Below are 57671 nucleotides of genomic sequence, written 5' to 3' on the forward strand. Positions count from 1 at the left end.
AGATCTCCTGGGCGGATCTGATGATCCTGGCAGGCAACTGCGCCATTGAATCGATGGGCGGGCCGGTGTTCGGCTTTGGCGGCGGCCGCGAGGATATCTGGGCGCCGGAGGAAGACATCTACTGGGGCACCGAAACTGAATGGCTGGGCGACCAGCGCTACTCTGGCGACCGTGATCTGGAGAACCCGCTGGCCGCGGTGCAGATGGGCCTGATATATGTGAACCCGGAAGGGCCGAACGGCAACCCGGACCCGGTGGCGTCAGGCTTTGACGTCCGCGACACCTTTGCGCGGATGGGCATGAACGACGAGGAAACCGTGGCGCTGGTGGCGGGCGGCCACACCTTCGGCAAGGCGCATGGCGCGGGCGACCCGGATCTGGTGGGTGCCGAGCCGGAGGGCGGCGCAATGGAGCAAATGGGCTTTGGCTGGGCCAATACGCATGGCACCGGCAAGGGCGGCGACGCGACCACCTCGGGCATCGAAGGGGCCTGGAAGCCGAACCCGACCACCTGGGACATGGGTTATTTCGACGTGCTGTTCGGCTATGAGTGGAAGCTGGTCAAAAGCCCAGCGGGAGCCCAACAGTGGCAGGCGCAGGACGTGAAGCCGGAGCATATGGTTGTGGACGCCCATGACCCGAGCAAGAGACATGCGCCGATGATGACCACCGCCGACATGTCGCTGCGGATGGACCCGGAATACGAGAAGATCTCGCGCGATTTCCACGCCAACCCGGAGAAATTCGCCGATGCTTTTGCCCGCGCCTGGTTCAAGCTGTGCCACCGCGACATGGGGCCGAAGTCGCGCTATCTGGGGGCGGATGTGCCTGCAGAAGACCTGATCTGGCAGGATCCGGTGCCAGCGGTTGATCACGCCTTGGTGGACGAACAGGACGTCTCACAGCTGAAGAAAGCAGTTCTTGATACCGGGCTTTCGGTTCCTGAACTGGTTTCTGCTGCTTGGGCCTCGGCCTCGACCTTCCGCGGCTCCGACATGCGCGGCGGGGCCAATGGCGGCCGCATCCGGCTGGCTCCGCAGAAGGACTGGGAGGTCAACGAGCCTGCCAAGCTGGCAAAGGTGCTGAAGGCGCTGGGGCAAGTGCAGAGCGAGTTCAACGCCAGCGCTTCGGGCGGCAAGAAGGTGTCCATGGCCGATCTGATCGTGCTGGCGGGCTGCGCCGGTGTCGAGGAAGCCGCCAAGGCGGCAGGCCACCCTGTCGATGTACCCTTCACACCGGGCCGCACCGATGCCACCCAGGAGCAGACCGACGTCGAGGGTTTCGCGGTGCTGGAGCCGGAGGCCGATGGCTTCCGCAACTACCAGAAGGCGGAGTACAGCGTCCCGGCCGAGAAGATGCTGGTGGACCGGGCGCAGCTCTTGACCCTGGGTGCGCCGGAAATGACCGCGCTGGTTGGCGGGCTGCGGGTGCTGGGCGCCAATCACGGCGGTTCCAAGCATGGCGTTTTCACCGACCGTGCCGGCGTGCTGAGCACCGATTTTTTCACCGGCGTCACCGATATGGGGGTGGAATGGAAACCGGCTGGCGACGGCACCTATGAGGGCCGCGACCGGGCCAGCGGTGCGATCAAATGGACCGGCACCCGTGCGGACCTGGTGTTCGGCTCCAACTCGCAGCTGCGGGCACTGGCAGAGGTCTATGCTCAGGATGACGGCGCCGCGGCCTTTGTCCGCGACTTTGTTGCGGCCTGGGTCAAGGTGATGAACGCCGACCGGTTCGACCTGGCGGCCTAAGCGTCCCCTCGGCAAGAGACAGAGACGCCCCGGATTTCCGGGGCGTTTTTTTGTGCACGGTTTTTTTCCCGCCCGTTGCTGCATAGGCAGAAAAAAAGCCGGAGGATTTCTCCCCCGGCTTCCCTGCCCCATCCGGAGCTTTTCGGTGACGGCCGGGCAAACGCGGCAGCGCTGCCCGGTGTCTGTTTCTTACTCGGCCGGAGCCGCAGCTTTTTCACGCTGGCCGTCGCGGAACAGCGCCTTGGCCAGAGAAATGCACATCAGGCCCATTACCATGGTGAAGGGCAACGCGCCGATGATCATCGCGCTTTTCAGCGCCTCCATCGGATCTGCGCCGCCGTTCTGCTTGCCTGCGAACAGCAGGGTGCCAATCACTGCGGTCAGGATCAGGCCCCAAACGATCTTGTGCTTGTTGCCGATGTTCTGGTCGCCGCCGGACATGATGGTGTTCATCACCAGGATGCCGGAGTCTGCCGAGGTGACCAGGAAGGTCATGATCAGCACTACGCACATGATGGTGATGCCGGACAGCAGGCCGCCGTCGATCATGCTTTGCAGGGTCACGAACAGCTTGGCAGTATTGGAGGCACCGATGATGGCGCCATCGGCCGCGCCGTTCAATTCCAGGTCAATGGCGGTGCCGCCCAGGATGGTCATCCAGGCAAAGCAGACCAGTGCCGGTGCGATCACACAGCCGAGGATGAACTCACGCACCGAACGGCCGCGGGAAATCCGTGCCAGGAACAGGCCCACGAAAGGCGAGAACGCGATCCACCAGGCCCAGTAGAAGGTGGTCCAGCCAGCCTGCCAGCCAAACTGGCGCTGTGCTTCACCGGCTGCATAGGTTGCGGCCAGAACGTCGTCGGACAGAGCTGCCGCTTCACCTTCCAGGCCAGACTTGAAGCCGTCGAAGGAGCCCCAGGCATTGGTTGCACCGCCGCGCAGCGCGTCGGCGTAAGGTGCAGCCTCTGCCGGCAGGGCTGCTGCGAAGTCAGCCGGCGACTGCGGGCCGTAGGCGCCGAAGCTCAGCGAGGTGAAGTGCAGGATGTAGTCCACGAAGGCCGACGCATAGGTGGTCATGGCGAACATGAAGGAGCCGAAGACCACGAAGGTCAGCAGCAGGATGATCGACAGAACCAGGTTCAGGTTCGACAGATACTTCACGCCGCGGCCCACGCCGGAGACAGCCGAGATGATCGACAGGCCCATGATTGCGAACAGACCCGCCAGCAGGCCAACGGTGCCCGGAGCAGGCGCGTCGCCGCTCATGTCCATCATCCATTCCATGCCGGTGATCGCATAGACGCCGTCCACGAACTGGGAAACGCCGAAGCCGATAGTCACGGACACACCCAGGATGGTAGCAACAACACCCAGCACGTCAACGACGTGGCCAGCGAAGCCGTTCATCAGCTTGCCAAACAGCGGCGTCAGCGCGGTACGGATGGTCAGCGGCATGTCGCGTGTATAGGCGTAGTAGGCCAGCGACAGGCCGGTTACCACATAGATCGCCCAGGCATGGAAGCCGTAGTGCAGGAACGTGTAGCGGAAGCCGGACTGGATGGATTCTTCGGTGTTGCCGGTCACTTCCTGAGCCAGGACCACCGGGTTGGAGCCCCAGAGGCCCAGCGGTTCGGCGGTTGCAAAGACCATCAGGCCAACGCCCAGACCGGCGCCGAACATCATCGAGAACCAGGAGAAATCCGAGAACTCCTTGCCCTGGCCCGGTCCCCCCATGATCCGTTTACCGGTTTGCGGCAATGCGGCGACCACAAACAGGAAAAAGGCGAAGAAACCGACGATGACGATGTAGAAGGCGTTGAAATCCTCAAGGATCCGCCAGTTGAGGCTGCCCAGAACGCCCGTGGCGTTTGCCGGCCAGACCAGTGCCCAGAGAACCAGGGCGACCATGATCCCCTTGCTGAGCAAGGCGATCTCGACGCTGTGCCCCTTATAGAAGCCATCGTCGGAGGTCTTGATCTCCAGATCCGTAAAAGGTTGCTTTATTGACATGCGTTTCCTCCCGTTTCGCACGTGCCGCACCGGGGTGCGGATTGTCCGGCGGTTCGCGCAACCGCCGGTATCTGGCGTCAGCCCAGCAGGGCTTCGATCCTTGCCAGCGTTGCAACGCTGACAGCGACGCCGTCCTGACGGGCTTGCAAGCGTTTTGCCCGCCGCCCGTCTCCGGGCAGATGTGCGCCGTCTTGGCTGCGCACCGCTTCCACGATCCCGGCCATTCCAGCACCAAAAGCGTCATTTGCTGTCGCACCCGGGTCGATTGCGATGAACATCTGGCCGGTTTTCGGCGGCCCGCCTGCGGTGCCGGAAAACGGCGATGCGTTGATGCCGAGGGTGGCACCGGTCAGCGCGGCGGCCATGATTTCGGTGAGCAGTGCCACGCCCACGCCCTTGTAGCCGCCCGAAGGCGCCATCGAGCCCTTGAGGCCCGCATCCGGATCGGTGGTCGGATTGCCGTCAGCGTCCAGCGCCCAGCCCAGCGGAATCTCCCTGCCCTCGCGGGCGTGCTTCATCACTTCGCTTTTGGCGATGGTGCTGGCGCTCTGGTCGATCAGCAACTCCGGCTCACCGTCCACGCCCGGAACAGCAACAGAGAACGGGTTGGTGCCAACTACCGGTTTCTTGCCGCCCGAGGGTGCAATCGACGCCGGCGCGTTGGTAAAGCCCAGCCCCACCAGCCCGGCCCGGGCCAGGCGGGCGGTGTGGTAGCCAAGAACACCGCAGTTGTAGCTGTTGCGGATGGCAAGGACCGCGATGCCCTGCTCCCGTGCTGCCGGGATCAGGGCCTCAAAGCCCATATCAATCGCGGAATGGGCAAAGCCTGTGGCGGCATCCACCGCCACGACGCCGGGGCGCGGGCGGTTCAGAACCGGTGCCGCCTGCCCGTCCACCTTGCCGCATTGCACGTGCTCGGCATAGATCGGGATATAGGCGAGGCCATGGCTGGCCACGCCGTCCGCCTCGGTCGCTGCGGTGGCAACGGCCAGCGGGCGGGCGTTGGCCTCGGAGGTGCCTGCGGCCACCAGGGCACGGAAAGCGATATCCTCGATCTCGGCAAGGGTCAGGGTTTTGGTTTCGGTCATATCGGTGCCTCTTCAGTCGTTGTCCGACAGCCCGGCGCCGGCGCCAAGACGGCGCGACTCCTCGGTGGCCGGAGCGTAGGTTTTATGGGCATAGCGGTTCAGGACGGCCCAGGCCGCCTCCTCCGGTTCGGCCCGGGTTCGGGTCGGATATGGGTTTGACAGGCTGCCGGCCGCTCGGATGGTCAGCCGGGCTGCCGTTTCCGGCAGGACACCTTCGCATTGCAGCGCGGCGCCATCAGTGACGGCCTGAAAGCCATCGCTTACGATCGTGACACAGGTGCCAAGCTGGCGTGCAGTCAAAGCGGCAAAGGGCAGGATCATTGCGGGCTGGGAGAGCAGCCCGATGGCGAGCGGTGCAGATTTCAGCTGTGCGGCACAATCCGAGAGCGTCGCACCGGTGCCCAGCGGGCAGAGCGGCACTGCCGCCTTCCACTCCGCTTGCAGGTCTTGCGGCACATGGGCGGACAGATCCGCGGCGTATCCTGCCTCCAGCAGACTAGCCAGCACAGCGGCACCATCCAAACCTTGCGCGCAGAGCCAGCGGGTAGCTTTGGCTGCTTCCTCGGCCAGCCCCCAGTCGTAGCCTGCGCCGCGGGCGGCGCGTTTGGCGGTGGCTTCGACTTCGTTCAGCGCATAGCTCATTGGTTTGGCTCCGGATAAACCCACAGGTCGGCGTTGGCGGTGGTCAGGTCTTCGGGATACGGCGCGCCCGCATACATGCAGATCCGCACCCAGCGGTCGGAGCGCGGGTCGAAATGGGTGGCGCCGAAGAACGAGAGTTTCGCCCGCAGCATGTCGATCGGCAGTACCCGGTCGCTGATGGTGTTGCTGCGGATCTCGCCATAAGGCGCCACTTGGCTCATCTGCGCCCGGCGCACAGTGTGGCGGTGTTCCGGATGGCGCAGCAGGAAGGCTGCGATGGGTTCATCGGCATTCCAACCTGCCAGCGCTGCATGGGCCGCGGCGGCGTCGCGTGCCGGGGCCAGCGGCTGCTCGTATTCGGCAATCGGTTCGTCGAAGCGTTCGCCCATGCGCGGCTCCAGTTTCTCCTCCGAGACATACCAGGCGCGGGCGCAGTTTTCGCGCGCAGACCAGTCCAGATCCAGCGCCCAGCCAAAGCTGTCCTTCAGCAGCTCCCGCACCTGCGCAACCGGCATGGCGCCATCGATGATGAAAGCATCCTTGTTGGCGTCGGCCATGCAGTCGGACAGCCCGTCCACCAGCTCGGCATAGGGTTCCAGGATCAGCGAAGCCGCCAATTCCTGACCTTCAAGGCTCAGCTCCGTCTCGCTCCAGCGGATCAAGCGGTCCCAGGGTTTATCGTTGAGCAGATCATCTGCGGCGGCCCATGCGGCCAGCGCCTCAAGGTCCTTGTGCAGGCTGGCAAGCTTTTCGATCTGCACCGGGTGTTCGGAGCGCCAGCGCGCTGCCGACAGCTCACTCCGCCGCAGCATGCGACGGAAGCAGGCGGCTTCCTCAGCGGTGGCGGTCTCGACCGAGCGCACGCGGGCAATCGCCTCTTCCCGTGCCATGATCCAATTGTTGAACAGCACCGGGTGGTTGACGATGTAGGGCGCCATGCCCAGGCCGGTGGAATTGCCGATACCCAGCCGCCGCGCGGTTTCGGGTGCCAGCGGCACCGCTTTATCGCCGCCCTTGGCACAGGCCATATGCTCCACCAGATCACGCACAAAGACCCGGGTCAGATAGACCGAGAGCATCTCTGCCTGGAATGGCGCGTTGAGTTCGGGGCGGTCTGCAATTGCCTCCCGGTCCGCAGCACCCAGCTTGCCGGAGCCGTAGACGGCGGTGGTGCGCATCAGGTAGCCGACGGCGTCCACCTGCGCGGGGTCAGGCTGCTGGCCCTGCGACAGCGCGTCAACAAAATGCGCCCAGAGGCGCACCGAGCGGTTGGCACGGGAGACCGACAGGGATTTCTCGTTGACCCGGCCCGCCTCCTGATAGGGAACGTTCTTCGACAGCCGCTCAATGTCGGCGTCCGAGGGAACCCCGTCGAACAGGGTGAAGGTCGCATCCCAGGCGGTGGCGATCACCCGGTCCGAGCGCATCTCCGGCGGCAAGTCATGGGCAAAGGCAATCAGGGAATAGGTCCGCGCAGGGCCGGTAGCGGTATAAACCGCCACACCGACGCCCTTGGCATCGATATCGAACTTGGGGCGCGCAAAGCTCCAGTTTTCCCGGGCCATGCGGCGTGTCAGCACCCGCATGAAGCTGAGGCGGCACTGGTGCAATGAGCCAAGCCGGCTGAGGCGCATGACCTGCGCCGGGTCCCGTCGTGATATCGTTGTCTGCGCGGTTGTTTCCATGACCTATCCCTTTGGGCCAAAGTTTTCGGCAAAGAACCGGTACCAGTTCCCGCCCATGATGCCGCTGACCTCGTCATCGTTCATGCCCGTCGCGCGAAGGCCTTCTTCGATGTTTCCAAAGTCGCGGTTGTCCTTGAACCAGCTTGGCATTTCCGGGAAGCCCGGCGCGGCGGCTGATCCTTCGCCGTAGTCGATCTCTTTCGTCCAGCGGCCGACCCGCATCCATTCAACGATGCTGTCGGGCTGGTCCTGGCAAAGATCGGTGCCGATCCCGAGATGCTCCACCCCGTATTTCTCGGCGGTGCGTGCGACCATCTCGCAGAAGCTTTGCAAGGTGCAGTTAGATTTATCTTTCAGATGGTGCGGATAGACCGAGAAGCCCAGCATGCCGCCGTGGCCGGTCACCGCGCGGATCACGTCGTCCTTCTTGTTGCGCAGCGCGGGCGACCACTCGTGCGGGTTGGCATGAGTTATGGCGATGGGGCGGGTAGAAATCTCCGCCGCCTCGATGGTGGAGCGGTCGGCGGAGTGGCTCATGTCCACGACCAGGCCGACCCGGTTCATCTCCTTGATCACCTGCTTGCCCATGCGGGTGATCCCCATGTCCTCAGCCTCGTAACAGCCGGTCGCCAGCAGCGACTGGTTATTGTAGGTGAGCTGCATGAAGCGGGCTCCGAGCGTGTGCAGGATCTCGACCAAGCCGATGTCATCCTCCATCGGCGAGGGGTTCTGGAAGCCGAAGAACACCGCGGTACGGCCGGTTTCGCGGGCCTTGTCAATGTCAGAGGCCCACTGCCCCTTCATGATCAGATCCGGGTACTGCTCGAACCAGCGGTTCCATTTCTCGAAGTTCAGGACCGTCTCGCGGAAGGTCTCGTGATAGGCAATGGTGACATGGATCGCGTCCACGCCGCCCTCGCGCAGCTGGCGGAAGATTTTCCCGGACCAGTTGGCATATTGCAGGCAGTCGATACGGTATCCGGTCATTCAAGCACCTCGGTTATCAAAGTCGCGCACCCGGCCCTAGGCGGCGGGCAGGATGCGCCCGCCACAGGGGAAACAAGGAGGGCGGGCGCTTCCGCAAACTGGCAGGCCGGTCTTCGGCGCGGCCAGGATTTCAGTCTCAGACCGGCTTGCCGGCGCTGATGTAGGCGGTCTTAACGGTGGTGTAGAATTCCGCCGCCGCCTTGCCCTGCTCGCGCGGGCCATAGGAGCTGTCGCCGCGGCCGCCGAAGGGCACGTGATAGTCGGTGCCTGCGGTCGGCAGGTTGACGGTCACCACACCGGTGCGCGCGTTGCGGCGGAAATGGGTGGCGCGGGCCAGCGACTGGGTGACGATGCCGGAGGTCAGGCCGAAATTGGTGTCGTTCACCACCGACAGCGCCTCGTCATAGCTGCCGACCTTGATAACGCTGGTCAGCGGCGCGAACATTTCCTCGCGGTTGATGCGCATGTCGTTGGTGGTGTTCAGGAACACGCCCGGCGACATGTAGAAGCCCTCGTGCGGCATCTCCAGGCGCTGGCCGCCGCATGCCAGCTCCGCACCTTCGGATTTGCCAAGGTCGGCATAGGCCAGGTTCTCGTTCAGCTGCTGCTCGCTGACCACCGGGCCCATCTGCACGCCCGCTTCCAGCGCGTGGCCCACTTTCATCGCCTGCGCACCCGCCACCAGTTTTTCAACAAAGGCGTCGTGCACGGCTGCGTGGACCACGAGCCGGGAGGAAGCGGTGCATTTCTGGCCGGTGCCACCAAAGGCGCCGCCCAGCGCCAGGGTGACGGCCAGGTCCAGGTCGGCGTCGTCCATCACGGCCAGCGCGTTTTTGGAGCCCATCTCCATCTGCACCTTGGTCAGGTTCTGGATCGCGGCAGCAGCGATGCCCTTGCCCACCGGCACCGAGCCGGTGAAGGAAATGGCGTTCACCTTGGGGCTTTCGACCAGACGCTGGCCGATCGAACGGCCGGAGCCCATCACCAGCGAGAACAGGCCCTTGGGGATGTCCTGACGCTCGATGATCTCGGTCAGGGCCACGGCGGACGCCGGGGTGATGTTCGCGGGTTTCCACACCACTGCGTTGCCGTAGCAGAGCGCCGGCGCGATTTTCCAAGACGCGGTTGCGGTCGGGAAGTTCCAGGGGGAGATGATTGCCACCACGCCCACGGCCTCGCGGCGCACGTCCACTTCGATGTCGGGGCGAACTGAGTCGGCGTTTTCACCGATCTGGCGCAGGCATTCGGCGGCGTAATAGGTGAAGAACTGGCCGGCGCGGTAAACCTCGCCCTTGCCCTCGGCCAGCGGCTTGCCTTCTTCGCGGCTCAGCAGCGTGCCCAGTTCCTCGGCGCGGGCCATCAGCTCATTGCCGATGTTCATCAGCACCGCCTGCTTGCGCTCCAGGCCGTAGGCGGCCCATTCGCGCTGTGCGATCTGCGCCTGATCCAGGGTCGCTTCCAGCTGATCGGAGCTGGCCTGGGCAAACATGCCGACCAGATCGCTCAGATCCGAAGGGTTGCGGTTTTCGATTTCGCTTTCGCCCGCCAGCCATTCGCCGGCAATCAGGTTCAGTTTGGTCACGGAGAAGCCCCAGATGCTGAATTTCAGGTTTGCAGCAGGATGGACTCCACCAACAGCATCAGTCAAACTCAATAAACTGTAAAGAACTTCAGGATTTTTGAAGCATGGCATTGAAAATCGAAATGCTGCGCGCCTTCTGCACTGTGGCCCAGACCGGCAACTTGTCCGAGGCCGCCAACCGGCTGGGCCGGACCCAATCCGCCGTTTCAATGACGCTGAAGCAGATGGAGGAGCATCTGGGCAAACGGCTGTTCGAGGGCGAGCGCAAAAACCAGCTATCGCCTTTGGGCGCGCAGGTTTTTGAACTGGCCCAGCAGCAGGTCCGGCGTTTCGACCAAACCGTGCAAAGCATCGAATTGGCGGCAGAAGCAGCCCACGGCCTGTTGCAGATCGTGTCGGTTCCATCGGTTGCGGCACTGGTTTTCCCGGCAGTGCTGGAGCACATGACGGCACGGCATCCGGGCCTCAAGGTGGAACTGCGCGACACCGACACCCAGGAGGTGCTGGATGCACTGGCGGAGGGAAAGGCCGATATCGGCATCGCCTCCGGCTATCATCCGCTGAATGGCGTCAGGGCCGTGCCTCTGTTCGAGGACCGCTTTGGCTTGGTCTGTTCCACCGATCATCCGCTGTACCAGCAGGAGGCTGCCCCTACCATTGCTGATGTGATCGGTGCATCCTTTGTCCGCAACGCCCTATGCAGCCTGATCCGTAACGAGCGCTTCGTTGAGGCCAGCAGTAATGCCGACGTGACGATCCACAACACCCATTCGCTCATCACCATGGTCCGGACCGGAAAATGGGTCACGGTTCTGCCACAGACAGTTGCCCGGTTCATGCCGGAGGCCACTGCCTTCCGCCCGATTGCCGATCTTCCCGACAAGCGGGAGGTTTACTTGTACCAGCGCGAACGGTCCCGCTTTTCCGCACTGACAGAGGAGTGCTGCGCCTTCATTCAGTCCTGCGACCTTTCCGGCGAGCTAAGCTGAAAAATCCGGCATGGCTGGGCGCCAGTCCCCCTGATGTCTCAGGCCAATTGGAAGGACAGAAAGGGACCCGCGCCCTCGGCATCCTGGACCCAGCGTGCTTGGATGCCGAAAATCTCAGATACGGTTTCCGGAGCCAATGCCTGGCTGGGTGCGCCGCAGGCCACCAGGCGCCCGTGTGACAGCACCGCCACACGGTCGCAAGTCAGGGCCTGGTTCAGGTCATGCAGGGCCACCACGGTTGTCACCTGCAGGTTCCGGATGCAGTTCAGGATGGACAGCTGGTGGTGGATGTCCAGATGGTTTGTCGGCTCATCCAGCAGCAGAAGCCCCGGCCGTTGCGCAAGGGCGCGGGCAATGTGCAGCCGTTGCCGTTCGCCGCCGGACAAAGTGGCCCATTCGCGGCGCGCGAAGCCCTCCATTTCCACCGTATGCAGCGCCTTGTCCACCAGCTGGGTGTCTTCGCTGCTCCAGGGTTTCAGCGCCGACAGCCAGGGGGTGCGGCCCAGCTCGACGACGGACCGTGCGGTGATGCGCTCAGCCGTGTCGGCCTGCTGTTCGACAATGGCGATCCGCTGGGCGATCTCCCGGCGGGTCAGCCGGGCCAGCGGTTGGTCCGCCAGCAGCACTTCGCCATGCGAGGGTTTGGCCAGGCCCGACAGCAGCCGCATCAGGGTTGATTTGCCGGAGCCGTTCGGGCCCACCAGCGCCAGCGTCTCACCCGGCTGCACCGCCAGCGAGACGTCCTGCAGCAGAGTTTTGCCGCGCACTGAGAAAGACAGGTTGCGGGCTTCGATCCTCATCTCGCAGTCCTTTGCCCGCGCACCAGGATCACCGCAAAGGACGGCGCCCCGATCAGAGCGGTGACCACCCCGATGGGAAGCACCTGGCCGGGGATGATGATGCGGGAGACGATATCGGCGGCGATCAGGAACACGGCGCCAGTCAGCGCCGCTGCTGGCATCAGCCTGCGGTGGCCGGGGCCTACCAGGAACCGTGCCGCATGCGGGATCACAAGGCCGACAAAGCCGATCGAGCCGACGATCGACACCATCACCGCGGTCATCAGCGCGGTGGCAAAAATCAGCACCACCTGCACCCGGCGGACCGTGATGCCAAGCGAGGCCGCGGAGTCGCTGCCAAAGGTGAAGGCGTCCAGGGCGCGGGCATGAAAGCGGCAGATCATCCAGCCCGCCAGCGCCAGCGGCACCGCCAGCCACACATCCGGCCAGCGCACACCGCTGAGGTTGCCCATCAGCCAGAACATGATGCCGCGGGCCTGATCCGCATTGGCGGATTTGGCGATAATGAAAGCGGTCAGCGCATTGAATAGCTGCGAGCCGGCAATGCCCGCTAACACGATCTGCGCCGCTGCGGCGCGGTTGCCCCCTGCCCCGGCGGCCCGCGCCAGAATGGCGACAAAGCCAAACGCCAGCAGTGCGCCGTTAAAGGCACCAAAGGACAGTGACAGGGCGCCGCCGCCAAGACCTGCAATGGTGACCGCCACCGCCCCGGTCGAGGCACCGGCCGATATGCCCAGAATGTAAGGGTCCGCCAGCGCGTTGCGCAGCAAGGCCTGCAGCACTACACCCGCAACCGCCAGCGCCGCCCCGCAGGCCGCAGCCACCAGCGCCCGCGGCAGCCGGTAGCTCCAGATGATGCCCTGATCCACCGGGTCCACCGGTAGGCCCGCCCCGGCCAGCTTGTTGGCCAAAACGGACAAGACAAGGTCAGGCGCAAGCGAGGTTTCCCCGATCATTGCGCCTGCCAGAACCGCCGCGGCCAGCACCGGCAGGGCAAGGCAAGCGCCCCGGATGCCCTGCCAGGCCAGTACGGCGGCTGCACTCATGCGCCGTTGCCAATCGCGCTGAGTTCTTCCGCCAGGTCTTCCAGCGCCGGGATGGCACGGATAGTGGCATCCATCGCCTGGGCGTCCATCACCACGATGCGGTTGTTTTTAACCGCATCCATCTGGCTGGCGACCGGGTCATTGCGCAAGAACTCAAGCTTCTTCTCGTAGTCATCAGCGGCAAAGCGGCGGCGGTCCATACGGGCAATCACGATCACCGTCGGGTTGGCTTTCGCGATGGTCTCCCAACCGACGGTCGGCCATTCCTCGTCGGTCTCAATGACGTTTTTCAGGCCCAGCTGCTGCATCATGTAGCCCGGTGCGCCCTTCTGGCCGGCCACGAACGGGTCGCTTTCCATCTCGGGCGAGGAGAACCAGAACACAGCGGAGGCGTCGTCCAGCGCAACCTCTTGCGCCTTGGCCACAGCCGCGGCCTCACGAGCCTTGTAGTCGGCGACCAGCTCAGCGCCTTTTTCTGCCTCGCCGAAGATCGCCGCCAATTCCTCAATGCCCTGATAGAGGCTGTCGGTGGTGAACATCTCGGTCCGGGTGCCGTCGCCGCCGGTGGTGTTGTCCTTGCCGACGCAGTCCGCGGGCATCACATAGGTCGGGATACCAAGATCATGAAACTGCTCGCGCTTGGCGACGATGCCTTCGGGGCCGATATGCCACTCATACTGGGCAGCCACCAGGCCCGGGCGCTTGGCCACAACGCTTTCAAAGCTTGGGTCATTGTCGGCCAGGCGCTCAACCTTGTCGTTCAGTGCGGCGTACTCGGGCAGAACATCGTTGAACCAGACCGAGGTGCCCAGCACCTTGCCACCCAGACCCAGCGCATAAAGTACCTCTGTTGCGGCTTGGCCAACGGTCACGGAGGACGCAACCGGTGCCTCGAAAGTGACGGTTTCACCGCAGTTTTGAATAGTCAGCGGAAAGTTTTCGCTGGCTGCTGCGGCCTGAGCTGCCGCAACGAATGAAAGGCCCATGAGGCCGGAACGCAGAAACATGATCTTCGATCTCCATGTGTCAATGACCGGAGAACGGGTGAAGGGCATTGACCAGCAAGGCGGAGGGTTTCCCCTTCTTGCGGCGCCAGGAACGGGCGACGCATCTAGCCGGCAACCTCCCCGGACAACCCCGTCCGGTGTGTTTCGGTTTTCACCGGCAGGTCTCCTGACTGGCGGGTCACTGTCTGTCCCGTCTTCCCGGACCCTTCAGGCCCAGTGACACGATGGGACAGCACTCGCCGCCTACAGTTGCGGGGGCAGTTCCGTTTGGCGCCAGGCGGCACCGCGGATTCCCTCTTAGCCCTTACGGGACCGGTAAAGCGCGGGTAGCGCATCACTTCTCTTGCGGCAAGAAAAACTTCGTCGGTCAGCAGAATTCTTCGGGTCTAGTCATGCAACTCCACGCTCCGTGCAGGCATCGACCCAGGACCCGCGGCAGTTAATTGCAGAATCCGAAGGCGCAGAGCGCTCTAGGCCGCCTTGAAGCACCGGTCCACCAATGCGTTCGTATCCAGGATCAAAATCGACTCGAACCTGCCGTCTGGCGTTTTGTGCTGCAGGCACCCGGATACATCCTCAGCAATGCTCTTGGAGGTATTCTGCTGGTCCAAGGGCTTCAGTTCAGCCACGCGGTTCTCCGTCGTGATGATTATTTCATCGACAGTGTCCACGAGGATTCCAAACTTTTGCGCGTCATGCTTGAAAATCAGCACTTTCTGATCGCGGCCGGACCCGGGCGGCAGCCCATACAGCACCCGTGGATTGAAAAGGGTGATAAGCTCTCCCCGCAAATTCAGGATGCCTTCGACGAAGCTCAGTGAAAACGGCGGTTCGAGCAGGTCCAAAGGACGGTTGATCACTTCGCTGACTTCAGAGGTGTCGAGCGCGAACCGTTTCTCGAAAGTGAACTTGATAAATGTGCGCCTTGCCGCGCGGGCTTCCAGTTCAGCGGCCTCTTCTTCCGATTTCTCGGGTGGAAAAATCTCCTGGCAGGCTTTGGCCGCAGCCACAAAACTTGGCTCCTGCAAGAGCTTTGCCGGATCAAGCATCATGACAATTTGGTTGTTCTTATCCAGCAGACACCCGTTCACAAGATCACCGCGCGGCAGGGCCAGTTTGGCAAAGGGCAAAACTTCATCCTCGAAATAGGGCAGGATGCTGTCGATGGAAAAGACCATGAGCCCGACCGGCCCTTCTGCGGTGTCGATGATCAGCATTCTGCGCTCCTTGGGGATCGTGGCCCCAAGCACAAATTTTGCACTATCTCCCATGAAGCCGCGGAAATCTATGACGGGCAGAATAACGCCGCGCAGATTTGCAGTGCCGATCACATTGCCACCCGCCAGCAGCGACTGTTCCAGCTTGGGAACGGTTCTGACCTCCTTTACAAACCTCAGGTCAATGGCGCAGGTCGTGTGGCCGGTTTGAAACGAAACGCAGGCGAGCTTTTTGCCTCTGCTGAGTTTGACCGTTTCCTGTCCGGGGCCGTTGTCAGCCCGCGGCAGTTTTTCCAGGTTCAGCAGTTCGTGCGGGTCTAGGACCTGAACCAGCCTTTCGCCGTCATTGAATTTCAAAACCCCGTCGATAACAACATCCTTGATGCCGTCGCAATTGGGGCGAAAATCGACCCGCGCCACGCCTTTTCCGTTCAGGACTTCACCCGTTCTGTCGAAAAGAAGGCCAATGCAGTGTTCGCCATGTTCGACAATTGCAACCTTGCGCGATAGCGCGCGCTCAATAGCCGGAAACTCAAGCAGGCTGCGCAAATCAATCACCGGAACAATCATGCCCCTGAGGTTGAAAAGCCCCAGCATGTAGGACGGCGCAAGCGGCACAGGTGAAATCTCATCCGGTTCATTCACGATCTCCTGGAGCGCCGAGACGGAGATTGCAAACTCGCTGTCGTCGATCAGGAATGAACCGTATTTGTCCGGCTTCCCCCGCTTTGCCCGCACATTGTGCGGCTGGGCCGGTTCTTTCTGAGGAACACTGCTGTCCCCAACTCCAACCGCTGGGCAGCCTGCCAGATCGCTAGCCGAAGATTGCGCGCCAAGGATCAGCGGGTTTGAAGTCTCCGGTTTCATGATTGTCCCCCCAGGCGCGGAATCGCTTTGACTGTGAATTCGCCGCTGCTGCAATTGATGGTCACCTGCCGCCCCTGCATGCCGCCGACATCCTCGTGAATGTTGCGGACGCCGGCGTCCCGCAGCGACCGGTAGGCGGAGCGGGCGTTGATGCTGCCGACAAGACGCGCAGGATCCGTATCTGCCGGCATCGTCATGTTGGCACCGCCAACGACAATCGCCTGGAGTTTGCGCAGCTCCTTGCCCGACACCTCCATCAGGGACTGCAGCGAATTGACAGCCTGGTCCACATGCCTGCCGCATATTGCATCAGAGCTGTCCGGGGACTTGGCAAGCAGGCAATGTGCCAGCCCATAAATCCCCTTGGCCGGGTACAGCAGCCCCAAGCCGATGCAGGAGCCGAGGATCGCATTCAGCGACTGCCCGGCCCGGCCGGTTTTCACCTGGCCGATCTGCACGTGGATTTTCTGGATGTCATTCATGCACATGGGCTGCCTACCCTGGCGGCGGGCCGGTAGATGATCGGCGCCACTTGTTCAAAGCCGGTACTTAGATTGTTCAGCGTCTCGCTTTCTCCAATGAACAGGACGCCATCCGGCTTGATCAAGTCCCGCACATTCTGAAGGATCTTTTCCTGGTCTTCGCCAGTGAAATAGATCAGCACGTTGCGCAGGAACACCACGTCAAACGGACTGGTGCCGCCAAGCCTTTCCAGCAGGTTATGCAGCTTGAACTTCAGGCGGGCCCGGATCTGCGGCACAGCTTTGTAGCCTTCTGCATCGCTGCCCTTCATGTGGCTGGCAAACAGTGCAGGCTGGTCCCGGCGGAAGCGGGCAATCGCGCGGCCATTGTAAACACCGGTTTGCGCCACTTCCAAGACCCGGGAGGACACATCAGTGCCCAGCACGGAATAGTCGAAGCCCGGTTTCTGCAGCCGCTGCTGCTCCAGAATTGTGCCGATGGTATGAGCCTCCTCCCCCGTCGATGCCGCAGCCGACCAGGCCCGCATCCTGAGGTTCTCCCCCCGTGCCTGAAACTCCGGCAGGAAGACGTCCTGAAAATAATCCCAGACCCGCGGCGTGCGGTAAAAGTAAGTCTCGTTGGTGGTCACCCGGTTTGTCAGTTCCTGCATCTCCGCAGGGTCGGCGGCGAGCCGGGAGATATAAGATGCGAAGCTCGGTTCTTCGACTTCGCGCAGCCGCCGCCGCAGGCGGCTGACCAGCATTGTCTTGCGGGTCTCGCCGATGGTTATTCCGGTACTCCTGTGAACGATGGTGCGGAGTTTTGCAAAGTCTCCATCGCTCATGGTGATGTCGGTGTCAGGTTTTCTCATGCCCTGTCCTTTCGCCGGTGCACTCAATCAGCAGCCGAGCCGGCCGACTTCTGTTTTCAGCTCCTGTGCTCCGGCGTTCAGCTCCTCTGTTGCAGCTGCGATGGAATCCGAGGCGATGACGGCCTCTTCGGACGCGTCCACAATGCTTTGGATAGCTTCGGAGACGTCCCGCGCTGCAGTCTGCTGCTCATTGGCGGCCACGGATATCTGGGCGATGGAATCGGTGGTGTCAGAGATTCCGGTCAGGATCTTGGTGAAGGCGGCACCGGCCTCCCGAGAGACCTCGCTGCCCTGGGTCACCCGTTTCACCGTTTCATTGATCAGCTTGCTGATTTCCTTGGCGGATTGCGACGACCGCTCTGCCAGCTTGCGCACCTCGTCAGCTACCACCGAGAACCCCAGGCCGTGTTCGCCCGCCCGCGCGGCCTCGATTGCGGCATTGAAGGCCAGCAGGTTAGTCTGCCCGGCGATTTCGCTGATCGTCTTGACGATTTCGCTGATTTCCTCGGAGGACGCGTTGATCAGATCCATGGCTTCGATCGACCGTTCAATCGCCTTTGCCCCCAGATCGGCTTCTTCCTTGGTTTTCTGGGCGATCTCGTCGGAGTGACTGCTGTTCTGCGCAATCGAGCCGATCGAGGCACTCAATTCCTCAACGGAGGCGCTGATTTCCTCTGTGGTGCAGCCCAGTGTCTGGGCGCCGCCGGCGACCGTGTGGGCCTGATCAGAAATTTCCTTGGACTGTTCGGCAAACCGGGTCGCTATCCGGGTCACCTCCTGCGCGACCTGTTTTTCGGCTGTGATGTTGGTGGCGAATTTCACCACCTTGAAAGGCTTGCCATCGGCATTGAACACCGGGTTGTAGGAGGCGTTGATCCAAACCTCCTTGCCGCCCTTGCCAAAGCGTTTGTATTCGCCTGCCGAAAACTCGCCGGAGGCCAAATCCGCCCAGAATTTCTGGTATTCAGGCGAGCTTGTGTACTCCGGATCACAGAACATCCGGTGGTGCTGGCCGCGGATTTCGTCGAGCGAATAGCCCACGGTTGCCAGGAAATTCTGGTTGGCGGTCAGGATCGTGCCGTCCAGTTCAAACTCGATCATGGCCTGCGCCCGGCTGATGGCATCCATCTTGCCGTCCTGCTCTGCGGTGCGAAGCTTTTCTTCGGTGACATTGGTGGCAAATTTCACCACTTTGACCGGCTTGCCTTCGGCGTTGAAGATCGGATTGTAGGAAGCATTGATCCAGATTTCTTTGCCGCCTTTGCCAAAGCGCTTGTATTCTCCAGCCGAAAACTCGCCGGACGCGAGATCTGACCAGAATGTCTGGTACTCTGCCGAACTGACGTAGGCGGGATCACAGAACATCCGGTGATGCTGACCGCGGATTTCATCGAGCGAGTAGCCCACGGTTGCCAGGAAATTCTCGTTGGCGGTCAGGATCGTGCCATCCAGCTTGAATTCGATAACCGCCTGAGCCCGGCTGATGGCAGCGATCTTGCCGTCCTGCTCAGCCGTGCGAAGCTTCTCGTCGGTGACATTGGTGGCAAACTTGACCACTTTGCTAGGCTTGCCAGCGGCATCGAAGACCGGGTTGTATGAGGCATTGATCCATACCTCGGCACCGTTCTTGCCAAAGCGCTTGTACTCACCGGACGAAAATTCGCCCATCGCAAGCTGCAGCCAGAAATCCCGGTATTCATCGGATGCCGCATAGGCGGGGTCGCAGAACATGCGATGGTGCTTGCCCTGAATCTCCTCCAGCGTGTAACCAACCGCTGCCAAGAAATTTTCGTTCGCCGTTAGGATCGTGCCATCCAACTCAAATTCGATAACGGCCTGGACACGGTTGATGGCGTCCACGACGCCCTGAAGGTCCTCTCTGGCCTGATCAACCTCTGGCGCTGCTGCCGTTTCGTTCGCACCCATAGTTTCGCCTCACTCATAAAAACGTTTCCAGGCCAAATTGGGGAACAGCTATTAACAACACGATACCAATGCACCTTAGGGCTGCATTTAACTCCCGCTTTATCTCTAAAATACAACTCATGGAATTAACTGAAGGTCGGCGCAGCGCCTTCTGGCTGCACCGGCCCCCATTGGGCTTCCTGGCGAAAACAGCGGTCAGCGGCTGCGCCAGGCCTGGGTCTTTCTCAGGATTCCCCGTGATGCCAGCAGGTGGATGATCCGCGCCAGCGCGTTGGTGTAGAAGATCATCATCCCCATGGCCGCTGCCGGGGCGATGTCGCCTGCGTCATCCATGTTCAGCACCGCAATCGAGGCCAGCGTGGTCTTGGGTGAGTAGAGAAACACCACCGCCGACACCGTCGTCATCGCGTTGACAAACAGGTAGATCGAGATGTCCAGCACCGCAGGCAGGCAGACCGGCACCGTGACGCGGGCAAACAGCTTCATCGTGGGCTGCTTGAGCGAGGCGGCAACGGATTCAAACTCCCGGTCCATCTGCTTGAGAGCGGTAACCGCCGTCAGATGCGACACCGTATAGAAGTGGGTGACGGTGCAGACGACCAGGATCGCCATAGTGCCGTAGATCGCATTGAGCGGATTGGACGGGTTGTTGAAAAAGAAGATGTAGGCCAGCCCCAGAACCATCCCTGGAATGGCCATCGGCAGCATCGCAAACATCTGGAAGATGGCGCGCCCGGTGCGGAAGCCCTTGGATTTCTCCACCAGATAGGCGCCAAAGAACACCACCGCGGTACCGGCCACAGCTGTCATCAGCGCCAGCTTGATGGAGTTCACATAAGAGCCCCAGCCGCCGCCATCCATCTTGTCGAACTGGTAGTTGTTCAGGCTGAAGCTGAGATCGTAGGGCCAGAATTTGATCAGCGCCGCAAACTGGCAGACCGCCAGCAGCCCGGCGATGAACAGGCCGATGAGCGAGCAATAGGCAAAGAAGATACGGTCCATCTTCTTGTTCGGCTGCGGCTCATACGGGACCGAGCGCGCCGACAGCAGCGCCACCTGCTTGGACTGCACCATGCGGTCGATGGCAAAGGCAAGGATTGCCGGGATCACCAGCACCACGGAGACCACCGCGCCCATTTCAAAGTTCTGCTGGCCGATCACCTGCTTATAAATGTCCACCGCCAGCACGTTGAACTGGCCGCCGATCACCTTGGGCAGGCCAAAGTCGGTGATCACCAGATTGAAGACCACAAAGGCTGCCGAAATCAGGCCATAGCGCGCGCCGGGCACAGTGACCGTCCAGAAGGTGCGCCAAGGGGTGGAGCGGAGGCTGGCGGCGGCCTCGTAAAGGCGGGCGTCCGAAATGGCCAGCGCAGTCGAGATGATGATGAAGGCATGCGGGAAGGTGAAGAAAACCGAGCCGATCACAATGCCTATGGGGCCGTAAATACTGGCGCCGAATAAGAGTTCCTTGATCATGCCCTGATTGCCGAAAAGGTAGACCAGCGCGATACCCGGAAGCAGCGACGGTACCAGGATCGGCGCCATGGCAATGAGGCGGAACAAACCCTTGTACTTCATGCAGCTGCGGTTCAGCGCGTAGGCGAACCAGAAGGCAAGCGAAACGGTGACAACCGTGCTGAGCACCGCAATCCACAGAGAATTCTTGATCGAGTTGAACAGCGCAGGCGTCGAGAAGTAGGAGACGAAGTTGTCTATGCCTTGTGCCTTCACCGGCCGCAGCTGCACCCGGCGGAAGGTGTTGGAGTCGAGCGTGACCCACTCAGTGCCGGTTTGCAGGTTGGAACCGATCAGGAAACGGCCGGTATCAGAGGCATTGCGGATCTGGTACATCACCGGGCTGCGGAAGCTGAAGTCCGGGAAGAAACCGGTGACCGGCAGCCGCCCGTCGGCGCCCGTGGAAAGATCTTCATCGGCAAAGGTGGCGGTGCGGGCGTTCAGGTCCGAGCCGGTCAGGACGCTGCCATCGAACTGGCCCGCCTCATCGCTGATCTGGAATTCATATTGCGACAGCTCTACCCGGTACGTGGAAAAGGATTTCGACAGCATTGCATAGAGCGGAAAGACCAGCGACACGACAAGGTAAAGCGCGATGATGATCATGCTGCCGCGCATAATGATGTCGTCGCGGCTGAGTTTGCCCTTGATCACAGGACCAGCGGGCATGACGGATTGCGTGGTATCAGTCATCTGCTCACGCCCCCTGCCCGTCTTGCGCAAATGCCATCAGGCGGTTGTCGGGCAGTTCGATTTCCATCTGGCAGCCGGCCTCCAGATCCAGACGCCGCACGGCATTGATGGAGAAATCGGCAATCAGTTCCTTGCCGCCGAAGCGTTCATTGGTCAGGCGGCAGCGCCAAAAGGAGCCGAGGAATTCCATTTCCGCCAGTTGAACGTCGATACAGTTTCGGTTGCCGCTGCTCTCCAGATACCCGGCCTCATGTGGAATAACATCCTCGGGCCGGATGGCGGCAATGACCGGGGTGCCGTCGGCAAATTCATGCGGCAGGCAGGCAAAAGTCTTTTCCCCCACCGCCAGACGCCCCCCTTTGGCAACCGAGGAACTGATCTGGTTCATCTCGCCGATAAAGTCGGCAACGAACAGATTGGCCGGCTCTCGGTAGATTTCAGTGGGAGAGCCGACCTGCTCGATCACCCCGTGGTTCATCACCACGATGCGGTCGGCCATCGCCAGCGCCTCTTCCTGGTCATGGGTCACCATGATGGTGGTCACACCCAGCTTGCGCTGCAGTTCCTTGATCTCGTGGCGCAGGTGGACGCGCACTTTGGCATCCAGCGCCGACAGCGGTTCATCCAGCAGCAGCAGGCCTGGATTAGTTGCGATGGCGCGTGCCAAGGCGATCCTCTGCTGCTGGCCGCCGGACAGCTGGGCCGGGTATTTGCGGCCCTGGTCCGGCAGGCCGACCAGTTCCAGCAGTTCAGCGACGCGCGCATTGATTTCCTGCTTGCTGCGTCCTGCGTTTTCCAAGCCGAAAGCGATGTTCTTTTCGATCGTAAGGTTCGGGAACAATGCATAGGACTGGAACACGATGCCGAAATCCCGCTCAGACGGCGGCAGGTTGGAGACATCCTGATTACCCTGGGTCACAGTGCCCTTGGATTGCAGATCCAGACCCGCAATGGCGCGCAGCAGCGTGGTCTTGCCGCAGCCGGAAGGGCCCAGGAAGCAGATGAATTCGCCCTCCGTCACGTCCAGGGAGATGTCTTTCAGCGCGATGAAGCTGCCGAAGGCTTTCCAGAGGTCGCGGATGCTCAGGTAGGTTTCTTTTGGCGGGGTCATTTGAAGCACATCGTTGGTCCTTGCATATGCCAACGCGGCACCCTGTCTGTTGTCAACGGGCGGCATGGCTCAGGGCATGTAGCAGTGAAGTTCAGGAAGGCAGAGGGGCGGAAGGCCAACCCTCCGCCCCTGCAGGCTTATTTCGCTTCCGACTTGCCGTCGTAGCGGGCCTGCCATTCCTTGAGGATCGCAGCGCGGTTGTTGGCCGCGAACTCGAAATCATTGTCGATCATCGCGTCCAGCAGCCCTTCCGGGAAATGCTCAACCGGCTTGGCGACGCCCGGGTAAGCGACAACCGCATAGCCGGTGTTGTACATTTCGTTGGCTTCCTTGGTGACCGTGAAATCGACCAGTGTCTGCGCCGCTTCCAGATTTGCGGTGCCTGCCACAATCGCAGTTGCCTCCATGTCCCAGCCGACGCCCTCGGAGGGAACAATGATCTCCAGCGGTGCGCCTGCGGCCTTGGACTTGGCACCACGGAAGGCGAAGGAAATGCCGATCGGGATCTCGCCAGCCGCCGCCAGCTTGCAGGGTTTGGAACCGGAATGGGTATAGCGCGCAATGTTTTCATGCAGCGCATCCATGAACTTCCAGCCCTCTTCCTCACCGAACATCTGCAGCCAGCTGGACACATCCAGGAAGCCGGTGCCGGAGGAATTGGGGTTCGGCATGATAACATGGCCGGCATACTGCGGATCGGTCAGATCCTTCCAGGACGACGGCGGTGTCAGGCCAAGTTTCTCAGCCTCAACCGTGTTGTAGCAGACAGACGCCACCCAGGCGTCCATGCCGACCCAGCTGGGCGGGTTGTCGCCATCAACGAACTTCGAATCCAGCTGATCGACTCCGGTAGGCGCATAGGCTTCCAGCATCCCTTCCGACTTCAGAAGCAGCAGAGAAGTTGCGGCCAGCCCCCAGACCACATCCGCCTGGGGATTGTCGCGCTCGGCCAGCAGCTTGGCCGTGATGATCCCGGTGGAGTCCCGCACCCAGTTGATCTTGATGTCCGGATGGCTCTGGTTGAAGGTTTCTGCGTACCGCGCGAGATCTTCTGCCTCGACTGCGGTGTAGACGGTCAGCTCCGTTTCGGCAATTGACGCGCTCGCTGCCGCTATGGTGAAGGCAAATGCGGTAATAAATGACGCTTTCTGTTTCATGGACTTCCTCTGTTGGCTTGTTCTTGTTCGTTATCGCCCTCTAACGGGGCTGTTGGTCTTACCTTTTCCTGTGACTGGCAGTTTGACAGGTTTTACCATCAATAAAAATTGGTAATACCCATCACATCATAACCAGAACCTATATACCTAACTGTTGCTTCCAACCTCATCAGGCTCAGTCAAGAGTCCGGATGTCATAACCGGTGCCGATCATCGCCAGCCAGTCTCCAAGCCCTTTTGACCTTCAGCCTGAATCATTGAACAACAGTCCAATTTGTGGGGTTTTGTGCGTTTCAGGATCCCCAAGAGGAAAACTGTTGCATAACTTCAATTGTGTCAACAGAATCCAACACGGCACTGCAGGACCCTGAATGGCTCAACGCTTTCGCCGGGACTGGCTAGGGAGTTCCAAGAGTCTAACAACCGCCCCGCGCAGAACTGCCAGAGGATCCAAAGAGACTCACAGTTCGATTTCGAACACTGCGACCACGTTGGTTCGGGAACATGTTTAACCGCCCTCTAAGACACCTGGCGGCAACATTCTGGCTTCAGTTGCCAATGAGATGCGCCCCCGGATGCAAACGGCATCTAAAACGGGCGGCCGAGCCAGCACTAACGGCTTGGAAGTGCTGATGATTGAGCAGTACTGGATCAGCCTTTGGCCCGTATTGGCGTGCACAAGATACGAGTTGGATATTGGATCACAGGTTTTTGTTTGCACAGCGGGCCGAGCCTGCCCCGCACTCAGACAAGCAATTCCTCCCCGGCGGTCGGTGCGGATACAGCCCCCCAGTAATCGGCCGGACGGAACCAGTCGAAGCTGTCAAATGCCGTTGAAATGCTGCCGCGGCCGGCAATGGCGTGAATGAACTCGACCCCGAACACGGCAACTCCGAGTTCGCTCAGCACATCATCCACGTTGCCAGCTTCAAAGCTGGTGTAGCTGGTTTCATCCAGAACAAGATACAACGTGTCGGTTCCCGTCCCGCCCCGGAAGACGTCGCTTGACGGCCCGCCGCCGCCGATGAGCGCGTCTTCTGTGAAGACAAATGTGTCGTCGCCAGACCCGCCGAATACCAGGTCATTGCCGCGCCCGTCTACAATCACATCCCGCCCAGCTGCGCCGCGGAGAACATCCGAGCCGTCTCCACCGTTGATGATATCGTTCTGGCTGCCACCATTTACAGTATCGTTGCCGCTGCCGCCAAGAAGAATATCCTTGCCCTTTGCGCCATAAATCCTGTCATTGCCGCTGCCACCGATCACAACGTCGGCGCCGCCGCCGCCATTGATGGTGTCATCTCCGCCCAGCGCAAAAATGGCGTTTGCCGCCCCCCCCTTGCGCAAGACTGTGCTGCCATCATCCAAGACGGTTGTCTTGCCGCCCCCCATGACAAATTCGGCGTAGGCGCCCCAGATCTGATGCGAAGTCTCTGCCGGGTGAATGGAGTCCCACGCAAGCACTTGGTCACTGCCGAACGTGCTCCCGTCGATCAAATAGTCGGTCCGTTCTGCGAGAATGCCAACCCCGGATGGATCCTCCTCAATTGCCTTTGAAACCGCAAACAGGTCAACGGCCCTGGCGTCGATTCCTTCGGTGCCAAGACCCGCAATGCTCTCCGTAATTCTGCTATTGAAAATATCAATCAGGAGGTCAGCGAAACTTGCATGAACCGGCGAGAGCGTATCGAACTCCGGATAGAACCCGTCCGCAGGCTGGGTGGCGAGAAACACCGTTCCGACCCCGGCTCCGCTGGCGGTGCGGGCGGCTGAGACGATCTGCGCAATCAGCCCTTCAATGACCGGCGTTGCGAGAGCAAGGAAGTCTGCTTGGGTCGCTATCTGCTGTTCCCGCACGGTTCCTAGAAGGCCGATGAAGTCATTCCCTCCAATCAGAAAGAAAGCTGCCGACTCCACCGGTACACCTGCTGAGGCGTCCTCAGTAAAATCTGCGACTTGGGCATCGAGATCTATCAAGCCTTCGAGTAGACCGTCACCGAGTGCGGTTGCCGTCGCTACAGCATAGTTCCTAACCTCAAACCCGCCGAGGGCGGCGGCGTAACTGGCATGGGTCAGCGCGTTGGTGACGGCTCCCTCAGGGCCAACTTCGGAAAAACTGTCTATGATGGTCTGCCGGGCGGCGGCTTTGGCCTCGGCTCGCAAACGCTCCAGGTCGCTTGACGAGGGGAAACCCCCAAAGCTGGCAATCAAGTCCAGCAGGATGAACGGTTCTATGACCGACGCAAGAAGGTCCACAGCATTGCCTTCGTCAGACAAGCTGTCGCCAAAGTAATACACGCGTGAGAACGGTGTCATCATTGCCCCCTTCGGGCACCATCAGTGCAGCACCCGAGCCGCTGGATCGAAAGAAGACGCGGCGCGGCACATTCAACCCAGTGCCCTGCAGCATGTAAGCGTGCGCGCCATTGCTGAATATGGAGCCGCCCGGCGCCATGGCAAGGATTCCCGGCGTGCTGCAACCGCCCATCACACAGCAGCAGAAGAGGTTTGCAAGACCGTTTGCCGGTAACTTTGCGCCAGCGAGCAGGCGGATGGCCCTTCAGTCAGCACCCTAAACAAGCGGTATTCAGGACAAAACAGGATTACATTGAAAATTCAGCTGCAACAGGGCATGGTTAACTATGATGCTGAAGTTGTTCACAATAACTTTGGCCTTGCTGGCCGTGACTGCCTTCTTTTCGCTGCAGCCGGAGGCGCGCACGGAAATCCGCTATCAGACACATCCCGTGGAATTCGGCCCTCTGACTGAAATTGTGACAGCGACCGGAACGCTGGATGCGTTGGTTAAGGTTGATATCAGTTCGCAGGTTTCAGGCCGGATTGCCGAAGTCAGAGCCGGGTTCAACAGCCGTGTCGCCAAAGGGGATCCGCTGGCGATTATCGATCGCGAAGGGTTTCAGGCGCGTGTGGAAGAAGCCAGAGCCGCCGTTGAAATTGCACTGGCAGCTGTAGATGTGCAACGTGCAACTTCGGAACGAGCGGCAGTGGAAATCGAAGCCGCCAAGCTGGAGCAGGAGGTTTTCCGGGCCCGGATCGACCAGGCTTCTGCCGATCTGTCTGTTGCGCGCTCTCGTCTGACCCGTAAGGAGTCCTTGCGTGCAAACGGCACTGTTTCTGCCGCTGACGTGGAGGATGAGCAGGGCGCTGTCTTGCGCGCGGAAGCACTGCTTCGCGAAGCGGAGGCGCAGCTAGCGGCTGGCGGCCAGCGAGTGGAGGCCGCCAGGGCAGAACATGCCAGAGCCAAGGCTGAGCTTGCCGGCGCAAGGGCCAACGTGCCGCAGCGCCGGGCTGCCCTGCAGCTGGCACTTGTGGAATTGGAGCGCACGGCCATCCGGTCACCGATTGACGGCGTGGTCATCGACCGCAGCATTGATGAAGGGCAGACGGTTGCTGCGGCACTTGAAGCCCCAAAGCTGTTCACGATTGCCGAAGAGCTGAGCCGGATGGTGGTACACGTCAGTGTGGACGAAACCGACATCGGGCGCATCCGCACTGGCCAATCTGCGGAGTTTTCGGTCGATGCCTATCCCGCCAAGCGGTTTTCGGGAACCGTGAGCGAAATCCGGAAATCAGCAAAAGTATTGCAAAACATCGTCACCTACACGGTCGTGCTGAACACCGAAAACAAAGACGAACTGCTGTTTCCAGGAATGACCGCTCTGGTCGACATTGCCATTCGCGAAACCGCGCCGGTGCTGAAGGTGCCAACCAGTGTCCTGTCATACCACCCGTCGCAAGAGGGGTTGGCGGACAGCGCTGCCGGGCGGCAGGTTCTTTGGCGCCTGACCCCTTCAGGTGAGCCCGAGGCTGTTGAGGCCGGAACAGGAGATCAGGATGCCAGCCATACCGCTGTGGTTTCCAGTCACCTGAACGAAGGCGATCTGGTCATAAGCAGTGAAATCAGCACCGCGTCCGGAAACCGGTTTGCGCAGTTTCTCCGTAACTGGCGCTGACACCATGCTGATAGAGGCTGAGAATATCTGCAGAAGCTACCAGAACGGAGACACCCGGATAGAAGCTGTCAAAAACTGCTCCTTCACCATCCGTGAAGGGGAGTTTTTGGCGATAACCGGTCCCAGCGGCTCTGGCAAATCGACGCTGATGTCCATTCTCGGCCTTTTGGAAAGACCCACCAGCGGGGCCTTTCGGGTGTCCGGGCAGAACACGGAAGGCATGGCTGCCGATACCAGGGCCGGGCTCCGGAATCGAACCTTCGGTTTTGTCTTCCAGTCCTACAATCTTTTGCCCCGGCTGACTGCGCAGGAGAACGTCGAACTGCCGATGACCTATGCCGGTGTACGGGCTGCCAAACGCCGGGAACGGGCGCGTGACTTGCTTCAGAAAGTCGGACTGGAGGACAGGCGGGCGCATTTTCCCAATCAATTATCAGGCGGTGAACAGCAGAGAATTGCCATTGCCCGGGCATTGGCAAACAGCCCGCGGCTCATTCTTGCGGATGAACCGACCGGGGCGCTGGACAGTGAAAAGGGCTTGCAGATCCTTGGCCTGTTTCATGAATTAAACCAGGCAGGCAGCACCATTGCAGTGATCACGCATGATGAGGATGTCGCCTGCCACACAAGCCGAATTCTGCGGATGAAGGATGGGCGGATCAAATCGGACGAGCTGGTGCTCTCACCGCAATCCAGGGCTGACGCGCAAAAGGTGGCCCGTTTTGTTCGCCATCCCGGGCATGGCAGCGCAGATCTTCCGCCAAGGCGGCCGCAATGACGCTGCTGGAAAGCCTCCGGATTGCGCTGCGGGCGCTGCGGGCAAACCTGATGCGCAGTTTCCTGACCATGCTGGGGATCATCGTGGGGGTTACTTCAGTTGTGGCCATGGTCGCGTTCGCGGAAGGCGCCCAGCGCGAGATCGGCCGCCAGATCAAGACACTTGGTGCAAACGTCTTAATGATTGTTCCGGAACTAAACCGCGGCGGCGATGACAATGCGGACCTGTACCAGGCGGCAATACTGCGGGAGTCCGATGCCGCTGCCATCGGCACGCATATCGGCCAAGTGGTAACAGCCGCACCATCCGTGCGGGCAGACCTGCAGGTGATCAACAGGGACAAGAACACCTGGGTCACAGTCAACGGCACCACCGCAGGTTACTTCACCATCCGCGAATGGCCGCTACGCCAGGGAAGAGTGTTTTCCGGACAGGAGCAACTCAACAGCGGCAAGGTTGCCCTGCTCGGTCAGGCAACCGCGGACAAGCTGTTCGGAGACAGCGACCCGGTCGGGCAGACCATCCGTATCCTGTCGGTGCCGTTCGAGGTGATCGGCATCCTTGCGGAAAAGGGCACCTCCGGCAGCGGACGCGAGCAGGATGACATCGTCTTCATCCCGATTTCCACCGCGCAGAAACGGCTGTTTGGAAGCGCCAATCAGGTTCACCGGGGGTCGGTTGACTATATTCTGGCCAAGGCTGCGTCGACACAGGCAGTTGCAGGGGCAGAACAAGAGATCACCCGGCTGCTGCGGCAGCGGCACCGGATCCGTGACGGCCGGGACAGCGACTTCCGGGTTGTAGACCCGGCTGCGCTGATGGCGGCTCAGCACGCGGCCTCGCGCACAATCCGCTGGCTGCTGGCCGGGATCGCAGGCGTGTCGCTGGTGGTGGGCGGGATCAGCATTATGAACATCATGCTGGTCTCAGTGACCGAGCGCACTCGCGAGATCGGCCTGCGGGTGGCAGTCGGCGCCCGCGCCAGGGACGTCCAGTTTCAGTTCCTGATGGAGGCGGTGCTGCTGTGTTTACTGGGCGGCCTTATCGGGCTGTCAGCCGGTGCCGGACTGGCCTATGCCGCCAGCAGCATTGCCGGCTGGCCAGTGTACCTTAGCCCGCTGTCGCTGATCGGAGCGGTGGGCCTGGCGTCTGTTGTGGGGGTCATCTTCGGCTTCTTCCCGGCCCGGCGCGCCTCGCGTCTGGATCCGGTGACGGCTTTGCGAATGGAGTGAACAAAAATGGCGCCCCAACGAGGAGGGGCGCCACGCTTTGCAACTCTATCTGGCCCACTAGCCGGAAGGAGTTGAGTCAGTTGGGATCAACATCCCTTGGATGATCTTCGTCCGGCTCAAAGTATGGCCCGGCAATGTCCACATTTTTGATGCAAACCCAAGTTCTCTTTTTGTAACTGTATTTCAGGATTTCAGCATCGTTGCCTTCGCCATTGTTGCCGCAGCGGCGCTCAGCCAGTTCACGATCACTTGGCTTGCCTCCGCCAGCCAAAACTGCAGGTGCGCTGAAGCTGATTGCAAGCGCGGTAACAACAAGAAATTTCATCATAACAGCCTCCACTAGTTAACTAAAAATTCGGCAGCCTCACGCTCCATTGGAATGCGCAGGCCTTCAGACATCAATCCGGCACGTTGCCAGAGTTACCCGGATCCTGATCGCGCGGATGATCTTCAGAAGCATTGGGGCCTTTGAGGCACCTGAAGCCATCACGGGTCCGTCTAACGGCCTCGGCTCCGTTTCCGTCACCGCTGTTAGTGCATTTTGCAATTGCCAGCAGATATGGATTCTGCCCAACCTTCAAACCATTGTCGGCAATTGCTGCGGGAGCGCTAAACCCGAACACAAGCGCCGCAGCAATGAGAAGTTTCTTCATAACAGCCTCCACAAGTTAACGAACTCTTCCACTCAACCAAAATGGCGGCCGTGCCGCATCGCTCACTTGCAGGACAAAAATTCCGCGCGGTCTCCCTCGATTGAGCGATGAATTCCCGCCAGCCGGGAATGGCGGGGTTTCACCACCCGGAGCGGCGTAGCCGGACCCCAAATTACAGGAATCAGTCAGCAAATCTGACGGGGATGCTGCATTGCAATGGGCGCACGCTCCGGCGCCTCTGCTGTGGCCGCAATTGCAACAGAAAAGACAACCAATATCCGGGGAACCTAATGCTCAATATGTGCAAGAAGCGATACCAGCTCCCCTTGCCGGTGGGTGTTGGTTTTCTGGAAGATCGACCGCAAATGGCTGCGGGCGGTCCAGATCGAGACCCCTAGCGCCTTGGCTGCCTGCTTAAGGCTAAGCCCCCTCGACAGCTGGAGGGCAACCGCGGATTCGGCCGGTGTCAGGTGGAACTCCTGCTGCAGAAAATCTGCATTGGCATCATCCAGGTCTTCAACCTGCCGGATACTTAACAACGACTGTGCGCCGTCCAGTTTTTCACGGAACGCCGCAGGCAAGGGAATAACATCAATATAGACGGTTTTATCCTGTGAAACCTTCACCTTGACCGGCGGTGGCAACGGCTGTTCCGAGTTCTCATCATAGTCAATTCCAGCCCGGATCAGGCGGGACAACTTGGCATTCTGCAGCGGGTCTCTGATCCGGATGCTTTGCCAGTGCACAACCAGCTGGCATGCCGAACTGCCGTTCAGGACCAGGTCGACAAAAGCCAAGTTTCCCATCCTGTCCAAGGCCATTAGCCCATGGCACTTGCCACCGAGCAGGTCGGTCCATTGTTCCATCCATACAGAAGCCAACGTGCTGCACCCCTCATCACGTTTCCAGTCGTCGCGACTGGCCCGAATTGGCCTCGTGGGTGAAGTGCTATAGGGTCCCGCTGCGGCTGAAAACTCTCTGCAATGAGATGTGATATCTTTGCCCCTAAGCGCAATCAGCGGGCAGGTTTTCGCGCTGGCAGCAGCGTCCTGCAATCCATATGCACTTCTTACACATTCAATACTTCAAATGCACCGGAAAGTAAATCAGGCGTACTGCCTGCTGGCAGCATTTTCGGCGGAATTCATCTCACTCTCTGCCGGTATCAAGGACCTAAGCAGTCCCCAGTTATTTGATGACGAATGGAAGGTCTCCTTCCACCGCACAGGAGGATAATTGAGCACGGCTGCGTCTGAACGCTGCCTCCAGACAGGGGGTGCAAACATAGGCCTATCCTGTGCATGATTGCCCAAATGGTAAGAACAGCGTGCTAAGTGGTTTATGCTACGGCGACCAGGCTTGAGCGCATGCTGCGGATAAATTCATCATGTCGACAGCCCGGGCGGCGACTTGACTGGCGGCTTCCTCCAAGGTTTCATGCCCCAAGTAAAATGCCGGAACCGGCGGCATCACGACAGCGCCCATTTCAGTCACTGCCGACATGTTCCGCAGATGCGCCAAAGTCAGCGGCGCTTCACGCGCCAAAAGGATCAGCCGCCTGCGCTCCTTCAGCTGCACACTGGCAGCCCGCGTCAGCAGATTGTCATCGAAACCATGTGCGATGGCGGCCAGTGAGCGCATAGAGCACGGTGCAACAATCATTCCCGATACCGGAACCGAGCCTGAAGCAATTGCAGCACCGATGTCATGGACAGGGTGGAAGCGCGCAGCCATCGCTCTCAACTCCTCAGAAGCTCCAGCCCCGCATTCCTGAGCCAGGGTCCGCTCAGCGGCCGCGCTGGCGACCAGATCAATTTCCGCTCCCAAATTCAGAAGATGCCGCGCAACCGCCAGGCTGAGAACAGCACCGGAGGCGCCAGAGACGCCCAGCACCACCCTATGCGCACTCATGACATCAGTTCCGGCATCAGCCGGGACACAAGTTCCGCGGCAAAAGCCTGATCCTTGGCATCCGCTCGCATGACCCCGCCCCATTCACGCACTGTCTCGCTGCCGGTCTTCGTTGTGGCATCAATACCGATCTTTCCGGCCAATCCAGGTTTCGGCGACGCAAAGTCGAGATAGTCCATCGGTGTGTTCTCCAGCACCATGACATCGCGGGACGGGTCCATTCGGGTAGCCAGAACCCAGGCGATGTCATCCCAGTTCCTCGGATCGATCTCCGCATCTACAGCGATCATCATCTTGGTGTAATTGAACTGCGGCAGCATCCCCCACAGCGCCATCATCACCCGGCGCGCCTGCCCAGGGTAGCGTTTGTCGATGCTGACAATGGCAATCCTGTAAGAACAAGCAGCCGGCGGCAGCCAAAGATCGCGAATCTCCGGGATCTGCGCCCGAACCGTTGGCAGGGCCAGCCGGTTAAACACCTCGCCGATGACCGCAGGCTCATCCGGCGGCCTGCCGGTATAGGTGGAGAGATACAGAGGATTTTCGCGATGCGTCACTGCACTCACCTGCATGACGGGAAAAGGTTCCGCCGGATTGTAATAGCCCGTGTGGTCACCAAAGGGGCCTTCGGGGGCGGTTACCGAAGCAGACACCCAGCCCTCCAGCACAATCTCAGCATCGGCGGGCACCAACAGCGGGATAGTCTTGCAAGGCACCAGGCGAGGACGGGCTCCGCTGAGCGCGCCAGCAAAAGTCAGCTCCGACACGGTTTCCGGCAAGGGCAACGCCGCGGACAGCAGCGTGGCAGGGTCTGCCCCCAGAACCACAGCGGCGGGCATAGGCTCGCCCCGCCCTGCCCAGCCGCGGTGGTGCGCCGCCCCGCCCCGATGAGGCAGCCAGCGCATGATCAGCCTCGATCGGTCCAGAACTTGGGTCCGATAGACACCAGCATTGTAGCTGTTGATGTTTTCAGGGACGCTGCCGTGCGGCCGGGTGATCACAACAGGCCAGGTGATCAGCGGCCCGGCGTCCCCAGGCCAGTGGGTTTGTACTGGAAGGATATCCAGATTTGCATCCGCCCCCTCGCAGGCGACAGCCTGAACCGGGGCGGTTTTCACCATCTTCGGGCGGGTGGCCAGAGCCGCCTTGAGCATCGGCCAGCGGGACAGAGCATCGCGCAGCCCGTCCGGCGGCGGTGGTGACCGGAGAGCAGCGAGGAAACGGCCCAGGTTATCCAGGCTGTCCTGCGCCACTCCGAGGCCAGCTGCCACGCGGCTGGCAGTTCCGAACAGATTTACCACAACCGGGATGCCGGAGGCCCCGCCGCCCGCCAGCACCGGATGATCGAATTGAAGCACCGGACCACCGGCCTCCAGCACCGTGCGGTGCACCGCTGTCATTTGGTGGCGCACGGAGACCGGGTCGGACACTCTTTGAAACTGCCCTGTGGAGAGGCACCAATTCAAAAAATGGCGGAGGCTGGGGAATGGCGGATGAGTACGAATGTGACCGCTCCAATTCTGATTTCCGCCGATCCCTAGCAAAGTTTCCCGCTGCGAATTTGTCCGCCGACAAACTCTGGCCGCGCGTGAGGCCATAGACCCGCCGCAATTGAAGCTACCGGCGGGAAAGGACTTCTTTTGCCACACACCCAGCCACAAACCCCAATTTGCCCGGCCGCCCTGGCGAAGCTGCTGCGCCTAACACCCCTTGTTCCGGTATCACTATCGCTCACGGCCTGCTCAAGGCGTATTGCCTATCGCCACCCCGGCCTGTTCCGCCGCTTGGGTGAGCACAGCCGCAAGCGGTTTATCTTGGATCCCGCGGATTTACCCATTGTTCTTTGTCTTGAACCCAATGTTGGCCAACCCAAGGTCCGCGCCTTGCGCGGCAGAGGTGAAGGTGACGCCCGGATTTCCGGCCCGCTGGCCGCGCTTCTGGGGCTGGTGCACGGGGCCTATGACGGGGATGCGCTATTCTTTTCGCGGGATCTGGTGATTGAAGGCGACACTGCGGCGGCACTGGCGCTGCGCAACGCAGTGGATGACGCCGAACTTGACCTGTCGCAGGAGATCGCCGCAATGTCCGGGCCATTTGCCCGGTTCCTGTTGCGGGCCGTTGCCATTGCTGAGCGGCGCACAGGCGTCTCGCTGGCCCGGCCGGAGGAGGAAGCAGCATGGTGATGGAAATCGTCTGCCCGGCAGGCACGCCCGCAGCCCTGCGCGCCGCCGTCAAGGCTGGGGCGCATACAGTCTATTGCGGCTTTAACGACGAGACCAACGCCCGTAATTTCCCTGGCCTCAATTTCGATCGTGCAGAAATGCGCGAATGCGTGGGTTTTGCCCACGATCACGGCTCCAAGGCGCTGGTTGCAATCAACACATTCCCCCGCGCAGGCGATCAGGCCTTATGGCACCACGCCATTGACGACGCAGCGCAATCCGGCGCGGATGCGGTTATTCTGGCGGACCCTGGCTTGCTGAAGTATGCCGCGCGCAACCACCCTGGCCTGCGACTGCATCTGTCTGTTCAGGCAGCGGCCGCCAATGCCGACATCATCAACTTCTACGCCTGCACCTTCGGCGTGAAACGGGTGGTGCTGCCGCGAGTTTTGTCGGTGCCGGAAATCGCCGCCATCAACGCAGAAGCGGAAGTGGAAACCGAGGTCTTTGTTTTTGGCGGGCTGTGCGTGATGGCCGAGGGACGCTGTTCGCTCTCCTCTTACGCAACCGGACTGTCGCCCAATATGAACGGGGTCTGCTCCCCCGCTAGCCATGTGGAGTACCGCGACGAAAACGGTGCGCTGGATGCCAAGCTGGGCGGGTTTACCATCCATCGCGCAGCCAAGAACGAACCCGCGCCCTACCCGACCCTATGCAAAGGCTGTTTCTCTGCTGGCAGCCAAACCGGGCACCTGTTCGAAGACCCGGTTAGCCTCAATGCAGAGCAGCTGATCCCGCAGCTGAAAGAAGCTGGGGTTACCGCGCTGAAGATCGAAGGGCGTCAGCGCTCGAAATCCTATGTGGCGCAGGTCGTGCGCAACTTCCGCGCCGCCGTTGATGCGCTGGAGGCTGGCCAGCCGCTGCCGCAGGGCATGCTGGCGCGGCTGTCAGAAGGCCAGGCCGTGACCACCGGCGCCTACAAGAAAACCTGGAGATAGCCGTATGGAACTGACTGTTGGGCCGAACCAATTCTTCTGGCCGGCCGAAGACTGGAGCGCGTTTTACGGCTCCTTGGCCGAAGCCCCTGTTGACCGCGTTGTTATGGGCGAGTTGGTCTGCTCCAAGCGCCTGCCTTTCTACCAGGAGCGCATCCCCGAAGCGCTGGCCCTGCTAACCGAGGCGGGCAAGGAGGCTGTACTGACAAGCCTGTCCCTTGTAACACTAAAGCGCGAGCGAAAGCATACTGCGGATCTGGCCGCGATGGGGGTAACGGTTGAGGTCAACGACCTGACAACACTGGCGTACCTGCCCAAGGGAATGGGTTTTCACGTCGGCCCGCTGGTCAATGTCTACAACGAGGGCACATTGGCTTGGCTGGCCTCGCTGGGAGCCACGCGTATCTGCCTTCCGCCAGAGCTGCCGCTGTCGTCGGTTAGAACGCTTGCTCGTGCAGGCAGAGAGCTGGGCATCGCCATTGAAGTTTGGGGCCACGGTCGGCTGCCGCTAGCGATTTCAGGGCGCTGCTACCACGCGCGGCTGCACAAGAGGACCAAGGACAATTGCCAGTTTGCCTGCGAGAATGACCCGGACGGGCTGGATGTGAAGACGCTGGAAGGTCAGCCCTTTATGGCGATGAATGGAGTGCAGACTTTGTCGCACAGTTACGCCTGCACCGACTATCAGATCGAGGCACTCGCAGATGCCGGAGTTTCCGCCTTGCGCCTGTCACCTCAATCTCAGGGATTTACCCGTATTTGTCAGAATTATCGCGGCCGTGTGACTGGTGTTCTAGCGCCAGGTGCCATTGCCGCGGATGTGCAGAAGGCTTCCCCGCAGACCCGTCTCAGCGACGGCTTCCTGACAGGCCCAAGCGGTGTGGCCTGGTCCGCGGGTCCAATACCGTCGCGATCAAACGCAAAGCCTTGAACGCTTTCTGGGATGCCCCGTACCGGCCGTTGTTCCTTTCAGCATTTCTGTACGCGCTTCTTTCTGTCGCCTGGTGGCCGCTGGGCGTTCAGTTAGGTCTCCCTGAACCGGGGCTGAAGCCAGCGGTTTTATGGCATGTCCACGAGCTGCTTTTCGGCTTTGCGGCCGCTGCCATTGCAGGCTACCTTCTGACGGCGCTGCCAGGCTGGACAGGACGGCAGCCATTGCGCGGCCCGGCACTTAAAGCTCTGGTTTCTGTCTGGCTGCTGGCTCGTACTGCTTCCGCCATGGATCTGCCGCTGGCCGCCGCCCTGTTCCTGAACAGCGCATTTTTCCTTGCCCTTTGCGGATACATCTTTAGCGAACTGGCTGCTGCACGGATTTATTGCAAGCTGGGCTACGCTGGAGCTGTGCTTGCCTTGGGACTGGGGGAAGCATTTTTTCTGGTTAACGCCAAAGCTGGAAATATCTGGACTTGCCTAAACCTTGCTCAATCCGTTCTGATCGGGTTCCTGGTGCTGATGTTTTCCATCGGTGCACGGGCAATCCCAGCCTTCACCCGGAATTGGCTGGCGCTGTCCGGCCGTTCAACACTGCAGGTACAGGAACACGCCCAAACACGGGCTGTTTCCCAGGGGCTGCTCATACTGGCCCTGGCCTTCAAACTTGCCGGAGCTGAAGATGCCGCAAATGCTCTTCTTGTTGCCGCGGCAATGGCAATGTTCTGCTCCATACCAGGCTGGAGAACTCTGGCTATTCTTTCCAACCCGCTTCTTGCCGCGTTGCACGTTGCCTTTCTGTGGCTGCCTGCTGGCGCATTGCTGGTTGGCGTCACCGGCCTGGATCTGGCGGGTTACCCGGTTTCCACGGCTATTCATGCCATTACCATTGGTGGAATGTCCGGCCTGGTTATGGCCATCGCCGGGCGGGCCGGGGCCCATTCCAGCGGCGGGACGATGCGCGCCAGCAAGAGCTTTTCAATCGGGGTGTTACTAAACGGAGCCGCGGCTTGGATTCGCCTCTCAGTTCCGCTCTTTCCAGCTCTTACAGACAAATTGACCGTTGGCGCAGCCCTGTTGTGGTGCACTGGCTGGCTTGTCTTCATTGCAGGCTTCCTGCCCGCCCTATCCGGCCCGCCCCGCCGGCCCGTCCTGAGCGGACGGCGCCTCATAGCACAGGACCCGACGGAACCGTCAGCCCAGGCACCTGAGTGAACAGATTGCCTCATTTCCTAGATGGAAAAACACTGGAGGCACCAGTTGCAGAGTCGCTCCAGCACCAATCACTTGTGGTTTCTTGCCTCAAGATATCACCGGAATTCGGCTCGCTACTTGCCGCCGTTTCGCGGGGGCCTTTACCGTTGATGTGTTCAAGCTGCGCCAGTCGGCGCAGGAGGCAACTGCAAGGGGCTGGAATGCTGTCGGCGAACAGCTTTTGTCAGCCGCGTGCGCGGCAAGAAACCTGACAACACTCCCCGCCAATTCGGTACCTTGCACCCGAAGCAAGTTCACAACAGACCGCCGCGCTGGCACAGGCCAGAGGTAGGACCACCGCAAATCATCTGTGTTTGGAAATGAAAATCTAAGGTTAGGTGCACTCGGCCCCACGATGTATAGGACGAGGCAGGAACCATCCGCAGAAAGGAACGAAAGGTCTATTAAGGGACATCAAGCAATTCGGATGAGCAGCCCAAAAATGTACCAGGTGCATACGACTGTCCATGCAGATAGACACCTTCACTGAAGTCTGGAGGGTGCCAACCGCCGCATGTAAGGCGTGTCACGAATTACGAATTGATTTCCTGTTTCAATTTGATGCCAATGCGACCTCACCTGCATTGTCCCCAAGACCGCAGTCCGAGACCTGCCTCCGGAAACGGCTGGGAGTTACCCCCTCCTGCTGCCGGAATGCGCGTTCAAAGGCGGAGACTTCAGAATATCCAAGCCATGCAGAGACGTCTTGGAGGTGCGCACCAGGGATTAGCAGCATGCGCTTGGCAATTTCCATCCGGCATCCCGCTAGGAGGTGCGAATATTTTTGCCCCTCATCTTCCAGCCGGCGCCGCAAGGTGCGCCGGGACATGCCCAACGCGGCGGCGACGGCAGTTTGCTCAAAACTTTCTCGGCCGATCCGCATCATCAACTCGCGGCGCACCCGCACGGTAACTGGCGCGGCGCGTTCGCTCTGCCTGGCATTTTGAACAATCGACTGTGCTGCTTCCTTGAACGCAGGGTTGGCACCGCCAGGCAGCGGCAGATCCAGCAGTCCTGCAGAAAACACCAGCCGGTTCGCGGGGGATGCAAATTGCACCGGACAGCGGGGACCAGCCTTGCTGCCGCTTTGCAGAGCGCTTGATTCGTGCTCCAGCGACAGCAGCTCTGGCCGCCAATCCGGTCCGGCAGCAGACCGTATCAGGTTGTGGAAAACCGCCAGCGTCAGCTCCGCGTCCTGCCGCCGCGGCCAGATTCGGTTGTCCAAAATTCTATAGGTCAAAACGGCCTGACCGGCGTCCACTGCCAGCCGCAATTCAGAGTCGCTTTGCACAATAGGGAAAGCATTTCGAAACAGCGACAGTGCTGCACCAAGCGTTGGCGCCTGGTTTATGAATTCTCCAACCTCGCCAAGGTTTTGCAGGTTGAAAACAGAACCGACACGCCAGCCGAAATCGGGCAGTTTCAAAATGCTCGACGCGTGCTCGCAGAAATCCACAAACTGCTTCAGGCCGATCTCCCCCGCCAGGTCCGTGGGACCAATTCCAGCGCTGCGGAAAACCGGGGCAGCATCTCCGTTCAGAAACTCAACGGCCCGCAGCGGGTCGTTCAAAGTGGAGGCGGAAATCCGGGGCTGGTAGGTGTGTGGCATCGGGCAGTTCCTCAGGATTGCGCCAGAATACCGCAAAAATCCGCTGTTCCAGAAATTTTGCCGAAACCGGGGCCGCAGCGGCCGAATCTGTCCGGAAATGTCGGGTAGTTGTCCGGAAGTGTCCGCCACAAGGAACGGCCCGCTGGGGCACCTTGATTAAATGGCACCTCAAATTGGCACCTTTGATATCGCAATTGCAGGCGGCGGCCCGGCCGGATCGGTGGCAGCGGTTCTGCTGACGCGTGCCGGGTTCCGCGTGGCGTTGGCCACCCTTCCACCGCGCGGGCCGCGGTACGAGGGCATGTCCAGCCGCGTCGCTGCGATCCTGGCGCGGCACGGTTTGCCGCTGGAAGGAATTGGCCCGGCAGCCCAACGCCATGTCAGCTGGGGCGCTTTCCAGGGCGGGCAGAACAGCGAGCACCTGGCCGACCGCAGCGCGTTTGATGCCGGGCTGCTGGGGGCTGCGCAGGATGCGGGCGTCAGCGTTACCTATGCGGCGGTGTCCAGTGTTCGGCCGAATGCCGGTGAAATCCGCCTGGCCGATGGCCAACGCCTGTCTGCCCGGTTGCTGCTTGAGGCCCGCGGCCGCCGCGCGCCGCGCAAGAGCTCGGATAGGGACCGTGCTGATCTAGTGGGGCCAGATACAATCTCAGTTGCCGGATTTGCACCGCCGCAGGCTGGAGGCATAGAGACACCCCGGATCGAAGCGCGGCCTGATGGCTGGGTCTGGTCGGTTCCAGTGAAACGGGACTGCCTATGGCTGCAAGCCGTGGGCAGCGCGGCTACGCTCGGCCGTAAAGGCGGCAAGGCTGCCTTGGCTGCTTTGTGGGGGACCGTACTTTCAGACATCCCCTTGCCTGCCCGTCCGTCCGTTCATGCAATTGCGCCGCGGCTGGCGGCACCGGATTTGGACCCGCTCTGCCCGCGGCTGGGCGATGCGGCGGTAGCGTTGGACCCTTTGTCGGGACACGGGATGTTCTGGGCGGTGTCCTCGGCGCTGATGGCGGTGCCCATTGCGCGGGCGCTGCTGGCTGGGGAGGCAGAACTGGCCCGCGACTTCTACCGCAACCGGGTAGCAGAGACGTTCTGGCGGCAGGCCCGGGTGGGCCGGGACTTCTACCGCGAGGCGGGATTCAGCACCTCATTCTGGCAGCAGCGCGCGGCCTGGCCGGATGACACCCCTGCCCATGACACGGACATCTACCCGCATGTGAGCAAGCGCGTGGTGGTGCAAGACGGTTTTCTAGCGCGGCGCGAGGTACTGATCACCCGGGACGCCCCCGGTGGTGCGGCCTTTACCGCCGGACAGGAGATCGTGCCTCTGCTGCGCCGCCTGACCGGCCAGCCGCTGCCGGATGCCGCCCGCTTTCACAGCACGGTTCTGCCCGAGGCGCCGCCCCAGGCGGCGCGGGCGATCCATCAATGGCTTTTATCGCAAGGCTTCACCGAGGGGGCGCAGATCCCCTGGGACACCACAAACAGGGAGACTGATTCATGCAACTACAATCCCGCGGCCTGACAGCTGCACTTCTGATGTCAGTGGCGGGCGCCATGCCTGCGCTAGCCAGTGAGGAGCTGCTGCAGAATATCTGCTCCAGCTGCCACACGGCGGAGGAAAACGGGCTGAGCCGGATCAGCGGTCAGCGCAAGACGCCCGAAGGCTGGATGATGACCATCGTCCGGATGCAGCAATCGCACGGGCTGGACATCAGCGCAGAGGACCGCCGCGCCATCGTGCAGCATCTGGCGGACACCCAGGGCCTGGCCCCCTCCGAAGCAGCGCCGTTCCGCTATGCTCTGGAGAAGGATCCAAACGCGCAGGAGAGCTTCGACGAGCCCTTCGCCTCAATGTGCTCCCGTTGCCATACCGGCGCGAGGGGGCTGCTGCAGAACCGCACCGCGGAGGAGTGGGAGCTGCATATGGATTTCCATGTCGGCCATTTCCCGACCATCGAATACCAGGCGCTTGGCCGCGACCGGGAGTGGTACAAGATCGCCCGGACCGAGATCGCAGGCTTCCTGGCGGAGCAGAATCCGCTGGAGACTGCTGCCTGGACAGATTGGCAGGCTGCGGAGAAGCAGCCGGTGGCGGGCGATTGGGTGGTGATGACCGATCTGCCCGGCATCGGTGAGGCCTATGGGAAGCTGTCGGTCACGGGCGATGCCTCGCCCTATCAGGTCAGCGGCGAGTTCGTGACGGCGGACGGCACCGTGCATCCCGCGTCCGGCCAGATGAACCTCTACACCGGCTATGAATGGCGTGCAAATCTGGACATTGGCGGCACCCCCTACCGCCAGGTGCTGGCGCTGTCGGAGGATGGAAACAGCCTGCAGGGCCGCCAGTTCGACCGCGGCAACGATGCCCTGAGCGCGCCGCTGACCGGTGTCCGGGAGGGGGCCGGCAGCGTCATCCTGGGCACAGTTCCTTCTGCCGTTCCGGCAGGGGAAGTGCAGGTACAGGTGGTTGGCACCGGACTGGAAGGTCTGGACGCCTCTGCTGGTGAGGCCACTGCGAACACCTTTGGCGCAGCGCTTTCGCTGGCAGCGGAGGGCAACGGCGTTGTCACCTTCAGCGCGGGCGGGGCAGAAGGGCAGATCGCTCATTACACCTCTGTCGACAGCCTGAAGGTGGAGCCGGAATTCACCATCGCCCGCGTCGGCGGCGGCAGCGAGGAAGGCCCGGCGGCGGTGCCTGCCTATTTCAATGCGGTTGGCATGTGGAACGGCCCTGATGGCAAAGCGGGGACCGAGGATGACGTGCGCATCGGCCGGGTTGAGGCGCAATGGACCGTGGCCAACGCGCATGAGCACGCAGCGCACATGAAAGACACTGAATTTGCAGGCGAAATGCAGGCCAGTGGCATCTTTGCGCCCGCGGTTGCCGGACCCAACCCGGACCGCCCCTTTAGCGCCAACAATGCGGGCGAGCTGACCGTGCAGGCAGAGGCGATGGGCCAGCAGGCGGAGGCGATGCTGATCGTCACCGTGCAGCGCTTCATCGACCCGCCGATCCGCTGAGACAGGGGAGAGAGACCATGAAAGACTTTCACTATCAGCCGGCCAATGCGCACCGGGTTGAGGTCGAGGGGCGGGAGGTTCTGTTCCATGTCCCCACCACCTCGATCTTCGAGATGGACGGGGTGGACCGGGATATTCTGGACTATGCCGCGCAGGAGCAGGTGTTCTCGATGGACGAGTTCGAGGCGCGGTTTGCCGCGGAGGACGCAGCGGTGCGGCTCGACGGGCTGGTGCGGCTGGATATCGTCAACGACGGCCGCCCGCTGCAGCCGGAACGGCCGCCGATCGAGATCGAGACCTTCCCGCTCACGACCATCGTTTTGAACGTCAACACCGGCTGTAACCTGGCGTGCTCCTACTGCTACAAGGAGGATCTGGCGGTGCCGTCGAAGGGCCAGAAGATGGCTTTTGACACTGCACGGAAGTCAGCGGAGATGCTGCTGGCCGAGAACCCGGACCGGGACAGCTACAACATCGTGTTCTTCGGCGGCGAGCCCCTGTCGAACCTGCCGTTGATCCGGCAGGTGGTGGACTGGGCTGAGCCGCATTTTGCGGCGCTTGGCAAGGAGGTGAACTTCAGCCTCACCACCAATGCGACACTGCTGACTGAGCCGCTGATCGATTGGCTGGACGCGCACCGCTTTGGCCTGACGGTTTCCATCGACGGGCCCAAGGCGCAGCATGACCTGAACCGCAAGACGGTTGGCGGCAAGGGCACCTATGACACGGTGGCCGCCAAGGCGCGGCTGCTGCTGTCGCGGTACACATCAAAACCGGTGGGCGCCCGCGTCACCCTGACCGCAGGCATCACCAACATTGTCGAGATCTGGGACCATCTGAAGAACGACATCGGCTTTGCCGAGGTCGGCTTTTCGCCGGTAACATCAGGTGAGATGGATGCCTTCAACCTCAACGGCGCCGAACTGCTGGAGGTCTTCGAGGGGATGAAGTCCCTAGGCCGCCGCTATGCCGAGGAGGCGCTGCAGGGCCGCAACATCGGCTTTTCCAACATGCATCAGATGATGAACGACCTCTATGAGGGGCGCTCCAAGGCGCTGCCCTGCGGGGCCGGGGTTGGGATGCTGGCAGTGAACCACGATGGCGCGCTGAACCTTTGCCACCGGTTCACCGGCTCGGAAATGGACCAGTTCGGCACCGTCGACGAGGGCATCAAGCGCAAAGAACTGTCGGGCTTCATCAAGGCGCGGTCTGACCGCACTGAGAAGGGCTGCGCCACCTGCCGGATCCGCAACCTGTGCGCGGGCGGCTGCTACCACGAGAGCTATGCCCATTTCAGCGACCCGATGATGCCCACCTATCACTACTGCGACCTGATGCGCGACTGGATCGACTTTGGCGTCGCCGCCTATGCCCGGCTGATCACCCAGGCACCGCAGTTCTTTCACCACCATGTTGCGCCGAGGAGGGCGTTTGGAAAATGAAACCGCTCAATCAGAAAGCCGAACGCGTTCAGCAGGCCGCGGCCGAAGGCCAGATGGACGAGGTCCGCGCGATGCAGACCGTGACTGCCGGATGCGCCACCACATTCGATCCGGGCTGGGAGGTTGATCCCTTTGGCGGGCTGGCCGCGCTGTGCCAGCCGATGGAGGCGGACCTTTACGGCTGCTCCGACCCCTGCTGGTGGCCTGCGCAGGTGCCCGACATCATGGTCAACCACCCGAACTGGGACGAGGGCGCGCCCAATGCCGCCAAGGACTGGCGCGCGCTTGGCGCCACCTATCCCACCGATGCCGAAACCTGAGGAGACCCGCATCATGAAATCCGCGCTTTTTGCTGCTGCCGCGTTTTGCGCGTCAGCCCTGCCGCTGGCCGCTGGCGACCTTCTGGTGACGGTGGCCCGGCCCTCCAACCTCTATGTCTTTGACGCCGAAGACCGCTCGGTCAAGGCCGACTGCGACCTGGGGGCGAATGTGACGCCCGGTGTGATTGCCATGTCGCCGGACAACCGCATCGCCTATGTGCTGCTGAACCATTGGCAGGATGTGGTCGGGGTGGATATCGAGACCTGCGAAAAGGTCTTTCACGCCGCCCAGTCGGAGGGCGATGTGACCCGCCGCTCCTTGGCGTCGCTGGCGGTCTCCAAGGACGGCAGCCAGATCTACACGGTGCGCAATCCGGTGCGCAAGAAAACCGACCGCTACGAAGTGATGCAGCCGGAGTTTGCCGTCTATGACGCGGGCGCCGGGCTGGAGGCCACGCCGTCCGCCACCTATGAGGCGCCGCGGCGGTCCACCCTGATGGCGAGCGACCGCAACGGCCAGGTTTATGTCGCAGGGCATGAGATCTACCGGGTCGATCCCGGCACTGGCGAGACCGAGGTGGCGATTGCCAATGCCAGCTGGGACCGCCCCACATACAGCCCGCCCGATGTGCTGGCCTTCTGGCCGACCGGCAGCCAGAACGACGAGATGCTGCTGATGTATACGGCGGCGGTCTTTACAGACGAAACTCAGCAGGAAATGGCGGATTTCGTCTGGGGCTACCAGTCGGTTGATCTGAACAGCGGAGAGACCGAGATCGCCGATTTTGCCTCTTTCGAGGTGCTGATGTTCTCGGCTGTGCGCAGCGCGGTGGATCCCAAACACCTCTATGGCGTCTATACCCAGCTGTCCAAGCACAACCTGGAAACCCAGGAGCTGGTCAAGCGGGTGGACCTGCCGCACACCTATTACGTCATCAATGTCTCCAGCGACGGGAAGGAAATCTATGTCGCGGGCACCAATGACGACATTGGCATCTACGACAGCGAGACACTGGACCGCGTGGGCGAGATCCGGATCCCGTCGGGCGGGGATATGTCCGTCTCCACCCTGCATGTCGTGCCGCAGGGATGAACAGGCCTGCTGCCAAACTCTCCCCCCAGCCGGGCGGTGCTGCTGCCCGGGACTGGCCGCGCCTGCCTTCACGCGTTGGCGCCGCACTTTTCACGCCCGCCACTGCGAGGTGGCTGCTGCCGCTGTTGCGCCCGCACCGGCGGCGGCTGGCGGTTCTCCTGCTGATCAGCTTTGCCGCTGCCGCGCTTGGCCTGCTGCCGCCCTATATCAGCAAGCTGGTCATTGACAGCGGGCTAATGGCGGGAGATGCCGCGCAGCTGGTGATCTGGTCCGCGGCGCTGTTTGCGGTTGGCCTGCTGGCGACCGGCACCGGTGCGCTCAGCAATATACTGCACATGCGGGCCTCGGTCCGGATGCTGGCGCGGATGCGGCAGCGGCTGCTGTCGCGGCTGTCCGCCAAGCCGGTCGGCTGGTTTGCTGGCCAGCGCGCGGGTGAGCTACTGGCGCGGATTGATGGCGACGCGGCGGAAGTACAGAAATTTGCGTTCAACGCGGTGCTGAGCGGCTCCTCGGCACTGATCCGGCTGATTGGCGGCTCCATGATGCTGATGGTGCTGGACTGGCGGCTGGGGCTGCTGACGGCGCTTCTGGCACCTGCGGAGCTGGCCTTTCTGATCTGGGCGCGGCCCCGGACCGAGCGCCACGCGGCAGCGGTGCGCGAGATGCAGGGGCAGTATGCGGCGGGGCTGTCCGAGACGCTGTTCGGCCTGCCCGCGCTGCAGGCCGCGCGTGGTGCAGAATGGGCGCAGCGGCGCAGCCTGCGGGATCATGCCGGACTGAGCCAGAAGCTGATTTCACAAAACCTTTGGAGCGAGTTCACCCGCGCAGTACCGGTGCTGTTGTCGGCGCTGACACGCTCCGCGATTTTTCTGGCGGGCGGCCTGATGGTGATCCGCGGCCAGTGGCCATTGGGCTCGCTGATCGCCTTTATCGCCTATATGGGATTTATGACCGGGCCGATGCAGTCTCTGCTGGGACTGTGGCACGCACAGGCGCGGGTCAAGGTGGCCGCGGCACGGCTGGATGCGGTGATGCAATCACCCTCTGCCCCTTCTAACCGTTTCTCTCCTTCCGGCTATGGTCTGCAATTAGACAATGTAACCGTTTCTCGCGGTAACACCCCTCCTCTGGGTCCGCTCACCCTGAGCATTCCCGAGGGTGCCAGAGTGGCCCTGAAGGGGGCCAGCGGTTCGGGCAAGACGTCGCTCCTGGCTGTACTATGCGGGCGGGCACAGCCCTTGGCCGGACATGTCGCTCTGGGCGGCGCGGACTTGCGCCTGCTTGGCGGGGACAGCCTGCCTGACCGTGTAGCCCATACCGGGCAGCGGCCCTTCACTGTGCGGGCCAGTCTGCGCGGCAACCTGTTCCAAAGCCGCGCCTTCTGGGCCAAGCCTGAGAATGAAGCGCGGGTGTGGGAGCTGCTGGAGCTATTCGGCCTGGCGGACAGGTTCCGCGGTCCTGAAGGCCTTGACACGATGCTGGGCGAAGGCGGGCTGACACTGTCAGGCGGTGAACGCCAGCGGTTGTGTTTACTGCGGGCGCTGCTGACGCCGTTTGATATCCTGATCCTGGATGAGGCACTGTCGGAGGTGGATCCTACCACTGCGACTCGGATCCTGGCCTATATCGATGAGGCCTTTACCTGCACCACCCGCATCCTGACCGCCCACGGCGGTGCGGCGGCGAGCGGGAAATTCGATTTGGTGATCGAATTGGCAGAGGTGAAGTCATGACACGCGCACCGTTGATAGCGCTGATTGACGGGCCGCTGGCTGCGGATGCTCCGGGCTTCGCAGGCCGAGCGGATATCTGCGCCATGCACCCGAGAGCGGCAGAAAGCCCGGCGGCACTGCATGCCAGCTGCATGGCCGCTGCCATCCACGCAAATGCAACAGGCGCGCGGATCCTTGGGCTCAGCATCTTTGCGGGCCGCTTGTCCACCTCTCTTGCCAACGTGGCGGAGGCGCTGCACCGGGCCGCGGTGTCGGAAGCGGAGATCGTTCACTGTTCCTTTGGTCATGGTAAGTCCAGTCCGCTGATGGATGAGGCGGTAGCAGCGGTTCTGGCAGCGGGAAAGCTGCTGGTCGCCTCTGCCCCGGCGCGTGGCACGCCGGTTTATCCGGCAGGGTGCGCGGGCGTGGTATCCGTGCAAGGCGATGCCCGCTGCAACAGCAGCCAATGGTCGCTGTTGAACTTGCCGGGCGCACAATACGGCGCCTGCCCCGTCACCTCTGGCGTTCCGGTCCGGGGTGCCAGCCTGGCAGCGGCGCATTTCACCGGGCTGCTGGCCCGGGCCTGCATGAGCGGCGGCATTGAGAACATGCTGCAAAACCCGTCCTTCACCGGCCGGGAACGCATCGGGACAGGAGGCCCGCAGGCCGCATGATCTGCTTTGACAACTGGAACAGCACGCTGCGCGCCAATTGCGGCCACTATTATGCGACCCCGGATCGGGCCTCAGGAAATTGGGCGGGATCGTTTGACCTTCACCGGCGCAGCGGCATTGATGTGGCCGAAATCCGCTGCCTGCCGGCCCGGATTGAGCGCACCCGCAAGGGTATTCTGCGCGACGATCAGGAGCATTTCTTTTTGCTGCGCCAGCTGGAAGGGGAAACCGGCATCCTGCACGCGGGCCGCGAGACCCTACTGAGACCCGGGGATTTTCTGCTGCTCGACTCCACCCGCGCGGCGGAGCTGAGCATCAGTGGCGGGCCTGCCGCCTTTCTGTCGGCGCATCTGCCGCGGGCGCTGGTGCTGGAGCGGCGCAGGGATATACCCGCAGCAGGCTGCAAGATCACCCCGGCGCATCCGCTGCACGCCAGTCTGTGCGGGCTGCTGGATACAAAGGGCGCAGTCGACAACGCAGAATATATCTTTGATTTAGTGCTGCTGGCCTTTGCCGACGGCCCTCACTCGGGGGCGGGCAATTTGGGCAGCCGCAAGAACCGGTTTCGGCTGGTGCGCGAGACGCTGGAGCTGCTGAGCACCGACCCGGGGCTGACAGTGGACGCGCTGGCCGCCCGCACCGGGCTGTCGCGGCGACAGTTGCAACGCGAGTTTCAGGACAACGGCACCACTTTCACCGGCTGCCTGACCCACGCAAGGCTTGCAGTGGTGGCGGCTAAGCTGCGCCACGCGGCGCGGCAGGGCGTCCGGGTGCCGATTGCCCAGATCGCCTATGGCGCTGGGTTCGGCGATATTTCCCATTTCAACCGCAGCTTCCGTCAACAGTTCGGCTGTTCGCCGCGCGGGTTCCTTGGCAGCTGCAATCGCTGCGGATTTTTGGCGCAGGACGCAAACTCTTTGGCACCGGTGCCCAAGACCGCGCCGCCGGGCCGTGCTTGTCTTCTTCAATCACACCCGGCTGACGGATAATCAGGGAGAACGGCAATGGACTATGGCATGCTGGTCAACGGCGAACAGGTTTCGGCGGAGCGCATGATCGAGGTGATCAACCCGGCAACGGAGGAGGTGTTTGCCCACGTGCCGCATGCCTCCGAGGCCCAGATGGAGCAGGCGGTGGCCGCCGCCAAGGCGGCCCAGAAGGCCTGGGCGGAAACTCCAATGGCCGAGCGGCGCGCCAAGGTCGAGGCGCTGGCTGCCGCCATCGGCGAGGAAACCGATGAGCTGGCACGGCTGATCACATTGGAGCAGGGCAAGCCGCTGCCTGAGGCGCAGGGCGAAGTCGCTTGGTCGCAAGGTTATCTGGCGCATACAGCCACGCTGGAGCTGCCGGACCGGGTCATTCAGGACGACGAGGAGTTCCGGGTCGAGACCCGGCACAAGCCGCTGGGCGTGGTGGCGGGCATCATCGCCTGGAACTTCCCGCTGCTTCTATGCTGCTGGAAGATCGGGCCTGCGCTGATGGCGGGCAATGCCATTGTGCTGAAGCCCGCGCCGACCACCCCGGTCACGGCACTGAAGCTGGGCGAGATCTGCGCGCGGATCTTCCCGGCGGGGCTGGTGAACATCATCACCGATGCCAATGACCTTGGCCCCAAGCTGACGGCTCATCCGGATGTGGCCAAGATCGGCTTTACCGGCTCGTCCGAGACCGGCAAGCGGATCATGGCGAGTGCGGCGGACACCATGAAGCGGGTTACGCTGGAGATGGGCGGCAACGATCCGGCCATCGTGCTGCCGGATGTGGACGTGAAGGCGGTGGCCGAGAAGGTCTATGGCGGGGCGTTCCTGAATGCCGGGCAGGTCTGCCTCGCGGTGAAACGCGCCTATGTGCACAGCGAAATCTATGAGGAGTTCTGCGCCGAGCTGGCGGCGCTGGCCGAACAGGCAGTGGTCGATGACGGCATGAAGCAGGGGACGACCATTGGCCCGATCCAGAACAAAGCGCAGTTTGAGAAGATTAAGGGGTTCCTGGAGGACGCCCGCGCCTGCGGCCGGATTATTGCGGGCGGGGCGGCCAAGGACGGTCCGGGCTATTTCGTGCCCCCCACTATTGTGCGCGATGTGACCGACGGGCAGAAAATCGTCGATGAGGAGCAGTTCGGCCCGGTGCTGCCAGTGATCCGCTTTGACGACATTGGCGACGTGATCGCCCGCGCCAACGCGTCCGACTACGGGCTGGGCGGGTCGGTGCATTCCGCCGATACCACCAAGGCGACCGAGATTGCCGGGCGCATCGAATCCGGCACCATCTGGGTCAACCAGCAGCTGAACATCGGCCCGCATATCCCGATGGCGGGTTTCAAGGGCTCTGGCCTCGGCGTCGAACAATCGGTCGAGGGGCTGGCGGAATACACCCAGATGCAGGTGATCAACGTCGCCCGCGGCTGATCCCATTTTAGCACCCGGCCGGGCTGCCGCCGCGGCGGCCCGGTCCGCTTCATCAGCAGAGACTGACCATGACTGACCCGCAAACCGATCCCACCGCCCCGATTGACGGCCTCTCGCATGTGCATGGGCCGGATGAGCCGCCGCTGCAGCATATCACCATCCCGGCGCTGCTGCGGCAGGCGGTGGAGCAGCACGGCAGCCGTGAGGCGCTGGTGTTCACGGATGCCGGCATCCGGATGACCTATGCGGAGCTGGCCCGGAAGGCGGATGAACTGGCCGCGGGCCTGCTGGAGCTCGGGGTTGCGAAGGGCGACCGGGTCGGCATCTGGTCCCCCAACCGCTGCGAATGGGTGCTGACCCAGTTCGCCACCGCCCGGATCGGCGCCATACTTGTGACGATCAACCCGGCATACCGGCTGGCGGAACTGGAATACGCGCTCAACAAGACCGGTTGCAAAGTGCTGATCGCGGCAGAAAGTTTCAAGAATTCCGACTACCTGGGCATGATCCGCGAACTGGCACCCGAGCTGGCCGCCGGTCCGCTGTCTCCAGTACGGCTGCCTGCCTTGCGCTATGCGGTGGTGATGGCGGCAGATACTGGCCCAGGCGTTCTGTCTTTTGAAACCGTGCAGGAGTTAGGTGCGGGTGCGGACACCGCAGAGCTGGACACAATCAGTGCGGGGCTGAAACCGGAGGAGGCGATCAATATCCAGTTCACCTCCGGAACCACCGGGTTGCCCAAAGGGGCGACTCTGACGCATTTCAATATCGTCAACAACGCCCGTTTTGTTACAGACCGCATCAAACTGACCGAAGCCGACCGGCTGCTAATCCCTGTGCCGCTCTACCATTGCTTCGGCATGGTGATGGGCGTGCTCGGCGCGGTTTCAAAAGGTGCCACGATGATTTTTCCAGGGGAAGCGTTCGAACCGGGCTCCGTCCTGGAGGCCGCCGCCGCGGAACACGCAACCGCGCTTTACGGCGTGCCGACAATGTTTGTCGCCATGCTGCAGGAGCTGGATCAAAACCCGCGGGATATTGCCAGTCTTCGCACCGGGATCATGGCAGGCGCCCCCTGCCCCATCGAGATTATGCACCGGGTCAACCGCGACATGCACATGCAAGAGGTGACGATTTGCTACGGTATGACCGAAACCGCGCCGGTCTCCTTTCAAAGCTTCACCACCGACCCAACAGAGAAACGCTGCACCACCGTGGGCCGGGTGCATCCGCATTTGGAGGTGAAGGCTGTGGATGCTGAGGGCCGAACCGTGCCAGCGGGTGAACAGGGTGAACTGCTGGTGCGCGGTTATTCCGTGATGGAGAGTTACTGGGACGATCCAGCTGCTACCGAGGCTGCGCAAGCGGACGGTTGGATGCGCACCGGCGACCTGGCCACCATCGATACAGAGGGATTTTGCAGCATTACCGGCCGCATCAAGGACATGATTATCCGCGGGGGAGAGAACATCTATCCGCGCGAAATCGAAGAATTCATGCTCCGCCACCCGGAAGTTGGTGATGCACAGGTTTTTGGCGTGCCGGACCAAAGATTCGGTGAACAGGTTTGCGCCTGGATCGTTCCTGCCACCGGCGCCAGCCTTACTGAGGATCAAATCCTGACGCATTGCCGTGGCCAGATAGCACATTTCAAGGTCCCGCATTATGTGCGGATCGTGGCGGAACTCCCTATGACCGTCACAGGCAAACCGCAAAAATTCAAAATGCGCGAAGCCATGGTGCAGCAGCTGGCTTTGTCTTGAAACACGCAACGACGAAAACCAAAGCCAGCTGATAATCGACCAGCAGAACGCGGACCTCAGGACAGGTTTGGAACTTGTAGAGATATGAAGTGCAAGTTGCAGGGAAGAAAAGTGCCTTCGAGGCGAGCTAGGTAAGTCAAAACCGGCATCACAAGAGTCCGCTTGGCGATCAAAGCTGTGGAAGTGGTAACGCCGAACAGTTTGGAATGTGAGAATTCAGCTCCGAAGCCCGCGCCATCGCTTCCACAACAAACCTTGGTTCGCGATATGGTGACATGAATATTTTCGAATGGGCATGCAAAGGCCCGTAAATCTTAGGATCCAGAAACTACTTAAGGGCAAGACCCGCCGAATGCGCAGCAATCCAATCGAACACCAAGTTCGGGCCGCGCAGGCGGCTTGAGTAATCGCGCGACATGACATAGCCCGCATCGCTGGGCACGACGTCCTTCGTTACCTGCACCAGTCTGCCGTCCTCCAGCAGATTATCAATCAATCCCAGCCACCCAAGCGCAATGCCGTCGCCGGCCACCGCCGACTGCACCACCATGTCGTAGTTGTTGAAGCTTATGTAGTTCTTGGAGCGTTCCCCTGCGATGCCAAGCCGGTCGAACCAGCCCTGCCAGGTCTGCCATTCCGCTGAGGCCGGTTTCGACAGGCTGAGAAGGTGGCAGTCCAGCAGTTTGGCAGAAGCGGCAATGGGGCCGTGGTTTTCAAGATAGGCAGGGCTGCTGACCGCCGTGACCCGTTCTTGCAACAGCATGACATCGCCGTCCGCCATGCTGCTGCGCGGGGCGACGTGGATCTTGATGTCGCAATCATCGCCGTAATCATCCGGCGGCACCTGTGCCGCAAGGATCTGGATCTCGATCTCATCCCCCAGCTCGGCCCGCAAATGCGACAATCGCGGCAGCAGCCAGAAACTGGAAAAGGCAAAATCCGCTGAAATCCGAACCCTTGGCCGCGACTTGCGCTCCATCAGAGAAGAGACCGAGTTGCCCATTTGCGTCATTGCCGGACGCACCACGTTCAACAGCCGCACGCCTTCATTGGTCAGCGACACGCCGCGGTGCTCACGCCGGAACAGAGCAATGCCCAGTTCCGTCTCCAAGCCCTTGATTTTCTGGGATACAGCAGACTGCGTCAGCCCCAGCGCCTCGGCCGCGCCTGTGAAGTTTCCATGCCGGGCCACCAGGTCGAAGGTGTGCAGCGCGACCAAGTAATAGCTCAGCTTCCTATTAATTCCGCTAATGTCACTCATAAATTATTGCCTACTGCAAAAGGGGAAATTTTTATAACAAAAAATGCCCTGCGTAAGTTCTGCTAAGGCCGTAGCCCCGGCGGCGTCAACCGGCAGATCAACAAAGACAGGGAAAATACATGTCAATAAAACCTCCTTTAACGGATTTGCCGATCGGCACATCCGACAGCGGATTCTACCGGGGCTTTAGCCAGATCGTTACCATTTCCTCCAAGCTGATGATCGGTGGGCTGGTGGTCTGGGCCATTGCCTTTCCCGAACAGTCGGGAGCAGTACTGAACTCGATCAACGGCTTCATACTTGCCTCCTTCGGCGCCTGGTATATCTGGACCGTGGCGCTGTTTGTGCTGTGTTGCATCGCACTGGCAATCTGGCCGACTGCCGGACGGCTCAAGCTGGGCCAGCAGGGCGACGCACCCGAGTTCTCCAACTTCTCCTGGTTCTCGATGATGTTCGGCGCAGGTATCGGGGTCGGCATGCTAACCTGGGCGGTGGCCGAGCCGATCTACCACTGGAACAACAACCCGGAAGTGATCCAGGGCCTGACCAATGGCGGCACCGCGGACAATATCCGCATGGCTTACAAGTGGTCTTTCCTGCATTGGGGCCTGGGCGCCTGGGCCTGCTATGCCATTGCCGGGCTGGCGCTGGGATTCTTCAGCTACCGCCGCGGCCTGCCGCTGACCATGCGCTCCTCGCTTACGCCGCTGTTCGGCGCCCGCCTCTCCGGCTCCATCGGCCATCTGGTGGATATCGTCGCCGTTGTCGCCACCATCCTCGGCGTGGCGCAGACCCTGGGCTTCGGGGTGGAGCAGTTTGTCTCCGGCCTTACCCGTATCGGCATTACCGGGCTGACCAATGACGCAGGCACCGCCAACACCACCGGCGTGCTGGTGGCCATCGTGGTGATTATGGCCGCCTCCACCGCCTCGGCGCTGTCGGGCGTCGGCAAGGGCATCAAATGGCTGTCCAACTTGAACATGGTGCTGAGCATCGCGCTCTTGAGCTTCTTCCTGCTGTTCGGCTCCACCTTCTTTGGCCTCCAGGCGCTGGTCGTTGGCCTTTGGGATTACTTGATTGCTCTCCCGGACATGAGCTTCCGCGTCTGGACCGGTGACGGAAACCCGGACAGCGTCGCATCGAAACTGGAAGGCTGGCAGGGCGGCTGGTCGGTGTTCTATTGGGCCTGGTGGATCGCCTTTGCGCCCTTTGTCGGCTTGTTCCTGGCCCGCATATCCAAGGGCCGCACGATCCGCGAGTTCGTGCTTGGCGCGATGATCGTGCCGTCGCTGATGTGTTTCGTCTGGTTCACCTGGGCCGGCGGCACAGCCATCGACCTGGAACTGCAGGGCGGCGCAGGCGGCCAAATCTCCGGCGCACCGGATGGCGACAAGATCTTCGCCATGGTACAATACATGCTGTCGCCTTGGCTGGGCTGGGCGATGTCTGTGATGATCGTGGTTCTGCTGATGACCTACCTGGTGACCACGGCTGACAGTGCGGTGCTGATCGTCAACACCATCAACGCCGCCGGCGACGAAGGCCCCAAGGCCCGCCCGCATATCCTGTTCTGGGGTGTGGCGCTGGGTGCGGTGGTCACGGCGCTCTTGCTGGTCGGTGGCCTGAAGGCAATCCAGACCGCGATGGTGATCGGCGCCCTGCCCTTCTCGGTGGTGATGGTGCTGCAATGCGCGGCGCTGATCAAGGCGATCTACAACGACGGCCGCCGAGCCCAAGCAGGCGTGGCCGCCACGGCAACCCAGGAGCCCGCTGAATAAGGCATCTCCCCAGGGGCGGCGGCCAGCGGGCAGGGCTGCCGATCCATTCTCCAGACTGCTGCCCGCACCTTTTCGTGTGCCGGACACAGCAATAAACAGCAATAACAGGAAGCAAAATGACCAAATACTACAACAGGGAAACCCTCCACCCCGCGGCTCTGATGCACGCAGAGGAGGCGGCGCAAGGCAAGCTGGACCGCCGCGAATTCCTGAGCCGGGCAACCGCACTGGGGGTCACTGCCTCTGCAGCCTACGGGATGATCGGCCTCAGCCAGCCGGTGCAGGCGGCGGCCAATGCGCAGCAAGGCGGCACCATCCGCATCCAGCAGGTGGTGCGCGCGCTGCTGGATCCGCCGCTGTTCAACTGGCCGCAGCTGGGCAACCTGGTGCGCGGCTATCTGGAATATCTGGTGCAGTACAACGCCGACGGCACCTTTGAACCCCGCCTCCTGGAAAGCTGGGAAGTCAACGAAGACGCCACCGAATATCTGCTGCACATCCGCCCCGGCGTGAACTGGAACGACGGCCGCGGCACCCTGACCGCCAAGGACGTCGCCTATAACTTTGCCCGCTGGTGCGATGGCAAATGGGAAGGCAACTCGATGGCGGCCCGCATGGGCTCCCTGCAGAACGAGGCCGGCGACGGCCCGGCTGAGGGCGCGCTGGAAATCGTTGACGACCTGACCCTGAAACTGAAACTGACCCGCCCGGACATCACCATCATCCCGGCGGTGACCGAATACCCCGCCGCCATCGTGCCGGACGGCTGGTCCGGCGATCCGGGCGCCGATCCCGTAGGCACCGGCCCGTACAAGCTGGTCGAATACGAAGTCGGCGTGAAGGTGGCGCTGGAGAAGAACACCGACCACGAGTGGTGGGGCGAAGGCGCCTATCTCGACCGGATCGAGTTCATCGACTTCGGCACCGATGCATCGACCCATCTCTCTGCCGCGGAGGCCGAGGAAATTGACATGACCTACGAGACCGTGGGGGAATACGTCGACATCTTCACCTCTATCGGCTGGAACGTGAGCGAGTCCGTGTCCGCCAACACCCTGGTGCTGCGCACCAACCGCGACGCAATTGTAGACGGGGCCTCCCCCTATGCTGACGCCCGCGTGCGCCGCGCCCTGGCGCTGGCCTGCGACAACGCGGTGCTGCTGGAGCTGGGCTATGACGGCCGCGGCACCCTGGCCGAGAACCACCATGTCTGCCCGATCCACCCGGAATACGCCGACATCGGCGCCCCGGTCCGCGACGCCGAGGCCGCGCGCCAGCTGATGGAAGAGGCCGGGATGCTCGATTTCGAGCATGAGCTGATCTCGATCGATGACGACTGGCGGCGCAACACCACCGATGCGCTGGCGGCGCAGATGCGCGATGCCGGCCTCAACGTCAAACGCACCGTGCTGCCCGGCAACACCTTCTGGAACGACTGGGACAAATATCCGTTCAGCTCCACCGACTGGGGCCACCGCCCGCTTGGGGTGCAGGTGCTGACGCTGGCCTACAAGACCGGGGTTGCCTGGAACGAAACCGGTCTCGCCAGCGCCGAGTTCGACAGTATGCTCGAAGCTGCTTCAGCGATCGCCGACGCCGATACCCGCCGCGGGCATATGGAGAAGATCGAGCAGTTCATGCGCGACGACGGAACCATCATCCAGCCCTACTGGCGCTCGCTCTACCGCCACGCCCGCCCCGGCGTCATCGGCGCCGAGAGCCATCCGATCAACGAAATCCACGTTCACAAGCTGGCGCTGGAGGCCTGACCGCCGCTGGGCTTTGGCAGAAACAATAACTGCGCACACCGGTCTCGGTGTGCGTATACTTTTTCTCCATAGATGTTACCGCCAAGGGCACGGGTACAAAAGAAGGGCTGTATCAGGGCATTCCCGTTGCAAGGGTGCCGAAGACGAAACTTCCGAGCGTCAATAATACGGGAACCGAGGTAACTGGAAAGCCGCCCCGCCACGGCGAATTTCGGTAAGGAAACAACATCTGCAATCAGTAGTAAGCATCGGACAGTCCGATGAGCGGAACCACCTTCACAGGCACTGCAGGAAATCGCCCCATGTCGTCTGCACTGCCCCGTCACCACCCAGTTTGCAAAAGTAAAACTGATCGCAGGGAAAACCCAGGCAGGCAAAAACCGGGCTGCTTGGGAATTTCAAAGTTCCACGCCATTGGCTTTGGCAAGATCCGTGCCACTGTCCAGCAGCGCTCTGCGAACGGCTGTTGCTATCGCAAGGGCAGCCGGGGTGTCGCCATGCAGGCAGATGGTGTCGATGCGGGTTTCGATGCGCTTGCCGCTGGCGGTAATGATGGCGCCTTCGCGCACCATCTCTACCATCCGCCGCCCGGCCTCTGCCGGGTCATGGATCACCGCGCCGGGCAGGCTGCGGTCCACCAGCGTGGCGTCGTCGTTATAGGCGCGATCAGCAAAGATCTCACACGCTGTCTTGCAGCCCAGCTCCCGCGCTGCCTGCTGTTGCGCGGTGCCCGCCAGCACCATCACAATGATTTCCGGGTCCACCGACAAGGCCGCCTGATAGCAGGCCCGCGCCATCGTCAGATCTTCCGCAGCCATATTCGCCAGCGCACCGTGCAGCTTTAGATGCCGCACCGCGCCGCCCGCCGCGCGCGCCATCGCCTGCGCCGCGCCCAGCTGGTAGCGCACCATATTGCCAAGCGTCTCACGCGGCACCGACATCCGGCGGCGGCCAAAGCCCTGCAGGTCGGGAAAACCCGGATGCGCGCCGATGCCGGTACCCTTGGCCACCGCATGTTTCATAGTCGCGGCCATCACATCCGGATCGCCCGCGTGAAAACCGCAGGCGATATTGGCCGAGGTCACGATATCCAGCAGCCCGGCATCATCGCCCAGGCTCCAAGCGCCAAAGCCTTCTCCCATGTCGGCATTCAGATCGACGGTTCGGGTCATGTCATCTCCTCACAAGACATCTTCTTCACCGGCAATCACTCCGCTGATCAGCTGAAAGGACAGCAGGTTGGACATGCTGCGCGGATCCCGGATCAAGGGATAGCACTGGCTGCGCAGCCCCTCGCGCCGCTCCGCCTCTGCCCGCTCCAGCGCTACCGCTTCCTCCATCGCAATGAAACGGAAGCGCAGCTCTGCTCCCACCGCCGCCTGCGCCAAAACGGGCAAATCGCAAGGCAGCACCGTGCCGATCCGCGGGTAGCCGCCGGTAGTCTGGCTCTCCGCCAGCAGTACATAGGGCGTGCCGTCGCCGGTCACCTGGATGTCACCGGGCACAATCACCTCCGACAC

The 57671-nt window shown here is 61.6% G+C and carries 47 protein-coding genes and 1 riboswitch (1 of these 48 only partly in view); of the genes, 21 read left to right on the top strand and 26 right to left on the bottom strand.

Annotated features, from left to right (window positions below):
- A partial coding sequence (katG, locus tag RA25_RS18955; protein WP_039174525.1) for a catalase/peroxidase HPI occupies positions 1 to 1754 on the top strand: 1754 nt, incomplete at its 5' end.
- A 189-nt stretch (positions 1755 to 1943) separates the two neighbouring features.
- On the opposite strand, the gene RA25_RS18960 is transcribed toward katG, so the two are convergent.
- The 6 genes from RA25_RS18960 to RA25_RS18985 all read right to left on the bottom strand — a co-directional run bounded on the left by RA25_RS18960 (position 1944) and on the right by RA25_RS18985 (position 9751).
- The gene (locus RA25_RS18960; protein ID WP_039174443.1) at positions 1944 to 3767 is read right to left on the bottom strand and encodes a BCCT family transporter; all 1824 of its coding nucleotides are present in this window, start codon (positions 3765 to 3767) and stop codon (positions 1944 to 1946) included.
- 77 nt (positions 3768 to 3844) lie between these two features.
- Complete coding sequence (locus RA25_RS18965) at positions 3845 to 4855, bottom strand: Ldh family oxidoreductase (RefSeq protein WP_039150523.1); 1011 nt, start codon at positions 4853 to 4855, stop codon at positions 3845 to 3847.
- Positions 4856 to 4867: 12 nt separating this feature from the next.
- The gene (locus RA25_RS18970; protein WP_039174444.1) at positions 4868 to 5497 is read right to left on the bottom strand and encodes a DUF3726 domain-containing protein; all 630 of its coding nucleotides are present in this window, start codon (positions 5495 to 5497) and stop codon (positions 4868 to 4870) included.
- Positions 5494 to 7182 (bottom strand): hypothetical protein, encoded by a 1689-nt coding sequence (locus RA25_RS18975; RefSeq protein ID WP_039174445.1) that lies wholly within the window; start codon positions 7180 to 7182, stop codon positions 5494 to 5496. Before RA25_RS18975 ends, RA25_RS18970 begins: the two co-directional genes overlap by 4 nt.
- Before the next feature lie 3 nt (positions 7183 to 7185).
- On the bottom strand, positions 7186 to 8169 hold the full coding sequence (locus tag RA25_RS18980; RefSeq protein WP_039174446.1) for a membrane dipeptidase: 984 nt from the start codon (positions 8167 to 8169) through the stop codon (positions 7186 to 7188).
- Between the two features lie 136 nt (positions 8170 to 8305).
- Positions 8306 to 9751, bottom strand: a complete 1446-nt coding sequence (locus RA25_RS18985) for an aldehyde dehydrogenase family protein (RefSeq protein WP_039174526.1) — start codon at positions 9749 to 9751, stop codon at positions 8306 to 8308.
- Between the two features lie 104 nt (positions 9752 to 9855).
- Between RA25_RS18985 and RA25_RS18990 the strand changes: the two genes are divergently transcribed.
- Complete coding sequence (locus tag RA25_RS18990; protein WP_019297873.1) at positions 9856 to 10740, top strand: LysR family transcriptional regulator; 885 nt, start codon at positions 9856 to 9858, stop codon at positions 10738 to 10740.
- Between the two features lie 38 nt (positions 10741 to 10778).
- Here RA25_RS18990 and RA25_RS18995 read toward each other — a convergent pair whose 3' ends face one another.
- The 11 genes from RA25_RS18995 to RA25_RS19045 all read right to left on the bottom strand — a co-directional run bounded on the left by RA25_RS18995 (position 10779) and on the right by RA25_RS19045 (position 25731).
- Positions 10779 to 11540 carry an ABC transporter ATP-binding protein gene (locus RA25_RS18995; RefSeq protein ID WP_039174447.1) on the bottom strand — a complete coding sequence of 254 codons (762 nt, stop codon included), beginning with the start codon at positions 11538 to 11540 and terminating at the stop codon, positions 10779 to 10781.
- Positions 11537 to 12586, bottom strand: a complete 1050-nt coding sequence (locus RA25_RS19000) for a FecCD family ABC transporter permease (RefSeq protein ID WP_039174449.1) — start codon at positions 12584 to 12586, stop codon at positions 11537 to 11539. The genes RA25_RS18995 and RA25_RS19000 overlap by 4 nt, the downstream gene beginning before the upstream one ends.
- Positions 12583 to 13593: an ABC transporter substrate-binding protein gene (locus tag RA25_RS19005; protein WP_019297876.1), complete on the bottom strand. Its 1011-nt coding sequence runs from the start codon at positions 13591 to 13593 to the stop codon at positions 12583 to 12585. The genes RA25_RS19000 and RA25_RS19005 overlap by 4 nt, the downstream gene beginning before the upstream one ends.
- Positions 13594 to 13732: 139 nt before the next feature.
- A riboswitch (cobalamin riboswitch) is annotated at positions 13733 to 13925 on the bottom strand.
- A gap of 138 nt (positions 13926 to 14063) precedes the next feature.
- Positions 14064 to 15677, bottom strand: coding sequence for a chemotaxis protein CheW (locus RA25_RS19010; protein ID WP_039174451.1), 1614 nt, complete (start codon positions 15675 to 15677; stop codon positions 14064 to 14066).
- The gene (locus RA25_RS19015; RefSeq protein ID WP_039174452.1) at positions 15674 to 16165 is read right to left on the bottom strand and encodes a chemotaxis protein CheD; all 492 of its coding nucleotides are present in this window, start codon (positions 16163 to 16165) and stop codon (positions 15674 to 15676) included. Before RA25_RS19015 ends, RA25_RS19010 begins: the two co-directional genes overlap by 4 nt.
- Positions 16156 to 17010: a CheR family methyltransferase gene (locus RA25_RS19020; RefSeq protein WP_052254299.1), complete on the bottom strand. Its 855-nt coding sequence runs from the start codon at positions 17008 to 17010 to the stop codon at positions 16156 to 16158. The genes RA25_RS19015 and RA25_RS19020 overlap by 10 nt, the downstream gene beginning before the upstream one ends.
- A gap of 27 nt (positions 17011 to 17037) precedes the next feature.
- A complete protein-coding gene (locus RA25_RS19025) occupies positions 17038 to 18936 on the bottom strand; it encodes a methyl-accepting chemotaxis protein (protein ID WP_039174454.1) in 1899 nt (632 codons plus the stop codon).
- 195 nt (positions 18937 to 19131) lie between these two features.
- Positions 19132 to 21147, bottom strand: coding sequence for a putative 2-aminoethylphosphonate ABC transporter permease subunit (locus tag RA25_RS19030; RefSeq protein WP_039174455.1), 2016 nt, complete (start codon positions 21145 to 21147; stop codon positions 19132 to 19134).
- 4 nt (positions 21148 to 21151) lie between these two features.
- Entirely contained in the window at positions 21152 to 22258 is a 1107-nt protein-coding gene (locus tag RA25_RS19035) for a putative 2-aminoethylphosphonate ABC transporter ATP-binding protein (RefSeq protein WP_039174456.1), read from the bottom strand.
- Between the two features lie 137 nt (positions 22259 to 22395).
- Entirely contained in the window at positions 22396 to 23415 is a 1020-nt protein-coding gene (locus RA25_RS19040) for a putative 2-aminoethylphosphonate ABC transporter substrate-binding protein (protein WP_019297883.1), read from the bottom strand.
- Positions 23416 to 24159: 744 nt separating this feature from the next.
- A complete protein-coding gene (locus tag RA25_RS19045) occupies positions 24160 to 25731 on the bottom strand; it encodes an SGNH/GDSL hydrolase family protein (RefSeq protein ID WP_039174457.1) in 1572 nt (523 codons plus the stop codon).
- Positions 25732 to 26057: 326 nt separating this feature from the next.
- Here RA25_RS19045 and RA25_RS19050 point away from each other — a divergent pair, with 326 nt between their 5' ends.
- Genes RA25_RS19050 through RA25_RS19060 form a run of 3 tightly spaced genes read left to right on the top strand, consistent with a single transcriptional unit; the run spans position 26058 to position 29399 of the window.
- Positions 26058 to 27389: an efflux RND transporter periplasmic adaptor subunit gene (locus RA25_RS19050; protein WP_052254300.1), complete on the top strand. Its 1332-nt coding sequence runs from the start codon at positions 26058 to 26060 to the stop codon at positions 27387 to 27389.
- 4 nt (positions 27390 to 27393) lie between these two features.
- On the top strand, positions 27394 to 28167 hold the full coding sequence (locus RA25_RS19055) for an ABC transporter ATP-binding protein (RefSeq protein WP_237754642.1): 774 nt from the start codon (positions 27394 to 27396) through the stop codon (positions 28165 to 28167).
- The gene (locus RA25_RS19060) at positions 28164 to 29399 is read left to right on the top strand and encodes an ABC transporter permease (protein ID WP_039174458.1); all 1236 of its coding nucleotides are present in this window, start codon (positions 28164 to 28166) and stop codon (positions 29397 to 29399) included. Before RA25_RS19055 ends, RA25_RS19060 begins: the two co-directional genes overlap by 4 nt.
- Positions 29400 to 29475: 76 nt before the next feature.
- Here the strand turns inward: RA25_RS19060 and RA25_RS19065 are convergent, their stop codons facing one another.
- From RA25_RS19065 to RA25_RS19080, 5 genes are all read right to left on the bottom strand, one after another.
- Positions 29476 to 29727 carry a hypothetical protein gene (locus RA25_RS19065; protein WP_019297888.1) on the bottom strand — a complete coding sequence of 84 codons (252 nt, stop codon included), beginning with the start codon at positions 29725 to 29727 and terminating at the stop codon, positions 29476 to 29478.
- Between the two features lie 70 nt (positions 29728 to 29797).
- Positions 29798 to 30052, bottom strand: coding sequence for a hypothetical protein (locus tag RA25_RS22810; protein WP_152610569.1), 255 nt, complete (start codon positions 30050 to 30052; stop codon positions 29798 to 29800).
- A gap of 287 nt (positions 30053 to 30339) precedes the next feature.
- Positions 30340 to 30849, bottom strand: a complete 510-nt coding sequence (locus RA25_RS19070; protein WP_206539706.1) for a helix-turn-helix transcriptional regulator — start codon at positions 30847 to 30849, stop codon at positions 30340 to 30342.
- A 547-nt stretch (positions 30850 to 31396) separates the two neighbouring features.
- Complete coding sequence (locus tag RA25_RS19075; protein WP_039174461.1) at positions 31397 to 31963, bottom strand: UbiX family flavin prenyltransferase; 567 nt, start codon at positions 31961 to 31963, stop codon at positions 31397 to 31399.
- On the bottom strand, positions 31960 to 33468 hold the full coding sequence (locus RA25_RS19080) for a UbiD family decarboxylase (protein ID WP_039174532.1): 1509 nt from the start codon (positions 33466 to 33468) through the stop codon (positions 31960 to 31962). Before RA25_RS19080 ends, RA25_RS19075 begins: the two co-directional genes overlap by 4 nt.
- 135 nt (positions 33469 to 33603) lie before the next feature.
- Here RA25_RS19080 and ubiT point away from each other — a divergent pair, with 135 nt between their 5' ends.
- From ubiT to RA25_RS19100, 4 genes are read left to right on the top strand one after another with little or no spacing between them, the layout of a single operon-like run.
- On the top strand, positions 33604 to 34146 hold the full coding sequence (gene ubiT / locus RA25_RS19085) for a ubiquinone anaerobic biosynthesis accessory factor UbiT (RefSeq protein WP_082023105.1): 543 nt from the start codon (positions 33604 to 33606) through the stop codon (positions 34144 to 34146).
- On the top strand, positions 34146 to 35123 hold the full coding sequence (gene ubiU, locus RA25_RS19090; RefSeq protein ID WP_039174535.1) for a ubiquinone anaerobic biosynthesis protein UbiU: 978 nt from the start codon (positions 34146 to 34148) through the stop codon (positions 35121 to 35123). The genes ubiT and ubiU overlap by 1 nt, the downstream gene beginning before the upstream one ends.
- A 4-nt stretch (positions 35124 to 35127) precedes the next feature.
- On the top strand, positions 35128 to 36051 hold the full coding sequence (gene ubiV, locus RA25_RS19095) for a ubiquinone anaerobic biosynthesis protein UbiV (RefSeq protein WP_039174463.1): 924 nt from the start codon (positions 35128 to 35130) through the stop codon (positions 36049 to 36051).
- The gene (locus RA25_RS19100; RefSeq protein ID WP_052254301.1) at positions 36048 to 37265 is read left to right on the top strand and encodes an NnrS family protein; all 1218 of its coding nucleotides are present in this window, start codon (positions 36048 to 36050) and stop codon (positions 37263 to 37265) included. The genes ubiV and RA25_RS19100 overlap by 4 nt, the downstream gene beginning before the upstream one ends.
- Before the next feature lie 592 nt (positions 37266 to 37857).
- On the opposite strand, the gene qhpR is transcribed toward RA25_RS19100, so the two are convergent.
- Positions 37858 to 38913, bottom strand: a complete 1056-nt coding sequence (gene qhpR / locus RA25_RS19105; protein ID WP_019297896.1) for an AraC-like transcriptional regulator QhpR — start codon at positions 38911 to 38913, stop codon at positions 37858 to 37860.
- Positions 38914 to 39073: 160 nt separating this feature from the next.
- On the opposite strand from qhpR, the gene qhpG reads away from it, so the two are divergent.
- From qhpG to RA25_RS19155, 10 genes are all read left to right on the top strand, one after another.
- Complete coding sequence (qhpG, locus tag RA25_RS19110; RefSeq protein WP_039174464.1) at positions 39074 to 40432, top strand: flavin-dependent monooxygenase QhpG; 1359 nt, start codon at positions 39074 to 39076, stop codon at positions 40430 to 40432.
- Entirely contained in the window at positions 40408 to 41931 is a 1524-nt protein-coding gene (gene peaA / locus RA25_RS19115) for a quinohemoprotein amine dehydrogenase subunit alpha (protein ID WP_039174465.1), read from the top strand. The genes qhpG and peaA overlap by 25 nt, the downstream gene beginning before the upstream one ends.
- A 17-nt stretch (positions 41932 to 41948) precedes the next feature.
- A complete protein-coding gene (peaB, locus tag RA25_RS19120; protein WP_039174466.1) occupies positions 41949 to 43373 on the top strand; it encodes a quinohemoprotein amine dehydrogenase maturation protein in 1425 nt (474 codons plus the stop codon).
- Positions 43370 to 43693 (top strand): quinohemoprotein amine dehydrogenase subunit gamma, encoded by a 324-nt coding sequence (qhpC, locus tag RA25_RS19125; protein ID WP_019297900.1) that lies wholly within the window; start codon positions 43370 to 43372, stop codon positions 43691 to 43693. The genes peaB and qhpC overlap by 4 nt, the downstream gene beginning before the upstream one ends.
- 13 nt (positions 43694 to 43706) lie before the next feature.
- Positions 43707 to 44786 (top strand): quinohemoprotein amine dehydrogenase subunit beta, encoded by a 1080-nt coding sequence (peaD, locus tag RA25_RS19130; RefSeq protein WP_019297901.1) that lies wholly within the window; start codon positions 43707 to 43709, stop codon positions 44784 to 44786.
- Entirely contained in the window at positions 44783 to 46519 is a 1737-nt protein-coding gene (locus tag RA25_RS19135; protein WP_052254302.1) for an ABC transporter ATP-binding protein, read from the top strand. Before peaD ends, RA25_RS19135 begins: the two co-directional genes overlap by 4 nt.
- Positions 46516 to 47172 (top strand): hypothetical protein, encoded by a 657-nt coding sequence (locus RA25_RS19140; RefSeq protein ID WP_019297903.1) that lies wholly within the window; start codon positions 46516 to 46518, stop codon positions 47170 to 47172. The genes RA25_RS19135 and RA25_RS19140 overlap by 4 nt, the downstream gene beginning before the upstream one ends.
- On the top strand, positions 47169 to 48161 hold the full coding sequence (locus RA25_RS19145; protein WP_039174468.1) for a helix-turn-helix domain-containing protein: 993 nt from the start codon (positions 47169 to 47171) through the stop codon (positions 48159 to 48161). The genes RA25_RS19140 and RA25_RS19145 overlap by 4 nt, the downstream gene beginning before the upstream one ends.
- A 15-nt stretch (positions 48162 to 48176) precedes the next feature.
- Positions 48177 to 49580 carry an aldehyde dehydrogenase family protein gene (locus RA25_RS19150; protein ID WP_039174469.1) on the top strand — a complete coding sequence of 468 codons (1404 nt, stop codon included), beginning with the start codon at positions 48177 to 48179 and terminating at the stop codon, positions 49578 to 49580.
- Positions 49581 to 49648: 68 nt separating this feature from the next.
- Positions 49649 to 51343, top strand: coding sequence for an AMP-binding protein (locus RA25_RS19155; protein ID WP_039174470.1), 1695 nt, complete (start codon positions 49649 to 49651; stop codon positions 51341 to 51343).
- A 328-nt stretch (positions 51344 to 51671) separates the two neighbouring features.
- Here the strand turns inward: RA25_RS19155 and RA25_RS19160 are convergent, their stop codons facing one another.
- Complete coding sequence (locus tag RA25_RS19160) at positions 51672 to 52604, bottom strand: LysR family transcriptional regulator (RefSeq protein WP_082008969.1); 933 nt, start codon at positions 52602 to 52604, stop codon at positions 51672 to 51674.
- Between the two features lie 119 nt (positions 52605 to 52723).
- Between RA25_RS19160 and RA25_RS19165 the strand changes: the two genes are divergently transcribed.
- Positions 52724 to 54382, top strand: coding sequence for a BCCT family transporter (locus RA25_RS19165; RefSeq protein ID WP_039174471.1), 1659 nt, complete (start codon positions 52724 to 52726; stop codon positions 54380 to 54382).
- Positions 54383 to 54498: 116 nt separating this feature from the next.
- Positions 54499 to 56151 (top strand): ABC transporter substrate-binding protein, encoded by a 1653-nt coding sequence (locus RA25_RS19170; RefSeq protein WP_019297911.1) that lies wholly within the window; start codon positions 54499 to 54501, stop codon positions 56149 to 56151.
- 398 nt (positions 56152 to 56549) lie between these two features.
- On the opposite strand, the gene RA25_RS19175 is transcribed toward RA25_RS19170, so the two are convergent.
- Both RA25_RS19175 and RA25_RS19180 read right to left on the bottom strand, forming a co-directional pair.
- Positions 56550 to 57323: a LamB/YcsF family protein gene (locus RA25_RS19175; RefSeq protein ID WP_019297912.1), complete on the bottom strand. Its 774-nt coding sequence runs from the start codon at positions 57321 to 57323 to the stop codon at positions 56550 to 56552.
- Positions 57324 to 57332: 9 nt separating this feature from the next.
- A protein-coding gene (locus RA25_RS19180; RefSeq protein WP_039174472.1) for a 5-oxoprolinase subunit C family protein crosses the window boundary here: on the bottom strand, positions 57333 to 57671 show its final stretch. Its footprint extends 678 nt past the window's final position; the window shows 339 of its 1017 coding nt (coding positions 679-1017); its start codon lies off the right edge, out of view; the stop codon is at positions 57333 to 57335.

The sequence above is a fragment of the Leisingera sp. ANG-S5 genome (assembly GCF_000813925.1).
Lineage (GTDB): Bacteria > Pseudomonadota > Alphaproteobacteria > Rhodobacterales > Rhodobacteraceae > Leisingera.

Bases quoted from the DNA above. Each gene is read 5' to 3' on its own strand.
- RA25_RS18960 (WP_039174443.1), bottom strand. From the start codon at position 3,767: ATGTCAATAAAGCAACCTTTTACGGATCTGGAGATCAAGACCTCCGAC.
- RA25_RS18965 (WP_039150523.1), bottom strand. From the start codon at position 4,855: ATGACCGAAACCAAAACCCTGACCCTTGCCGAGATCGAGGATATCGCT.
- RA25_RS18970 (WP_039174444.1), bottom strand. From the start codon at position 5,497: ATGAGCTATGCGCTGAACGAAGTCGAAGCCACCGCCAAACGCGCCGCC.
- RA25_RS18975 (WP_039174445.1), bottom strand. From the start codon at position 7,182: ATGGAAACAACCGCGCAGACAACGATATCACGACGGGACCCGGCGCAG.
- RA25_RS18980 (WP_039174446.1), bottom strand. From the start codon at position 8,169: ATGACCGGATACCGTATCGACTGCCTGCAATATGCCAACTGGTCCGGG.
- RA25_RS18990 (WP_019297873.1), top strand. From the start codon at position 9,856: ATGGCATTGAAAATCGAAATGCTGCGCGCCTTCTGCACTGTGGCCCAG.
- RA25_RS18995 (WP_039174447.1), bottom strand. From the start codon at position 11,540: ATGAGGATCGAAGCCCGCAACCTGTCTTTCTCAGTGCGCGGCAAAACT.
- RA25_RS19000 (WP_039174449.1), bottom strand. From the start codon at position 12,586: ATGAGTGCAGCCGCCGTACTGGCCTGGCAGGGCATCCGGGGCGCTTGC.
- RA25_RS19005 (WP_019297876.1), bottom strand. From the start codon at position 13,593: ATGTTTCTGCGTTCCGGCCTCATGGGCCTTTCATTCGTTGCGGCAGCT.
- RA25_RS19010 (WP_039174451.1), bottom strand. From the start codon at position 15,677: ATGAAACCGGAGACTTCAAACCCGCTGATCCTTGGCGCGCAATCTTCG.
- RA25_RS19015 (WP_039174452.1), bottom strand. From the start codon at position 16,165: ATGTGCATGAATGACATCCAGAAAATCCACGTGCAGATCGGCCAGGTG.
- RA25_RS19020 (WP_052254299.1), bottom strand. From the start codon at position 17,010: ATGAGAAAACCTGACACCGACATCACCATGAGCGATGGAGACTTTGCA.
- RA25_RS19025 (WP_039174454.1), bottom strand. From the start codon at position 18,936: ATGGGTGCGAACGAAACGGCAGCAGCGCCAGAGGTTGATCAGGCCAGA.
- RA25_RS19030 (WP_039174455.1), bottom strand. From the start codon at position 21,147: ATGACTGATACCACGCAATCCGTCATGCCCGCTGGTCCTGTGATCAAG.
- RA25_RS19035 (WP_039174456.1), bottom strand. From the start codon at position 22,258: ATGACCCCGCCAAAAGAAACCTACCTGAGCATCCGCGACCTCTGGAAA.
- RA25_RS19040 (WP_019297883.1), bottom strand. From the start codon at position 23,415: ATGAAACAGAAAGCGTCATTTATTACCGCATTTGCCTTCACCATAGCG.
- RA25_RS19045 (WP_039174457.1), bottom strand. From the start codon at position 25,731: ATGACACCGTTCTCACGCGTGTATTACTTTGGCGACAGCTTGTCTGAC.
- RA25_RS19050 (WP_052254300.1), top strand. From the start codon at position 26,058: ATGATGCTGAAGTTGTTCACAATAACTTTGGCCTTGCTGGCCGTGACT.
- RA25_RS19055 (WP_237754642.1), top strand. From the start codon at position 27,394: ATGCTGATAGAGGCTGAGAATATCTGCAGAAGCTACCAGAACGGAGAC.
- RA25_RS19060 (WP_039174458.1), top strand. From the start codon at position 28,164: ATGACGCTGCTGGAAAGCCTCCGGATTGCGCTGCGGGCGCTGCGGGCA.
- RA25_RS19065 (WP_019297888.1), bottom strand. From the start codon at position 29,727: ATGATGAAATTTCTTGTTGTTACCGCGCTTGCAATCAGCTTCAGCGCA.
- RA25_RS22810 (WP_152610569.1), bottom strand. From the start codon at position 30,052: ATGAAGAAACTTCTCATTGCTGCGGCGCTTGTGTTCGGGTTTAGCGCT.
- RA25_RS19075 (WP_039174461.1), bottom strand. From the start codon at position 31,963: ATGAGTGCGCATAGGGTGGTGCTGGGCGTCTCTGGCGCCTCCGGTGCT.
- ubiU (WP_039174535.1), top strand. From the start codon at position 34,146: ATGGAAATCGTCTGCCCGGCAGGCACGCCCGCAGCCCTGCGCGCCGCC.
- ubiV (WP_039174463.1), top strand. From the start codon at position 35,128: ATGGAACTGACTGTTGGGCCGAACCAATTCTTCTGGCCGGCCGAAGAC.
- qhpR (WP_019297896.1), bottom strand. From the start codon at position 38,913: ATGCCACACACCTACCAGCCCCGGATTTCCGCCTCCACTTTGAACGAC.
- qhpG (WP_039174464.1), top strand. From the start codon at position 39,074: ATGGCACCTCAAATTGGCACCTTTGATATCGCAATTGCAGGCGGCGGC.
- peaA (WP_039174465.1), top strand. From the start codon at position 40,408: ATGCAACTACAATCCCGCGGCCTGACAGCTGCACTTCTGATGTCAGTG.
- peaB (WP_039174466.1), top strand. From the start codon at position 41,949: ATGAAAGACTTTCACTATCAGCCGGCCAATGCGCACCGGGTTGAGGTC.
- qhpC (WP_019297900.1), top strand. From the start codon at position 43,370: ATGAAACCGCTCAATCAGAAAGCCGAACGCGTTCAGCAGGCCGCGGCC.
- peaD (WP_019297901.1), top strand. From the start codon at position 43,707: ATGAAATCCGCGCTTTTTGCTGCTGCCGCGTTTTGCGCGTCAGCCCTG.
- RA25_RS19135 (WP_052254302.1), top strand. From the start codon at position 44,783: ATGAACAGGCCTGCTGCCAAACTCTCCCCCCAGCCGGGCGGTGCTGCT.
- RA25_RS19140 (WP_019297903.1), top strand. From the start codon at position 46,516: ATGACACGCGCACCGTTGATAGCGCTGATTGACGGGCCGCTGGCTGCG.
- RA25_RS19145 (WP_039174468.1), top strand. From the start codon at position 47,169: ATGATCTGCTTTGACAACTGGAACAGCACGCTGCGCGCCAATTGCGGC.
- RA25_RS19150 (WP_039174469.1), top strand. From the start codon at position 48,177: ATGGACTATGGCATGCTGGTCAACGGCGAACAGGTTTCGGCGGAGCGC.
- RA25_RS19155 (WP_039174470.1), top strand. From the start codon at position 49,649: ATGACTGACCCGCAAACCGATCCCACCGCCCCGATTGACGGCCTCTCG.
- RA25_RS19160 (WP_082008969.1), bottom strand. From the start codon at position 52,604: ATGAGTGACATTAGCGGAATTAATAGGAAGCTGAGCTATTACTTGGTC.
- RA25_RS19165 (WP_039174471.1), top strand. From the start codon at position 52,724: ATGTCAATAAAACCTCCTTTAACGGATTTGCCGATCGGCACATCCGAC.
- RA25_RS19170 (WP_019297911.1), top strand. From the start codon at position 54,499: ATGACCAAATACTACAACAGGGAAACCCTCCACCCCGCGGCTCTGATG.
- RA25_RS19175 (WP_019297912.1), bottom strand. From the start codon at position 57,323: ATGACCCGAACCGTCGATCTGAATGCCGACATGGGAGAAGGCTTTGGC.